This is a genomic window from Ruegeria sp. MALMAid1280, assembly GCF_049195285.1.
GTDB lineage: Bacteria > Pseudomonadota > Alphaproteobacteria > Rhodobacterales > Rhodobacteraceae > Ruegeria.
Genome location: NZ_JBMIRT010000046.1, coordinates 113,244 through 168,532, shown reverse-complemented (window position 1 = coordinate 168,532; position 55,289 = coordinate 113,244). Strand labels below are relative to the sequence as shown.

55 protein-coding genes and 1 riboswitch (2 of these 56 cut by a window edge) are annotated in these 55,289 nt (G+C 60.5%); of the genes, 24 read left to right on the top strand and 31 right to left on the bottom strand.

Annotated elements, in window-relative coordinates:
• From polA to ACOQFT_RS10555, 3 genes are all read right to left on the bottom strand, one after another.
• Positions 1-2,245, bottom strand: partial view of a DNA polymerase I gene (polA, locus tag ACOQFT_RS10565; RefSeq protein WP_421597885.1) — the 5' portion only. Its footprint begins 554 nt before the window's first position; 2,245 of the gene's 2,799 nt are visible here — the first part of the coding sequence; it begins with the start codon at positions 2,243-2,245; its stop codon lies beyond the left edge, outside the window.
• A 105-nt stretch (positions 2,246-2,350) separates the two neighbouring features.
• Complete coding sequence (locus ACOQFT_RS10560; protein ID WP_421597884.1) at positions 2,351-3,013, bottom strand: YrbL family protein; 663 nt, start codon at positions 3,011-3,013, stop codon at positions 2,351-2,353.
• Positions 3,014-3,093: 80 nt separating this feature from the next.
• The gene (locus ACOQFT_RS10555) at positions 3,094-3,273 is read right to left on the bottom strand and encodes a zinc-finger domain-containing protein (RefSeq protein ID WP_421597883.1); all 180 of its coding nucleotides are present in this window, start codon (positions 3,271-3,273) and stop codon (positions 3,094-3,096) included.
• 87 nt (positions 3,274-3,360) lie between these two features.
• Between ACOQFT_RS10555 and ACOQFT_RS10550 the strand changes: the two genes are divergently transcribed.
• The gene (locus tag ACOQFT_RS10550) at positions 3,361-4,353 is read left to right on the top strand and encodes an ABC transporter ATP-binding protein (RefSeq protein WP_421598026.1); all 993 of its coding nucleotides are present in this window, start codon (positions 3,361-3,363) and stop codon (positions 4,351-4,353) included.
• On the opposite strand, the gene ACOQFT_RS10545 is transcribed toward ACOQFT_RS10550, so the two are convergent.
• Positions 4,350-4,814, bottom strand: a complete 465-nt coding sequence (locus ACOQFT_RS10545; RefSeq protein ID WP_421597882.1) for a DUF1203 domain-containing protein — start codon at positions 4,812-4,814, stop codon at positions 4,350-4,352. The genes ACOQFT_RS10550 and ACOQFT_RS10545 overlap by 4 nt on opposite strands.
• A gap of 110 nt (positions 4,815-4,924) precedes the next feature.
• On the opposite strand from ACOQFT_RS10545, the gene ACOQFT_RS10540 reads away from it, so the two are divergent.
• From ACOQFT_RS10540 to ACOQFT_RS10530, 3 genes are all read left to right on the top strand, one after another.
• Entirely contained in the window at positions 4,925-7,849 is a 2,925-nt protein-coding gene (locus ACOQFT_RS10540) for an error-prone DNA polymerase (RefSeq protein ID WP_421597881.1), read from the top strand.
• Between the two features lie 41 nt (positions 7,850-7,890).
• The gene (locus ACOQFT_RS10535; RefSeq protein WP_421597880.1) at positions 7,891-8,304 is read left to right on the top strand and encodes a group III truncated hemoglobin; all 414 of its coding nucleotides are present in this window, start codon (positions 7,891-7,893) and stop codon (positions 8,302-8,304) included.
• 135 nt (positions 8,305-8,439) lie between these two features.
• A complete protein-coding gene (locus tag ACOQFT_RS10530) occupies positions 8,440-9,375 on the top strand; it encodes a DMT family transporter (RefSeq protein WP_421597879.1) in 936 nt (311 codons plus the stop codon).
• Between the two features lie 10 nt (positions 9,376-9,385).
• Here ACOQFT_RS10530 and ACOQFT_RS10525 read toward each other — a convergent pair whose 3' ends face one another.
• Positions 9,386-10,111 (bottom strand): NYN domain-containing protein, encoded by a 726-nt coding sequence (locus ACOQFT_RS10525; protein WP_421597878.1) that lies wholly within the window; start codon positions 10,109-10,111, stop codon positions 9,386-9,388.
• 93 nt (positions 10,112-10,204) lie between these two features.
• Entirely contained in the window at positions 10,205-11,317 is a 1,113-nt protein-coding gene (locus tag ACOQFT_RS10520; RefSeq protein ID WP_421597877.1) for an S-(hydroxymethyl)glutathione dehydrogenase/class III alcohol dehydrogenase, read from the bottom strand.
• A gap of 130 nt (positions 11,318-11,447) precedes the next feature.
• Between ACOQFT_RS10520 and ACOQFT_RS10515 the strand changes: the two genes are divergently transcribed.
• Both ACOQFT_RS10515 and ACOQFT_RS10510 read left to right on the top strand, forming a co-directional pair.
• Entirely contained in the window at positions 11,448-11,738 is a 291-nt protein-coding gene (locus ACOQFT_RS10515) for an I78 family peptidase inhibitor (RefSeq protein WP_421597876.1), read from the top strand.
• 61 nt (positions 11,739-11,799) lie between these two features.
• Entirely contained in the window at positions 11,800-13,452 is a 1,653-nt protein-coding gene (locus ACOQFT_RS10510; RefSeq protein WP_421597875.1) for a DUF6504 family protein, read from the top strand.
• A gap of 17 nt (positions 13,453-13,469) precedes the next feature.
• Here the strand turns inward: ACOQFT_RS10510 and ACOQFT_RS10505 are convergent, their stop codons facing one another.
• Entirely contained in the window at positions 13,470-14,195 is a 726-nt protein-coding gene (locus tag ACOQFT_RS10505; protein ID WP_421597874.1) for an SDR family NAD(P)-dependent oxidoreductase, read from the bottom strand.
• Between the two features lie 164 nt (positions 14,196-14,359).
• Between ACOQFT_RS10505 and ACOQFT_RS10500 the strand changes: the two genes are divergently transcribed.
• The 5 genes from ACOQFT_RS10500 to ACOQFT_RS10480 are packed head-to-tail and all read left to right on the top strand — an operon-like array spanning position 14,360 to position 18,566.
• Positions 14,360-15,694 carry an NAD(P)/FAD-dependent oxidoreductase gene (locus ACOQFT_RS10500; protein WP_421597873.1) on the top strand — a complete coding sequence of 445 codons (1,335 nt, stop codon included), beginning with the start codon at positions 14,360-14,362 and terminating at the stop codon, positions 15,692-15,694.
• Complete coding sequence (locus ACOQFT_RS10495) at positions 15,645-16,190, top strand: hypothetical protein (protein WP_421597872.1); 546 nt, start codon at positions 15,645-15,647, stop codon at positions 16,188-16,190. Before ACOQFT_RS10500 ends, ACOQFT_RS10495 begins: the two co-directional genes overlap by 50 nt.
• Entirely contained in the window at positions 16,190-17,413 is a 1,224-nt protein-coding gene (locus ACOQFT_RS10490) for an MFS transporter (RefSeq protein WP_421597871.1), read from the top strand. The genes ACOQFT_RS10495 and ACOQFT_RS10490 overlap by 1 nt, the downstream gene beginning before the upstream one ends.
• Positions 17,410-18,027: a DUF3833 domain-containing protein gene (locus tag ACOQFT_RS10485; RefSeq protein ID WP_421597870.1), complete on the top strand. Its 618-nt coding sequence runs from the start codon at positions 17,410-17,412 to the stop codon at positions 18,025-18,027. Before ACOQFT_RS10490 ends, ACOQFT_RS10485 begins: the two co-directional genes overlap by 4 nt.
• Entirely contained in the window at positions 18,024-18,566 is a 543-nt protein-coding gene (locus ACOQFT_RS10480; protein ID WP_421597869.1) for a DUF3833 domain-containing protein, read from the top strand. The genes ACOQFT_RS10485 and ACOQFT_RS10480 overlap by 4 nt, the downstream gene beginning before the upstream one ends.
• 12 nt (positions 18,567-18,578) lie before the next feature.
• On the opposite strand, the gene ACOQFT_RS10475 is transcribed toward ACOQFT_RS10480, so the two are convergent.
• The 11 genes from ACOQFT_RS10475 to ACOQFT_RS10425 all read right to left on the bottom strand — a co-directional run bounded on the left by ACOQFT_RS10475 (position 18,579) and on the right by ACOQFT_RS10425 (position 28,863).
• Positions 18,579-19,739, bottom strand: a complete 1,161-nt coding sequence (locus tag ACOQFT_RS10475; protein WP_421597868.1) for a TonB family protein — start codon at positions 19,737-19,739, stop codon at positions 18,579-18,581.
• Complete coding sequence (locus ACOQFT_RS10470; RefSeq protein WP_421597867.1) at positions 19,736-20,113, bottom strand: ExbD/TolR family protein; 378 nt, start codon at positions 20,111-20,113, stop codon at positions 19,736-19,738. Before ACOQFT_RS10470 ends, ACOQFT_RS10475 begins: the two co-directional genes overlap by 4 nt.
• A complete protein-coding gene (locus tag ACOQFT_RS10465; protein ID WP_421597866.1) occupies positions 20,110-20,442 on the bottom strand; it encodes an ExbD/TolR family protein in 333 nt (110 codons plus the stop codon). The genes ACOQFT_RS10470 and ACOQFT_RS10465 overlap by 4 nt, the downstream gene beginning before the upstream one ends.
• A gap of 25 nt (positions 20,443-20,467) precedes the next feature.
• Positions 20,468-21,133, bottom strand: coding sequence for a MotA/TolQ/ExbB proton channel family protein (locus ACOQFT_RS10460; protein WP_421597865.1), 666 nt, complete (start codon positions 21,131-21,133; stop codon positions 20,468-20,470).
• Positions 21,130-21,558, bottom strand: coding sequence for a hypothetical protein (locus ACOQFT_RS10455; RefSeq protein ID WP_421597864.1), 429 nt, complete (start codon positions 21,556-21,558; stop codon positions 21,130-21,132). Before ACOQFT_RS10455 ends, ACOQFT_RS10460 begins: the two co-directional genes overlap by 4 nt.
• Positions 21,559-21,721: 163 nt before the next feature.
• Positions 21,722-24,271, bottom strand: a complete 2,550-nt coding sequence (locus ACOQFT_RS10450; RefSeq protein ID WP_421597863.1) for a glycoside hydrolase family 9 protein — start codon at positions 24,269-24,271, stop codon at positions 21,722-21,724.
• Between the two features lie 3 nt (positions 24,272-24,274).
• On the bottom strand, positions 24,275-25,237 hold the full coding sequence (locus ACOQFT_RS10445; protein WP_421597862.1) for a glycosyltransferase family 2 protein: 963 nt from the start codon (positions 25,235-25,237) through the stop codon (positions 24,275-24,277).
• Between the two features lies 1 nt (position 25,238).
• Complete coding sequence (locus ACOQFT_RS10440) at positions 25,239-26,204, bottom strand: glycosyltransferase family 2 protein (protein WP_421597861.1); 966 nt, start codon at positions 26,202-26,204, stop codon at positions 25,239-25,241.
• Positions 26,194-27,165, bottom strand: a complete 972-nt coding sequence (locus tag ACOQFT_RS10435; protein ID WP_421597860.1) for a sulfotransferase family protein — start codon at positions 27,163-27,165, stop codon at positions 26,194-26,196. Before ACOQFT_RS10435 ends, ACOQFT_RS10440 begins: the two co-directional genes overlap by 11 nt.
• Positions 27,166-27,168: 3 nt before the next feature.
• Positions 27,169-28,035, bottom strand: a complete 867-nt coding sequence (locus ACOQFT_RS10430; RefSeq protein WP_421597859.1) for a sulfotransferase domain-containing protein — start codon at positions 28,033-28,035, stop codon at positions 27,169-27,171.
• Positions 28,036-28,110: 75 nt separating this feature from the next.
• Positions 28,111-28,863: a WecB/TagA/CpsF family glycosyltransferase gene (locus ACOQFT_RS10425; RefSeq protein WP_421597858.1), complete on the bottom strand. Its 753-nt coding sequence runs from the start codon at positions 28,861-28,863 to the stop codon at positions 28,111-28,113.
• Positions 28,864-28,878: 15 nt separating this feature from the next.
• On the opposite strand from ACOQFT_RS10425, the gene ACOQFT_RS10420 reads away from it, so the two are divergent.
• From ACOQFT_RS10420 to ACOQFT_RS10405, 4 genes are all read left to right on the top strand, one after another.
• Positions 28,879-29,190: a hypothetical protein gene (locus ACOQFT_RS10420; RefSeq protein ID WP_421597857.1), complete on the top strand. Its 312-nt coding sequence runs from the start codon at positions 28,879-28,881 to the stop codon at positions 29,188-29,190.
• Between the two features lie 3 nt (positions 29,191-29,193).
• Positions 29,194-31,425: a GumC family protein gene (locus ACOQFT_RS10415; RefSeq protein ID WP_421597856.1), complete on the top strand. Its 2,232-nt coding sequence runs from the start codon at positions 29,194-29,196 to the stop codon at positions 31,423-31,425.
• Positions 31,426-31,602: 177 nt separating this feature from the next.
• Positions 31,603-32,991: a GMC oxidoreductase gene (locus ACOQFT_RS10410; protein WP_421597855.1), complete on the top strand. Its 1,389-nt coding sequence runs from the start codon at positions 31,603-31,605 to the stop codon at positions 32,989-32,991.
• Positions 32,981-33,223 (top strand): hypothetical protein, encoded by a 243-nt coding sequence (locus ACOQFT_RS10405; RefSeq protein WP_421597854.1) that lies wholly within the window; start codon positions 32,981-32,983, stop codon positions 33,221-33,223. The genes ACOQFT_RS10410 and ACOQFT_RS10405 overlap by 11 nt, the downstream gene beginning before the upstream one ends.
• 10 nt (positions 33,224-33,233) lie before the next feature.
• On the opposite strand, the gene ACOQFT_RS10400 is transcribed toward ACOQFT_RS10405, so the two are convergent.
• Positions 33,234-33,632 (bottom strand): GtrA family protein, encoded by a 399-nt coding sequence (locus ACOQFT_RS10400; protein ID WP_421597853.1) that lies wholly within the window; start codon positions 33,630-33,632, stop codon positions 33,234-33,236.
• 184 nt (positions 33,633-33,816) lie between these two features.
• On the opposite strand from ACOQFT_RS10400, the gene ACOQFT_RS10395 reads away from it, so the two are divergent.
• Entirely contained in the window at positions 33,817-34,803 is a 987-nt protein-coding gene (locus tag ACOQFT_RS10395) for a glycosyltransferase family 2 protein (protein WP_421597852.1), read from the top strand.
• On the opposite strand, the gene ACOQFT_RS10390 is transcribed toward ACOQFT_RS10395, so the two are convergent.
• From ACOQFT_RS10390 to ACOQFT_RS10370, 5 genes are all read right to left on the bottom strand, one after another.
• Positions 34,769-36,265 (bottom strand): hypothetical protein, encoded by a 1,497-nt coding sequence (locus ACOQFT_RS10390; protein WP_421597851.1) that lies wholly within the window; start codon positions 36,263-36,265, stop codon positions 34,769-34,771. The two genes, ACOQFT_RS10395 and ACOQFT_RS10390, sit on opposite strands and share 35 nt — an antisense overlap.
• Before the next feature lie 123 nt (positions 36,266-36,388).
• Complete coding sequence (locus ACOQFT_RS10385) at positions 36,389-37,696, bottom strand: polysaccharide biosynthesis/export family protein (RefSeq protein WP_421597850.1); 1,308 nt, start codon at positions 37,694-37,696, stop codon at positions 36,389-36,391.
• A 42-nt stretch (positions 37,697-37,738) separates the two neighbouring features.
• Positions 37,739-38,266: a sugar transferase gene (locus ACOQFT_RS10380; protein ID WP_421598025.1), complete on the bottom strand. Its 528-nt coding sequence runs from the start codon at positions 38,264-38,266 to the stop codon at positions 37,739-37,741.
• 591 nt (positions 38,267-38,857) lie between these two features.
• Complete coding sequence (locus ACOQFT_RS10375; protein ID WP_421597849.1) at positions 38,858-39,061, bottom strand: hypothetical protein; 204 nt, start codon at positions 39,059-39,061, stop codon at positions 38,858-38,860.
• 322 nt (positions 39,062-39,383) lie between these two features.
• Positions 39,384-40,787, bottom strand: coding sequence for an oligosaccharide flippase family protein (locus tag ACOQFT_RS10370; RefSeq protein ID WP_421597848.1), 1,404 nt, complete (start codon positions 40,785-40,787; stop codon positions 39,384-39,386).
• 404 nt (positions 40,788-41,191) lie between these two features.
• Between ACOQFT_RS10370 and ACOQFT_RS10365 the strand changes: the two genes are divergently transcribed.
• From ACOQFT_RS10365 to ACOQFT_RS10355, 3 genes are all read left to right on the top strand, one after another.
• Complete coding sequence (locus ACOQFT_RS10365) at positions 41,192-42,532, top strand: O-antigen ligase family protein (RefSeq protein ID WP_421597847.1); 1,341 nt, start codon at positions 41,192-41,194, stop codon at positions 42,530-42,532.
• Between the two features lie 131 nt (positions 42,533-42,663).
• On the top strand, positions 42,664-43,578 hold the full coding sequence (locus ACOQFT_RS10360) for a sugar phosphate nucleotidyltransferase (protein ID WP_421597846.1): 915 nt from the start codon (positions 42,664-42,666) through the stop codon (positions 43,576-43,578).
• Positions 43,505-44,512, top strand: coding sequence for an NAD-dependent epimerase/dehydratase family protein (locus tag ACOQFT_RS10355; protein ID WP_421597845.1), 1,008 nt, complete (start codon positions 43,505-43,507; stop codon positions 44,510-44,512). Before ACOQFT_RS10360 ends, ACOQFT_RS10355 begins: the two co-directional genes overlap by 74 nt.
• A gap of 8 nt (positions 44,513-44,520) precedes the next feature.
• On the opposite strand, the gene ACOQFT_RS10350 is transcribed toward ACOQFT_RS10355, so the two are convergent.
• From ACOQFT_RS10350 to rfbC, 3 genes are read right to left on the bottom strand one after another with little or no spacing between them, the layout of a single operon-like run.
• Positions 44,521-45,846, bottom strand: coding sequence for a protoporphyrinogen/coproporphyrinogen oxidase (locus tag ACOQFT_RS10350; RefSeq protein ID WP_421597844.1), 1,326 nt, complete (start codon positions 45,844-45,846; stop codon positions 44,521-44,523).
• 1 nt (position 45,847) lies between these two features.
• Complete coding sequence (locus tag ACOQFT_RS10345) at positions 45,848-46,786, bottom strand: NAD-dependent epimerase/dehydratase family protein (protein ID WP_421597843.1); 939 nt, start codon at positions 46,784-46,786, stop codon at positions 45,848-45,850.
• 34 nt (positions 46,787-46,820) lie between these two features.
• A complete protein-coding gene (gene rfbC, locus ACOQFT_RS10340; RefSeq protein ID WP_421597842.1) occupies positions 46,821-47,351 on the bottom strand; it encodes a dTDP-4-dehydrorhamnose 3,5-epimerase in 531 nt (176 codons plus the stop codon).
• A gap of 287 nt (positions 47,352-47,638) precedes the next feature.
• Here rfbC and ACOQFT_RS10335 point away from each other — a divergent pair, with 287 nt between their 5' ends.
• Positions 47,639-48,790, top strand: coding sequence for a glycosyltransferase family protein (locus tag ACOQFT_RS10335; RefSeq protein ID WP_421597841.1), 1,152 nt, complete (start codon positions 47,639-47,641; stop codon positions 48,788-48,790).
• Positions 48,791-48,806: 16 nt separating this feature from the next.
• On the opposite strand, the gene ACOQFT_RS10330 is transcribed toward ACOQFT_RS10335, so the two are convergent.
• The 3 genes from ACOQFT_RS10330 to ACOQFT_RS10320 all read right to left on the bottom strand — a co-directional run bounded on the left by ACOQFT_RS10330 (position 48,807) and on the right by ACOQFT_RS10320 (position 51,605).
• A complete protein-coding gene (locus ACOQFT_RS10330) occupies positions 48,807-49,259 on the bottom strand; it encodes a hypothetical protein (protein WP_421597840.1) in 453 nt (150 codons plus the stop codon).
• On the bottom strand, positions 49,259-50,671 hold the full coding sequence (locus ACOQFT_RS10325) for a GMC oxidoreductase (RefSeq protein ID WP_421597839.1): 1,413 nt from the start codon (positions 50,669-50,671) through the stop codon (positions 49,259-49,261). The genes ACOQFT_RS10330 and ACOQFT_RS10325 overlap by 1 nt, the downstream gene beginning before the upstream one ends.
• 169 nt (positions 50,672-50,840) lie before the next feature.
• Positions 50,841-51,605, bottom strand: coding sequence for a DUF3299 domain-containing protein (locus ACOQFT_RS10320; protein ID WP_421597838.1), 765 nt, complete (start codon positions 51,603-51,605; stop codon positions 50,841-50,843).
• A gap of 144 nt (positions 51,606-51,749) precedes the next feature.
• A riboswitch (cobalamin riboswitch) is annotated at positions 51,750-51,947 on the top strand.
• 102 nt (positions 51,948-52,049) lie between these two features.
• On the opposite strand from ACOQFT_RS10320, the gene ACOQFT_RS10315 reads away from it, so the two are divergent.
• From ACOQFT_RS10315 to ACOQFT_RS10300, 4 genes are read left to right on the top strand one after another with little or no spacing between them, the layout of a single operon-like run.
• Positions 52,050-52,406 carry a DUF1636 family protein gene (locus ACOQFT_RS10315; protein WP_421597837.1) on the top strand — a complete coding sequence of 119 codons (357 nt, stop codon included), beginning with the start codon at positions 52,050-52,052 and terminating at the stop codon, positions 52,404-52,406.
• Positions 52,403-53,188 (top strand): ABC transporter ATP-binding protein, encoded by a 786-nt coding sequence (locus tag ACOQFT_RS10310; RefSeq protein WP_421597836.1) that lies wholly within the window; start codon positions 52,403-52,405, stop codon positions 53,186-53,188. The genes ACOQFT_RS10315 and ACOQFT_RS10310 overlap by 4 nt, the downstream gene beginning before the upstream one ends.
• A gap of 19 nt (positions 53,189-53,207) precedes the next feature.
• Entirely contained in the window at positions 53,208-54,155 is a 948-nt protein-coding gene (locus ACOQFT_RS10305) for an ABC transporter substrate-binding protein (protein ID WP_421597835.1), read from the top strand.
• Between the two features lie 28 nt (positions 54,156-54,183).
• Positions 54,184-55,170 carry a FecCD family ABC transporter permease gene (locus ACOQFT_RS10300; RefSeq protein ID WP_421597834.1) on the top strand — a complete coding sequence of 329 codons (987 nt, stop codon included), beginning with the start codon at positions 54,184-54,186 and terminating at the stop codon, positions 55,168-55,170.
• Here the strand turns inward: ACOQFT_RS10300 and ACOQFT_RS10295 are convergent.
• On the bottom strand, positions 55,145-55,289 hold the end of the coding sequence (locus ACOQFT_RS10295) for a UbiX family flavin prenyltransferase (protein ID WP_421597833.1). 464 nt of this gene lie beyond the right edge of the window; 145 of the gene's 609 nt are visible here — the last part of the coding sequence; the start codon falls outside the window, past its right edge — the gene reads right to left on this strand; the stop codon is at positions 55,145-55,147. The genes ACOQFT_RS10300 and ACOQFT_RS10295 overlap by 26 nt on opposite strands.

Sequence of the window (55,289 nt, the reverse complement as noted above, 5' to 3'; positions counted from 1 at the left end):
GCGGCACGTCGAACATCTCGGACGCGGTCATGGCGTGAATGTCCAACCCATCCGCAAAGGCCTGTTTCAGGGTCGAAATATCGGCAATATGAGCTAAAATTCGCAGCTCGATCTGGCTGTAGTCGAGGCTGACCATCACGTTGCCCGGCTCGGCGATGAAGGCCTCACGAATACGGCGACCCTCCTCGGTGCGTACCGGGATGTTCTGCAGATTCGGATCGGTCGAGGCCAGACGCCCCGTGTTCGCGCCAGTGATCGAATATGACGTGTGTACCCGCCCCGTATCGGGGTTGATATGGGTCTGCAGCGCATCCGTGTAGGTCGATTTCAGCTTGGACAGCTGCCGCCAATCCAACACCCGGCGCGGCAATTCATGCTCGGTCGCGAGGTCTTCCAGAATATCGGCCCCAGTGGAGTACTTCCCAGTCTTGCCCTTCTTGCCGCCCTCAAGCCCCATCTTGTCGAACAGGATTTCACCCAGTTGCGCGGGCGATCCGACGTTAAAATTATCACCGGCCAGTTCGTGAATTTCAGCTTCTAACCCGGCCATTTTCTGGGCAAACGCGTTGGACATGCGGCTGAGAACGTCACGGTCGACCTTGATGCCGTGCATCTCCATCTCGGCCAGAACCGGCACCAGCGGGCGTTCGAGCGTTTCATAGACGGTCGTCACCTGCACCTGATGCAGTTGCGGTTTGAACAGCTTCCACAGGCGCAGCGTGATATCCGCGTCCTCGGCCGCGTAAGCGGTGGCCTCGTCAATCGGCACCTTGTCAAAGGTGATCGCCGACTTGCCCGACCCCAGCAGTGGTTTGATCGGAATCGGCGTGTGGCTCAGATACCGTTCGGACAGCGTATCCATGCCATGCCCATGCTCACCGCCATGCATCGCGTAAGACATCAGCATCGTGTCGTCGATGGGCGCCACGTCGACGCCGTAGCGCTTAAAGATCTTGGCGTCGTATTTCATGTTCTGCCCGATCTTCAGGATCGACGGGTCCTCAAGCATCGGTTTCAGCAGGGTCAGAGCCTCATCCAGCGGCATTTGCCCCTCGGCCAGCGCGTCCGAGCCGAACAGGTCATCTGCTGCGCCATCGCGGTGGGTCAGCGGGATGTAGCAGGCCTCACCAGCCTCAACACACAGCGAAATGCCCACCAGATCGGCGACCATTTCGTTCAGCCCGGTGGTCTCGGTATCGACGGCGACCCAGCCGCGCTCATAGGCCTGATCGATCCATTTCTGCAGCGCCCCGGCATCGCGGACGCATTCATATTTCGACGCGTCGAATGGCAGCGCTTCGGCCTCTTCGACCTCGGCAACAGCGGCAGGTGCATCAGCAATCACCGGAGCCTCGGCCCCCAGCTTGTCGGCGATGCGTTTGGTGAGGGTGCGGAACTCCATCTCCGCCAGAAAACCCAAGAGGGTCTCGGCATCGGGGTCTTTCACCTCAAGATCGTCCAGCGTGAAGTCCAGCGGCGTTTGTTCGTCCAACTGCACCAGCTTCTTCGACAGCTCGATCTGGTCGCGCTTTTCAATCAGGGTCTGGCGGCGTTTGGGCTGCTTGATCTCTTCCGCTCGGTCCAGCAGCGTTTCCAGATCGCCATATTCGTTGATCAAAAGGGCGGCGGTCTTCACCCCGATCCCCGGAGCCCCCGGTACGTTATCCACACTATCCCCGGCCAGGGCCTGCACATCAACCACACGTTCCGGCCCAACACCGAATTTCTCGAACACGCCATCGCGGTCGATACGCTTGTTTTTCATCGCGTCCAGCATTTCCACACCGCCGCCGACCAGTTGCATCAGGTCCTTATCGGAACTGACGATGGTCACCCGGCCACCGGCCTCGCGCGCCTGCACGGCGAGGGTGGCGATGATGTCGTCAGCCTCATAGCCCTCAAGCTCTTTGCAGGCGATGTTGAAGGCGCGCGTTGCCTCGCGGGTCAGGGGCATCTGCGGGCGCAGATCCTCGGGCATGGCCTCGCGGTTGGCCTTGTAGAGGTCATAGAGGTCGTTACGGAAGGTGTGCGACCCCTTGTCGAAAATCACCGCCACATGGGTCGGCGCATCCGGTCCGGCGTTTCCTTCGACATATTTCTGCAGCATGTTGCAGAAGCCCGACACCGCCCCGATCGGCAAGCCATCGGATTTGCGCGTCAACGGCGGCAACGCGTGATAGGCCCTGAAAATAAAGGCCGATCCGTCGATCAGATGCAGGTGACACCCTTTTCCGAAATTGCTCATGCGCGCTCTCCCTGTCGGTCAGGGATGGTTCTGCCACAGGGGCGGGCGGGTGACCAGTCAGGAACGCGCATCGCCGTCATTCCGGCGGGTGGTTTCTGCGTTCCGTCAGGCGATGCTGAACGCGCGTAGCGTCTTGTCCCAGTGCAACCCGGTACGCCCGGCGATCATTTGCATCTGTTTGTTCAACGAGCGGTCGTTCAACCGGCGGCTCAGCGACCGCAATGGGATGAGGTTGCGCTCTCCGTACCCGTCGATCAGGAGGAACATCCGGGCCTGACCGCGAACGCCGTAGACGATATTCTGTTCGTGAATGTCGCGGCCCACGACCTGAAACTGGAACAGCTTCTGCACAAAACTGTTGAGGTCGGCCAGGATTTCATCGTTCAACAAGTGCTGCTTGCTCATCCATAGCAGGTGATGCGCCAGTTCCCCGTCTTCGGATTGTATCCGTTCGACCACAACCCCCGGCCCGACATCCGTCTGCACCACACCAAAGGACCGCGCCAACGGCAGCTGCGCGATATCATTACCGCTTTTCAATGCCGCCTTCATCTCGCACTCAAGCTCTTTCAGCGCGTTGCGAAAGGCCGAATCCGGCAGAATCCGCCGTATCAACCGCTTGGAGAAGGAACGATTCGGGCGCGTGCGTGGCCGTGTCACCTTGATCAAAAGCTCTGGCTGGCCCGGGCAGGCATACACGTTTCTGTGGCCGCCTTTTGCCAGAAGGTCCTGATCGGATAGCTGCAAAAGCTGTAGTGAAAAAAACATCCAGCCTCCGCGCTGTATCAGGTCATCGAAACCCCGCGGGCTTTGACGGATCGCACGCCAGCCGGGAGCTTGTCATTCTATCAGATTTTGGCCTCGGCCCCAGCCAGCACATATTTGCAGTCGCAATAGGGACACTCGACCCAGCCGGTATCCTCGGGGATCTGCAGCCAGACGCGCGGATGGCCCAATGCGCCTTCGCCGCCATCACAGGCGACACGGGCGGTTTCGACGGTCTTGGTTTCCGGCGCTTCGATTGTCACGGCTTGCGATCCTTCTTCGGTTGTCGGCCTCGCGGGCATGTAATAGGTGCGTTTATGAGCGATGAGCAAACCGGGGGCAAGAGCCACATGAACGATGCGGCAATCAGGATCGACGGGCTGCGCAAGACCTATCGGGGCGGCAGGGGCCAGCCTGAAAAACACGCGCTGAAAGGCATTGACCTGACGGTGCCGCGTGGCTCGGTCTTTGGACTGCTGGGGCCAAACGGGGCCGGAAAATCGACCCTGATCAACATTCTGGCCGGGCTGGTGGTGAAATCTGCGGGCAAGGTGTCGATCTGGGGCTTTGATCAGGACCAGAACCCGCGCCAGTCCCGCGCCGCGATTGGTGTGATGCCGCAAGAGCTGAACCTGGACCCGTTCTTTACCCCGCGTGGCGCCTTGGAGGTTCAGGCCGGCCTTTATGGCGTGCCCAGGGCGCAACGCCGCAGCGATGAGATTCTCGGACTCGTCGGCCTCAGCGACAAGGCCGAGGCCTATGCCCGCACCCTGTCCGGCGGGATGCGGCGGAGGTTGCTGCTGGCCAAGGCGCTGGTGCATCACCCCAAGATTCTGGTTCTGGACGAACCCACGGCGGGCGTGGATATCGAGCTGCGCCAGATGCTCTGGACCAATGTGCGCAAGCTGAACGAACAGGGGATGACCATCATCCTGACCACCCATTATCTGGAAGAAGCGCAGGAGATGTGTGACGAGATCGCCATCATCAACCACGGCGAAAAGATTGCGCAGGACAGCACCGCCAACCTGCTGGGCCGCATGGACAGCCGCACCATGGTCATCGCCCCGGACAGCCCGGTCACCGATCTGCCCGCAACTGAAGGCGTCGAGGCCACGCTGCGCGATGATGGCAGTCTGGTGCTGCAATACCGCAGCGCCCAGACCAGCGCTGAACAGGTGCTGGAATCCGTCCGCGCCGCCAATATCCGCATCCGCGACGTCCGCACGGAAGAGGCCGACCTTGAGGACGTGTTCCTCGCGCTGACCTCGTCCCGTGCCGTGGACGCCCCTGTGGATGATCAGAACCAGCCACGCCAGGGGATGCACCGGGTCAAGCTCTAGCCCCGGTCAATCCGCGCCTGATAGCAATTGTTCCGGGCCGAGCGGACGTGGATATAGGCCACATCCGGCCGCGCAAAGATATCCCTGACCTTTGCGTCGATCTGATCCGTTGGTGTGATCGCCCCGGTGCCATAAACGATCCGGTCATCCTGCCCATAGCCCTTGATCAGATAATCCGGGGACGTGGTCAAAATCTCGGGCATTTCATCGCCCTCATACCGATCACACGGCGCGGCACACAGAAAGATCGGGCCGGTTTCGGCGTAAGGATGCGTCTCTAAAAAGGGGCGGTGGGCCAATATCAGCATGTCTTCGCCCTCGGGAATATTCCTCAAACAATGACGGCAGGGATTGCCTGTCCCCGTGGATTCGGCACGCTCGGGCGCGGCACCATAGGCATCCGGATGACCGGCCTGAAGGGCGCGCACCTCGTCGGTTGGCAATGCGGTGATCTTGAACATGTCGGGTCTCCTTTTTGCCAACCATGCGCATCTGGCTAAACCCAAGCGACCCGTTTCCTGCGCAAAGGACTCGGAAAAAGAACAAAACGTGAATATAATATGGAATCGCCATGTATGCCGAGCTGTCGATCACGTCGAATTTCACCTTCCTCACCGGGGCCTCGCACCCCGAGGAGTATATGGAGCGTGCCGTCACCCTGGGCCTGCCCGCCATCGCGATTGCCGATGACAACTCGGTCGCCGGAATCGTCCGCGCCCATACCCAAGGGCGCGAGATCGCCCGCAAGGTCCGCGAACGGCAGGCGTGGGAGGCGCAGAACACCGCCATAGGCCCGCCCTGCCCCGATCACATCCCCAAACCGTCGTCATACCCCATCCACGCAGTACCGCGCCTGATCCCGGCGGCGCGGCTGATCTTCACCGATGCGCCCACCGTCACCGCCCTGCCCCTGAACCGGCAGGGCTGGGCTAACCTGTGCCGTATCCTCTCCAAAGGCCGCCTGCGTGCCAAGAAAGGCGACTGCATTCTGCATCTGTCGGACCTGCTCGAATTCTCAAACGGCCTCCACCTGCTGCTCTGGCCACAGGCGACCCGGTTCCAAGGCGGCGCGGACGCATGGCGGACACAGGCGCAACAGCTGACGCGCCGCTTTGCCGGGCGGATGCATCTGTTGATGCACCCTCGGTATGACGGCGCAGACAGCGCTTATTTCTCTTTATTAGAGACTGAATCACAACAGCTCGGCATCCCCACCCTCGCCAGCGCCACGCCGATGATGCATCACGGGGCCCGCCGCAAACTGGCCGACGTCCTGACCGCCATCCGCCTGCGCCGCAAAGTCGACGATCTGGGCCGGGACGCGCTGGCCAATGGCGAACAGCGCCTGCGTTCGGAACCCGAGATGCTGCGCCTTTTCAAAGGCCATGAATGGGCAGTCGCGCGGGCGCATACGCTCAGCCAAGACCTGACATTCTCATTGGACGAACTGCGCTATGAATACCCCAATGAGGGCAGCGAACAGGAAACCCCGGCCGAACGCCTGCACCGGCTGGCGCATGAGGGGTTGAACTGGCGCTATCCCGAAGGGACGTCAGACAAGGTGAAGAAAATGCTGGCGCATGAACTGACCCTGATCGGCAAGCTGAAATATGAACCCTACTTCCTGACCGTTCACAACATCGTCAAATTCGCGCGTTCGCGGGGCATCCTGTGTCAGGGGCGCGGTTCTGCCGCCAATTCCGTGGTTTGCTACTGCCTGCGCATCACCGAGGTCAGCCCCGACAGAGGTATGATGGTCTTCGAACGCTTCGTGTCCGAGGCGCGGGACGAGCCCCCCGATATCGACGTCGATTTCGAACACGAACGCCGTGAGGAAGTCATCCAATGGATCTATGACCACTACAAACGCGAATGCGCCGGTCTCTGCGCCACCGTGATTCATTATCGCGGCAAACGTGCGATCCGCGAAGTGGGACGGGCGATGGGTCTGACCGAAGACACCATTGCGGGACTCAGTTCCCAGCTTTGGGGGTTCTTCTCAGCCGATGGGCTGGAGGCCGAACGGATGCGCGAGATTGGCCTCGACCCCGAAGATCGACGCCTGAAACAGACTCTAATGCTGGTCTATGAGATCGACGGCTTCCCCCGTCATCTCTCGCAACATGTCGGCGGTTTCATCATCACCGAGGGACGCCTGGACGAGCTTGTCCCCATCGAAAACGCCGCGATGGAGGATCGCACGGTCATCTGCTGGGACAAGGACGATATCGACAGTCTGGGCATCCTCAAGGTCGATGTGCTCAGCCTTGGGATGCTGACCTGCATCCGCAAGGCGTTCGACCTGATCCAACGCCATCACCACACCGACTATACGCTGGCGACCCTGCCGCCCGAGGACCCGGTGGTTTATGACATGCTGTGCAAAGCCGACAGCATTGGCGTGTTTCAGGTGGAATCACGTGCACAGATGAACTTTCTGCCCCGGATGCGCCCGCGCAATTTCTATGATCTGGTGATCGAGGTCGCCATCATCCGCCCCGGCCCCATTCAGGGCGACATGGTGCATCCCTATATCCGGCGGCGCAATGGCGAGGAGGAGGTCAGTTTCCCCTCGGACGCATTGGGCGAGGTGTTGGGCAAGACCCTGGGCGTGCCGCTGTTTCAGGAACAGGCGATGCAGATCGCCATTGTCGGCGCGGGGTTCACGCCGGAACAGGCGGATCGCCTGCGCCGCTCACTGGCGACGTTCAAGAAACATGGGTCCGTCAGCGAATTCCGCGCGCTGTTCCTGCGCGGCATGAAGCGCAACAATTATGACGACGACTTTGCCGAGCGCTGTTTTTCCCAGATCGAAGGCTTCGGATCGTATGGCTTCCCCGAAAGCCACGCAGCCAGTTTTGCGCTGCTGGTCTATGCCTCGGCCTGGATCAAATGCCACCATCCGGGCATTTTCGCCTGTGCGCTGCTGAACTCGCAGCCGATGGGATTCTATGCGCCCGCCCAGATCGTGCGCGATGCGCACGAACACGGCGTGCAGGTGCGTCCAGTCTGCATCAATGCCAGCTTCTGGGACAATGTGATGGAGCCAGACGGCCGCGGCGGGCTGGCCCTGCGGCTGGGGTTCCGCCAGATCAAGGGCCTGAGCGAGGAAGACGCCAGTTGGTTAACGGCGGCGCGCGGCAACGGCTACACCCAAGTCGATGACGTCTGGCGCCGCGCGGGGCTTGGTCCTTCGGTGATCGAACGGCTGGCCGAGGCCGATGCCTTTGCCGCCTGCGACCTGACCCGGCGCGAGGCGCTGTGGCAGGCCAAGGCAATCGCCACCGCCAAACCTCTGCCCCTGTTTTCTCAGGATCTGGAGGGCGAGGCGCTGGACGAGCCCGAAGCCCATCTGCCGCAGATGACCCTGGGCGAGCAGGTGGTCGAGGATTACGTGGCCACCCGCCTCAGCCTGAAGGCGCATCCGGTGGCCCTGATCCGGCATCTGCTGACACCCGAGCCGCGTGACAAAACACCTCTGTCGGGTGACGGCTGAACGGGGTATTGCCACTGAACAGAGTCGAAAACGGACCACACATGACCAGACCAACCCTGCCGCCGCGCTTTCCGGCCACACCGGACCAGATCAACGCACAGGTCCGCGCCTTTTATGCCCGCGTGCGCGAGAATGCAGTGCTGGGCCCGGTCTTCAACACCCATGTCACCGACTGGCCCGCGCATGAGGAAAAGATCGCCGCCTTCTGGCGCAATGCGATCCTGTTTGAACGCAGCTATGACGGCAATCCGCAGCGGGTCCATGCCGAACGGCCCGACGTGAAACCCGAGATGTTCGCCCACTGGCTGGATCTGTTCGAAGAGGTCGCCACCCAATCCCTGCCGCCGGAAACGGCCACCCCGTGGGTCGCGCTGGCCCGGCGGATCGGGGTGGGGATGAAAGCGGGCGTACAATCGGCGCGCCAACCCAAGGACGCCCCGCCGGTCTTGCGATGACCCTGGATCATGGCAGCCATGTGATGTTAGCGATAAAATAGGGGCTATGCGCCCTGCCAAATTCGGTTTACTTGAGGGCAAGACAGCCCTTTTTGCGCTGCGAACCTACACCGACACATCACCCGAGGCCGATTCATGAGCACTCAGAACACCACCCTTAGGGGTCTTGGCTATGCGTTTGCGGGCTTTGCCATCTATGCCAGCCATGACGCGCTGATCAAGGTACTGGGCGGCACCTATTCGGTGATGCAGATCATCTTTTTCGCCACGCTGTTTTCCTTTGTGCCGATGGCAGTCACGATACTGGCCGACCGCACGACCGGGAACTTCCTTCCGCGCCACCCGTGGCTGGTGCTGTTGCGCTCGGCCCTGATGGTCACGTCCATGGTCTGCGCTTTCTATGCGTTCTCAGTCCTGCCGCTGGCCGAGGTCTATTCGCTGCTGTTCTCCTTCCCCCTGATCGTCACTGTCCTGTCGATCCCCATTTTGGGCGAGGTCGTGCGCGCCCAGCGCTGGGCCGCCGTTGGGGTCGGCCTGATCGGGGTGCTGATCGTCCTGCGCCCCGGCGCGACCGAGATTACTCTGGGCCACCTCGCCGCGCTGACCGCGGCGTTTTGCAGCGCGTTTGGGTCTGTTCTGGTGCGCAAGATCGGCAATGAGGAACGCTCGGCGGTGCTGATCCTGTACCCGATGCTGTTGGCCATTATGGTGATGAGCCTTGCGCAACCCGCCGTCTATCTGCCCCCGTCTCTGCTGCATCTGGCGATGATGGCGATGGTCGGCGTGTTCTCGGTGATCGCGCAGCACCTGATCATTCTGGCCTATCGCGCAGCCCCAGCGGGGGTCGTGGCCCCCAGCCAGTACAGCCAGATCATCTGGGCCACGCTGTTTGGTATGATTTTCTTTGGCGAGCGCCCGGACGGCTGGGTCGCTGTCGGGGCCAGCGTCATCATCGCATCGGGCGTGTTCGTGGTCTGGCGCGAGAGCCGGTCGAACGCCTCGGCCAATACACCGGTTCTGCGGGTTCGGTCGCCGCGGTCGGATACCGGGGCATCGCGGCCAGGCGAGTAAGATCCCGTTTTCAGGAATCCTTGCACCTAATCTTGAGATCGCCGTTGGTGCCACTTTTTTCGAAGCGGTCGATGGCACGCACAAGATCGCTCAGCCTTTTGTGACCATAAGTTCGAGAGTCAAAGTCCGGATACATCTTGCCTAGCTGGCTTCCCACAAATGCAAGGCTGGCCCAGCCATCGGGCTCATTTGTGTTGAGCACAACATTTCGGACCAACTGGTACGCGTGGTTCAACTCATGCTTCGATTTTGCACCCTCAACTTTTTTGGCCTGCGAAACTCCGGCTTGCGGCTTTTCGATGTTTTCAATGTAGATGAAACGGTTGCATGCGGCCACAAAGGCCTTAGGCGCTTTGCGCTCTCCGATACCAAACACATCCAGCCCCTGTTCGCGAATGCGGCTGGCGAGACGCGTAAAGTCGCTGTCGGAAGAAACCAGGACAAACCCACTGAATCGCTCGGAATGCAGGATATCCATCGCATCAATAACCAGCGCGATATCGGCCGAGTTCTTTCCAGTGGTGTTCGCAAACTGCTGGTGGGGAACAATGGCGTATTCCGCCATAGCCCGGGCGTTCCATCCTTGCGGAGAACCGTTGGAGAAGTCTCCGTAAATTCTTCTTAGGCCTGCCTCGCCCAAAGTGGCGATTTCTTCGAAAATCTCTGAAGCGTGTTTCGCGGGTACATTGTCCGCATCAATCAGAACCGCAAGGCGGTCCGCTGTTTTCGTCGTCACGAAAATCCCTCAACTCAATATTATTCTCAGAAACGAATGTAAGAACGAAAAAGGGCGAGCAAAAGCCCGCCCTCTGAGTTTAATTTAAATTTATCAGTATAGTACGACCGAGCGAATGCTTTCACCCTTATGCATCAGGTCGAAGCCGTGGTTGATGTCGTCCAGACCCATGGTGTGGGTGATCATCGGGTCGATCTCGATCTTCCCTTCCATGTACCAGTCGACGATCTTGGGCACGTCGGTCCGGCCACGGGCACCGCCGAACGCGGTACCGCGCCACGAGCGGCCCGTGACCAGCTGGAACGGGCGGGTCGAGATCTCGGCCCCCGCAGGTGCCACGCCGATGATGATCGATTCACCCCAGCCCTTGTGCGCCGCTTCCAATGCGGTGCGCATCACGCCGACATTGCCGGTGGCGTCGAATGTGTAATCGGCTCCACCCTTGGTCAGGGCAACCAGATAAGGCACCAGATCGCCTTCGACCTCTTTCGGGTTCACAAAATCGGTCATGCCAAATTTCGTCGCCATTTCCACCTTGGACGGGTTCAGGTCGACGCCGACGATCTGATCGGCCCCAGCCAGACGCAGGCCCTGGATCACGTTCAGGCCGATACCGCCCAGGCCGAACACGATCGCGCGGCTGCCGATTTCCACCTTGGCGGTGTTGATCACCGCGCCGATACCGGTAGTCACGCCGCAACCGATATAGCAGATCTTGTCGAAGGGCGCGTCCTCACGCACTTTGGCCAGCGCGATTTCCGGCAGAACCGTATGGTTGGCGAAGGTCGAGCACCCCATGTAATGCAGGATCGGATCGCCATCCAGCGTTGAGAAGCGCGAGGTGCCGTCGGGCATCAGGCCCCGACCTTGGGTCTCCCGGATCGCCTGACACAGGTTGGTTTTCGGGTTCAGACAGTATTCACATTCGCGGCATTCCGGCGTGTAAAGCGGGATCACGTGATCGCCCGGCTTCAGGCTGGTGACGCCCGGCCCGACCTCGACCACAACGCCTGCGCCCTCGTGGCCCAGAATTGCAGGGAACAGACCTTCGGGATCCGCGCCCGAGCGGGTGAATTCATCCGTGTGGCACAGGCCGGTAGCCTTGATTTCGACCAGAACTTCGCCCGCTTTGGGGCCTTCGAGGTTCACATCCATCACTTCCAAAGGTTTGCCGGCTTCAATGGCGACGGCGGCACGGGTACGCATGTTGCATTTCTCCCTGTCAAATTTGCCCCGACCCTGCGTCAATTGCAGGGTTTTTTCAACCGGCGTTTCGTGACAGATTGGCTAATGTCTTGATATTCCAGAAACGACATTGCCGGAAAGAGGAACGCCAATGCACCGTTTTATCCCGATCCTGATCCTGCTGGCCGCCTGTGCCGAGACACCACCCGCACCCGAAGACGCCCGTCTTGCACCCGAGGCGGCCCCGGTCGATCTGGCCTTTTGCGAGGGCGACGCCTTTGCCAATTCCATCGGTCAGCCGATCTCGACCATTCAGGCTTCGCTGCCCGAACGTGCGCGTGTTCTGGGGCCGGACGGGTTGGCCACGCAGGATTACCGCATTGACCGGTTGAACGTGTTTGTTGATGAGGCCGGGATCGTTGAGCGCCTGACCTGCGGGTAAGCGTGGACTCAGGGCATGATTCTACGGTAAGAACAAAATGGGAACATTTTGATGTCTGCCAATGCCCAAACGCCGAATACTCTCACTGTGGTTCCCCCGTCTGGGGGCTGAACGGCTGGTCCGCGCCGCGCGGGGCCTGCAGGATGGGCCTTTGGCTGTGGTGGCCGAACAATCGAACATGCAGGTGGTCACCTCGCTGAATGCCGAGGCTCAGGCCGCCGATCTGCGCGTCGGTCAGCCGGTGCGCGATGCCCATGCCATGTGTGCGGCGCTGATCACCCGCCCCCGCAACGCCCCGGCCGAGGCCGCATTTCTGACCGCGCTACGCCGCTGGGCGGGCAAGTTCAGCCCGTGGGTGGCCGAAGAGGCGCCGGACGGGCTGATTGTCGACCTGTCGGGCTGCGCCCATCTGTTCGGCGGCGAAGAGGCGCTGCTGAGCGTGCTTGAAACCGACTGCGCCGATATGGGGCTGAGCGTTCAGATGGGCATCGCCGACACGCTGGGCGCCGCCTGGGCGCTAGCGCGGTACGCCGGGCAAGAGGCCATATCCGACCGCAATGGCGACGCCATCAGCCAGGAGGCCCGCGCCACCCGCGCCCGGGCCACCAAGCGGCGGCACTGGACCAGGGGCGGCGCCGCGCCGCAAGTGATGGCGCTGGGCGGCGGCGCACGCATTGCGGCGCCGGGGCAATCCTATGGCGCGCTCAGCCCGCTGCCCATCGCGGCGCTGCGGCTCGAGGATCAGGTGGTCGCGCAGCTGAACCGCCTGGGCCTGCGCCGGATCGGCGATCTGTTGGGGCAGCCGCGTGCGTCTTTGGCGCGGCGGTTCGGACGCGGGCTGGTGCTGCGGCTGGATCAGGCGATGGGCAGTGCGCCCGAGCCGGTCTCGCCCGCGCGCCCGCTGCATCATTTCGCGGTGCGGATGACCCTGCCCAATCCGATCGGGTTGACCGAGGACATGATGGCCGCCATCGACCGGGTGCTGCCGACGCTCTGCACCAAGCTGGAAGACAAAGGCCGCGGCGTCCGCACCCTACGGCTGGAGGCGCATCGCGCCGATCAGGCCGCCGAGATCATCGAGGTCGGACTGGCACGCCCGACCCATGACAAATACCGCATTCGCCCTTTGTTAGAGATGAAAATCGACCAGATCGATGCGGGCTATGGCATCGACATGCTGCGGCTTGAGGCGATCCAGACCGAACCCATCCACACCCGCACCGTGGCCGGCCATGCCGAAGCCCTCCGCGCTGTGCAGAACCGATTAGCGGGCAACACCGCCGTCGAAGACCTGATCGGCAAACTGGGCGCACGGGTCGGGCTGGATGCGATCACAAGGCGGCACCCCGCAGCCTCGCATATCCCTGAGAAAACGGCGCAGGTTCTGGCGGCGGCATGGTCGGAACCGGCGCGCGACTGGCCCGCCCCGCCGCGTCCGCGCCCCCTGCAGATGTGGCAGCCCGAGCCGGTGATGGCCCCGGAAACTCCCGATGTTCCAACCGCCTTTCGCTGGCGTGGCCGCGACTGGCAGCTGGCACAGGCCACCGGCCCCGAACGGATCGCGCCGGAATGGTGGCTGGACGACCCCAACTGGCGCAGCGGCGTGCGCGATTATTGGGTGGTGGTGACCGAACAGGGCGAACGGCTGTGGCTGTTCTACGGCCACGGGGGCACCCTGTCGGCGGGCTGGTTCTGTCAGGGGCAGTTTGGCTGAAATGACCTGATTAGGGTCTATTTTCCGCGATAGATCAGCCAATCCGGCAGATAATCCAGCAGCCGGATCACCCAGGAAAACGGCGCCGGAAAATCGGTACGGAAGCGGCGGCGTGACATCGCCTTGACTACCTGATCCGCCGCATCTTCGGGCGTCATCAGCATCGGCATCCTGAAACTGTTCTTCTCGGTCAGGCGGGTCTTGATGAAGCCCGGATTGACGATCCGCACCGTCACCCCGGTGCCCGCCAGATCGAACCGCATGGTCTCGGCCAGAGAAATCAGCGCCGCCTTGCTGGCCGCATAACCCACCGCAGCCGGCAGACCGCGATAGCCGGACAGCGAGCCGATCAACGTGATATCCCCCCGGCCCGCACGGACAAACCCGGGCACCGTCTCGCCCAAGACCCGCAGCGCGCCGGTGTAATTCACATCGGTCATCGTCAGGACGGCCTCGGTTTCCCAATCACCCGAGCGCATCGGCTCATAAGCCCCGGCATTGTAGACCAGCCCGTCCACCTCTCCGGCCTCAACAGTGGCACGGCGCACCGACTCCAGATCGGTCACGTCACAGGGCACCGCCTGCGCATTGGGCAGCGCGGCGCAGATCTCGGCCAGGCGACCGGCATTTCGGGCGGACAGGATCAGATGCGCACCCTGACGGCTCAGCGCCTCGGCCAACGCCCGGCCCAGCCCTTCGCTGGCACCGATGATCCAATAGGTTTTTTCGTCAAAGCTGCTCATGCGCCCATTCCAGTCGAGTCTCATCTGTTACGGGCGGGGCAAAGGGCTGGATCACTTCACCAGACGTCACGACATAGTGCGTTCGAGAAAATCTTCTAACCCGATTGATCCACCTTCGCCCATCCTGCGTATCCTATTGTAAAATGTCGCACAAAGAGGATGGCATGTTCGACGAAACCCGGGGCGCACGCAAGAAAATCGCAGTGGTAGGGGCAGGTATCTCTGGCCTGTCGGCCGCTTACTATCTTTCCGAAAACCACGATGTGACCGTGTTCGAGGCCGAACCCCGGCTGGGTGGCCACGCCCGCACGGTGATGGCGGGCAAGAATGGGGATCAGCCCGTCGATACCGGATTCATCGTGTTCAACTATGCCACCTACCCTTATCTGACGCGGCTGTTTGACGAGTTGAACGTGCCGGTCATCGAATCCGAGATGAGCTTTGGCGCAACCATCGACAATGGCCGCATCGAATACGGACTAAGCAGCCTGCGCACGCTGACGGCGCAGAAACGCAACCTCGCGCGCCCGGCCTATTACAAGATGATCGCCGACATCCTGCGTTTCAGCAAAGAGGCCCCCGAGGCCGCGCAGGACGATGACACCACAATCGGTGAGTTGGTCGACCAGCTGCGTTTGGGCTATTGGTTCCGCCACAACTACCTGATGCCGATGTGCGGCGCCATCTGGTCGACCCCGGTTGAGTTCGTGGATCAGTTCCCGGCGCGTTCGCTGGTGCAGTTTTTCAAAAACCACGCCCTGCTGGCCAGCGGCCGCGCCAAACAGCATCAATGGTACACGGTCAAAGGTGGCAGTATCGAATATGTCCGCCGCATCGACGCCGCCTTGCGCATGCGCAATAGCGAAATCCGTCTGGCATCGCCCGTCGATCGCATTCAGCGGGATGAAACCGGCGTGACCGTTTACAGCCAGGGGCAGGCCGATCTGTATGACGAGATCATCCTCGCCACCCATTCCGATCAATCGCTCGCCATTTTAGGTGATGCCGCGACACAGGCTGAAAAGGCCGCGTTAGGGTCTATTCGCTATCAGCCCAACACCGCCATCCTGCACTGCGATCCAGGCCAGATGCCGCGCAGACGGGCCTGCTGGTCCAGCTGGACCTATCGCTCGCAAGCCGGGAATGTCGGGGTCACCTATTGGATGAACCGGCTGCAGAACATCCCGGACAGCGATCCGCTGTTTGTGACGCTGAACGCGTCGTCAGAAATTCCCGCGGACAAAATCTATGATCAGGTCGAATTTGCCCATCCGGTGTTCGACAAGGCAGCCCTGAAAGCCCAGGGGCAAATCCGCCAGATGCAGGGACAGAACCGAACATGGTTTGCCGGTGCGTATAATCGGCATGGGTTTCACGAAGACGGGATTGCCAGCGCGATGCATGTCGTCGATCGCCTGAGTGGCACCCCGCAGACACTCGGAGCTGACAATGGCATTCTTGCAAAAGATCCGGTCTTCCCGGCCTCGGCTGGCATCTAACCCCGTTCGGGCGGCACTTCTGTCGCTTGCCCTGCTGGCCCCGGACGGGCTGGTGGCGTCTTCGGGCCTGAATACGCTGGACGGCGCACAGCTGCGCGGCACCGCGACGTTTCGCTATCTCGGACTTCCTGTGTATGACGCGCAGTTGTTCACTCCGGGTGGTGCGGCGTTCAGTTGGAACCAGGATTTCGGGCTGCAGCTGCAATATCGTCGCAACGTGAGCCAAAAGGCATTGGTGAATTCGACACTTGATGAAATGCAGCGCATTGGCCGCGCCGTGCCCGTACGTGATCAGCTTCAGACCTGCTTCAAGGCGGTCAAAAAGGGGGATCTGTATCTGGCGGTGTCCGAGGGACCGGACAAGGTTTCTTTCTGGCTGAACGGGCGCAAGACCTGCACGATGTCTTATCCCGGTATCAAACGCAGCTTCATGTCGGTTTTCCTGGGTGAAAACACCCGCTCTGCCGCCTTCACGCAGAGATTGCGCGGGCAGTGATGCTGTATCCGCGGGTCAGTCTCTATGCGCTGATGCTGGCTGCGGCGGGTATCCCGCTGTATATCCACCTGCCGCGATTTGCCGCCGTTAATCTGGGCATCGGGTTGGGGGTAATTGGCACCGTTCTGCTGCTGATCCGCATCGTCGATCTGGTGCAGGACCCGCTGATTGGCTGGGCCATTGACCGCTGGCCACGGGCGCAACTTATGTTCGCCATCACCGCCGCGATCGGGCTGGCCATCGGGTTTCCCATGTTGTTCGGCCTGCCCCAAGGGGCCAGTATCGCAGTGTTAGTCTCTGTATTGGTTCTTCTGTTCTCGGCCTACAGTCTGGGGACCATCCTGCTTTATGGTCGCAGCGCGACGCTGGCGAAGCAGGCAGACGCCAAGGAACTGATGACACTTGCCGCGTGGCGCGAGGGCGGGCAACTAACCGGGGTTATCCTGGCCGCCAGCGCCCCTGCCCTGTTCGTGGCCTTTGGGGCCAGCGCACAGGGCTATCCGGCCTTTGGGTTGTTTCTGGGGCTTCTGTCGATCTTCACCCTGATCCTGACCATTCCGATCTGGCGTCGGACCCCGATCACCGGGCAAGGGTTGTCTTTCGCCGGGCTGGGTCAGGCCGGGGCGCTGCGCCTGTTGTTTCTGGCGCTGGTCAACAGCCTGCCTGTGGCGATCACTTCAACCCTGTTTCTTTTCTTTGTCGAGGACCGGCTGCAATTGCCCGGTAAAGCCGGGCCACTGCTGATCCTGTTCTTCCTCAGCGCCGGGGCCAGCGTGCCGCTCTGGGCCAAGCTCAGCAACCGGATTGGCCCGAAACAGACCCTGATGATCGCCATGCCGCTGTCGATTGCTGGCTTTATCGGGGCGGCTACATTGTCGGCTGGCAATCTGACCGGATTTGCGGTGATCTGCCTGACCTCCGGCGCGGCGCTGGGGGCGGATATGGTGGTGTTGCCTGCCATGTTCTCGGTGGTGCTGACGCGCGCGGGGCTAAACGCCTCGGCCGCTTTTGGCATCTGGTCCTTTGCAGGCAAGCTGGGCCTTGCGCTGGCCGCCTTTTTCACTCTGCCGCTGCTGGAACGCAGCGGGTTCACTCCGGGACAGACAAACTCGGCCGAGGCGTTGCGCACACTCAACCTCGCCTATGCCGTGCTGCCCTGCATCCTGAAACTCGGCGCGTTCGGGCTGGTCCTGACGCTGCCTACCGAGGTCTCAGCCAAATGACTGTCATCGCCATCCTTCTGCTCGCCATCCTTGTTCTGATCATCGCCCAGCGCCGGTTCCTGAGTTTCCGGTCGCAGGCACCATCGGATTACACAGGCACCGGGCCTGCCTTCAATATGAAGGAAAACCTGAACGGAGAAATCCTGTCCGAAGGCCTGATCTATGGGCCCAACGGCAAGATGTCGAACAGCTTTGTCGCCCGCATGGTCGGCGAATGGGACGGCAATACCAGCACGCTGGCCGAGTATTTCACCTATTCCAATGGCAAGCAGATGACCCGCAAGTGGTACCTGACGCTGGGCACCGGCAACACCTTCACCGCCACGGCAGAGGATATCGTAGGCGAGGGCAAAGGCATCATTTCGGGGTCGACGGTGAAACTGACTTATCGCATCACCCTGCCCAAGGACGCGGGCGGGCACACGTTGGACGTCACCGACTGGATGTACCTGACCGAAAACGGTGTGATCATGAACCGCTCCGAGATGCGCAAATTCGGCCTCAAGGTCGCTGAACTGGTCGCCACAATGCGTCCGGCGCCCGAGGCGACGCCCGCCCATGTCAGCGGCTCGAACGGCTATGACGCCCCGGCGGAGACGAGGACATTGCAATGATCACCCGCCGGTTTCTGATCGCGACCTTCGCCTTTTTGGGGCTTGCCGCGCTGGCGGCCTGTTCGGCAAAACCGCGCATCCCCAAGACCTTCCTGTCCGACCGGCAACTGAACCTTGAAGAGTTCTTTGAAGGCAAAACCGTCGCCTATGGTCAGTTTCAGGATGTGCTGGGCAATGTACCCCGTCGGTTTAAGGTCGATATTGACGGCACGTGGGATGGCGAAACCCTGACGCTGGTCGAAGATTTCGTCTATGACGACGGCGCCACAGAACAACGTATCTGGACCCTGACCAAAACCGGCGAAGATAGCTGGACCGGCACCGCGCCGGGTGTGTTGGGCACCGCCAGCGGGGTTGAGCGCGGGGATACGTTCAACTGGACATACAGGATCGACCTGCCGGTGAAAGACGGCACCATGCGGGTGAATTTCGATGACTGGATGTGGTTGCTGAGTGACGATCGGTTGCTGAACCGGGCCTATGTCTCGCGCTATGGCGTGCGGCTGGGCGAGGTCATCCTGTATTTCGAAAAGCTGTAAGCCGCCGACGAGTCAGTTGCTGGAATAGACAAACGACAGCGACCGGCTGACACCCCCAGGTGGTTTCGGGAAGGGAGAGGCCGCTTGGACCTGCGCCTTGGCCGCCCGCTCAAGATCCGGCGAACCGTTGGTATCCACGACTTCGACATAGGCCAGAGTTCCGTCCGGGTTGATCACGAAGAACACCACCGCAAAGCCCCGCGCCGCCGTGTAGACGGCTCGCGTACGGTTCAGGTGCACCAGAACTTTCCCGGCATAATTGGTTCTGTCCGAGTTTCCGGGACCCCGCCCGCCAGAACGTGTGCCACTATTGCCCGAGGTGAACAAATCCCTGCCCTGACGCTGATAGGTGGTCAAGGGCGACTCGACCTCTTGGGTCGGGTATTTCAGGTCGCTGAAATCCCGTGCCCCGCGCAGCGTCCCTTGCGGTTCAGACTGCGTATTCCGGTCCGGCAGGCGTGGCCGGATCGACGAGGTCAGCGCCTGCTCCGGCTCCTCGCTGTTTTCCTCGGCGTCGGGCACCGGCTCGGTCGCGGCGGCGGGGATATCGGCCTCGACCGTGTCACTTTCATCAGGCACGACCGGAGCAACCGATAGCACCGGGCTTTCCGATGGTTCGGGCAAGGCTGCAATCTGCTCGTCCTTGGTGGGCTCGGGTGCCGCCGGGGTCTCTTCTGCCGGTTCCGTGGCCTCGGGGCTGCCTTCTGGCGTTTCGGCAACCTCGGCCACCTCGGCGGGCGGGGTCTCCTCGACCTCATCGCTGGCGGATTTGTCGCCATCGGTGGTGTCCTGCGTTTCGGGAGCCTCGGCCTCGACCGGATCGGGCGCGACCGGTTGCAGGATTTCGGACGTGCCGGTGTCGGGGGAAAAAGTTTTCTGCGGATCGTCCGAGGCCACATGCACCTCGCTGGTCGGAATCTCGGCCGGTTCAGGCGCAGGTTCCGGGGGCTCTTCCACCGGGGGTTCCGGCGCCTCGGGCGGTTCGGGTTCCACCGGTTCGGCGATCGTGTCCACAAGGTCTTCGAAACTGTTGCTCAGCTCAACCGAGTCTCCCCGGCCTGCGTCATCCGGCTGCTGTATCAACCTGGGTGCGGTCAGGCCCAGCCCCATCAGGTGCAACAGCAGCGACAGCAGCGCCGCAATGGCCGCGATGACGATCGAGCCCCGGATCATTCCAGTGCCTTCTCGGTCACGACAAATACGGAAACCGCCCCCAGCCGGCGCAGTTCGCCAGTGACTTCGATCAGCCGCGCGCCCGAGGCTTCGCGATCCGGCACGATCCGCACCGGTCCGGGATCACGCCCGGCCATATAGGTTTCCGGTTCCATCGGCGCGCCGCGAAAGCTGAGCGTGCCGTCCCGGTGCAGCACCAGTGCGTCCGGGGGCTCGCGCCCGTCCAGTTCCGAGGTGTCGACCAGATTAAGATCGGGGTCCAGCGGCGTGGCCACCGTGCCCGCAATCAGAAAGAAGATCAGCATCAGAAACACGACGTTGATCAGCGCAATGGTCGAGTCGCGTTTGCGGCGGGGGCGGCTAGGGCGGATCATTCCAGCACCAACACGCTCAAGCCCTCACGCCCGCGCTGCAGAACCAGCAGATCCACCAGCCGCTGCGCCGTGGTGTCGGGATCGAGGGCGACCAGCACCTGCCCTGTCATCACCTGTGCCGTCAATTCATCCAGCGTGACTGGCGCGCCGTTCAATACCAACCGGTCTTCGCCCAGTTGGACAAAGGCGCGGTCCTGTGGCGCGTCCGTTGATGCACCTCCGGTCGTGGCGTTGCTCAGCTCGATCTCGCCGTATTTCGAAAAGGTCGAGGTCAGCATGAAGAACAGCAGCAACAGAAAGATCACGTCGATGAGCGGTGTCATCGCCATGGGTCGTCTGACAAAGGGTGCGGGGTTACGCATGTCCGGGCGTGGCCGCCATGGGTTGCGCGTCTTCCGCCAGCGGAACACCCTGCCCCGGCACCAGAACCGTGCGCAGGGCCTTGTCGGCAAACACCCGTTCGCGCGCGGTGCGGCTTTCGAACCACGACAACACCATCGAGGTCGGCATCGCCACCGCCAGACCCACAGCCGTGGTCACCAGCGCCACCCAGATACCGCCTGCCAACAGCGACGGATCAACCGAAGAGCCCGCGGATTGCAGGCTGCGGAAGGCCTCGATCATGCCCAGAACGGTACCGAACAGGCCCAGCAAGGGGGCAAGCTGCGCCACTGTGTCCAGCAGGCGAAAGCCGCGTTCCAGACCGGCCAGCGCCAACCCCGCTTCGGCATCCAATCGCTGATCCAGACCGGGCGCATCCGGCGCGTCCATTGCCACCCCGACCAGCGGCGCAAGGTAACTGTGGCTTTTGGCCAGACGCGCGCGGGCGGTCTGCTTGTCACCGGCATCCCAGGCCTCCAGCGCCTGCGACAGCACCCGGTGCCGCCCGACGCCCGAGGCCGCGAATTGCCAGAGCTTGTAAAGCGTCACCGCCAGCGTCACCACGGACATGGCGATCAGGATGGCAACCACCGGCCCGCCAAGGGCCAGGATTTCACGCAGGGCTTCAAGAATACTCATCCCAAAAGCTCCACTTCTGTTCGGCTGTTCAAGGTTGGTGTCCGGTCGCAGATGTCGCTGTCGGCGCCGCCGACGGTGCAGCTGCTGACGCCATTGATCAGAACACGCCCGAGGTTTTCGCAGGTGATGCCCCGGATATCAAACTGACGGACCCGAGGACGTTCTGCAGGCAGGTCCCGAAATCCGAACAGGGTGATCCGTTCGAACACACCCGCGGCATCGAAAATCACCACCTGATAGCTGGCGCTGTCGATCGACGTTGTGGATTGATTTTCGACCAGAAAGGTCAGGCGGCAGGCGCCTTCGACCTCTTCCACCGCATTCAGCTCGACCATCAGGCCCGGCGCGTCTTGCGTCGTTTCGGCCACAGCCGCAAATGGCAGCGCGCAGAGGAGGGCGGCAAGGGCCGGACGGCGAAACTTCATGGATGCGCTCCCGATTGTTCAACGCAGACAGGGCTTTGACGGCGTTCCACCCGTCATATCCAAGACCGCTGGAGCGCGAAAGGGCTGCCGACACCTTTGTGATAAAGGGCGATTTACGGCCCGTTCAACCCTGCCCTTTCGTGAAGACCGGTGCAGATGCGCGCTATTGCGAGGGCTCGGGGTTGTTCTGATTGACCATCGCGCAGGCCACCAGCCATTCCAAAGCATTGGATTTGATCCCGTGTTCGGCGCAGATCGCGATGCCTCGGCTTTCGAAAATCTGCGCATAGATGGGCCAGTGATCCTGTTCGGCCGGGAATATCGCGTCGGCGGTCTTGCGCTGTTCCCACTGATGCAGCTTGCCGCCCGCCACGCCAAAGCTGATCTGCCCCGGAATCGGAGGGTCCTGGTTCGGGTCCAGCATCAGCGGGTCCGAGAAATCCCGGTGCCCCAGCCCCTGAACAAAGCTGGTATTGGACGGGTTGCAGCCCAGTCCGAACCACATCCCTTCGGCCACGGCATCCGCCATCCTTGAGGGAAGCTCGCCGTTCACGGCCTGATACAGCGCGAATTCCCCGGCGCGCCAGTTCGACCCGGGCCCAAACCGCAGCCAGCCGCGCCCCCACGGGTAGGTATCGGTATTATGCAGGCCATAATCAGCCCCCATCCGATCAGAGCGCTTGGCGCGGTACCCGATCCAGCCTTCGATGGCCGCCACAATCTCGGGGTCTGTCAGCCTGCCATCCCGCGCGGCCAGTACGTATTCGCCGTAGGCGTGCGGGTCGCGCCCCTTTTGAACCCCCTTCGCCGGGGTGTCGGATCGCGGAACAAAGGGGTTGTGGCCTTCGAACACATCGCGGGCCTCTGTATCCCCGCTGGCGCGGTACAGCACCGCAGCTGCAGCCACCCGTGCCTGCGCCGTGACCTCTTGCGCCTTGGGGTCGCGCGCGCCGGGTTTTTCGGACAGAAAGTCCTGTTCCGCCCAGCGCCAGGCCTGAACCGCCTCGTTCATCAGCGCATCACCCAGAACGGGATCCCCGCAGACATGTTTGATGACATGCCCAAGTTTCGCGGCGCTCAGGGCGAAATTGTAGGCGGCCCAATCCTCGGGGCCATAAGCATAGGCGATCTGCACCGGGTTCCAGGACACCGAGCCAAATATCCCCGGATTCGAATACTCCACCCCACCGATCACCGCGCCATCGGCACCCTGCGTCCTGCGCCACAGGGAAATGCCCCACAGCGCCTCGTGTATCAGGTCCGGCAGAACCGTCATCCCGTCGCCCCGGTCCGCCGCGTCCTTGCGGGCCAGCACATCGGGATGGGCAAAGGGTTTGCCGCTTTCGGGCAGGTTCATATCCAGACTGCGGGTATGGTCGAGCAGTTCGACGATATTGGCCATGTGATAGACGACATCCATGTGCTGAATGCGCCGATCCCAGTCCCCGGCATCGTGCCACCCGCCCCAGGCGTCCGGATTGGCCTGCGCCCGGGCCGAGACAGGCACATCATCCAGACCGGTCACCCCGACCGGCTGGTCCGACAGCAGCTTGGTCGCACTGGTTTTGCCGTAGCCTTCTCCGGTGTCACCCAGCCGCGCATCGGTCTGCCAGACGGTCAGGCCATCCTCGGGGTGGCCATTGCGTGGACGGGTGCGGCCTTCGCTGAAAGGTTCGGCAATTGCGCAGCCGGACCTTTGCTGGAAATACCAACGCGCCGCCAGCCGCAGGGCTTCGGCATAGGGGGTGTGCGAAATGCGGAATGGGAACGACTGACCGAACCCGTCCACCAGCAGGGTGTATTCACCCTCGGCATCGATATCCGAGAAATCGGCCTCGTATATGTCGCAGCCGTTGAAGTTCTGCCCCTTGCGATGCGGTTCCGAGGCCGGTTTGGCCAGAGTCAGACGACCGCTTGTCACTTTGACACCATCGGCGGTCGCGATGACCGTCCAGGCAGTTTCGGGCGACAACACCGCGTCAGTGCTGCCGGGCCGCCCCTCGGTGTCATGTCCCCACCAGGCTCCGACATAGGCCTTTTTCGGACCGCTCAGCGGATACCCGGCGTGACACACATGCAGCGCCTCGTTGAACAGCTTGGGCGACCTACTTTGTTTGGCCGCTGGTATGGAGGGTCCTTCGAGCAGCACCTGTGCCCCGTCCGGGATCGCGCGATCCAGCACCAGTGTCAGATTGTGCCGCTTGGTGCTGTGCCATTCACGTTTGGCCACGGCCAAGGTCCGGATCGGAACGGACTTGCGGTAAACCGACACGACGCCAGCGGGGTCTCCGTCAATGGTGACTCGCCATTCACCGGGTTGATCCACCGTCGCGCCGCGCTGGAAAAACCCATTGCTGGCGTTGAAGCCAGTCAATTGGCTGTCCGGGATGATCTTAGGCCAGGCCGTAAAGCGCTGCGGCTGCGACGGGTTGGTGTCGCCCGAGAAATACCCCTCGACCCCGTTCAACCGCCCCATCGCGCCAAAACTGTCAAACGGATCGGGCGACCACCTGCGCTCGTCCGTGTGCGACACCGGAACAGTCGGAGAGACATCGAACAGCGTATCAATGACCGTAAGCTGAACGGCGTTTTCCCCGGCAAAACCAATCGCAGCGTCAGGGCCGGTTCCGGCAAGGGCAATCGGCCCCAGTAACGGACCGGACGCTATCAGCGCGGTGCCCTGAAGCAGCACGGAACGTCGGGAAAGTGCCATTTGTCAGTGCCTCCCCTCGGGTTTTCCTGGTCCGACGGTACCTTGTTTCGCGGATCGGTCCAAACTTTGCAGGAACCGCCGGATCAGCTTGGGGCGAAGCAGGCTGTCGGGATACAGAACCGCGCCGCACAACCCTTCGAGCAATGCAGTGGATTTGCGGCCGTATTGGTATTGATTGCGGACCCCGGACCAGAAGATGTCGATCTGCCGGGCGCGCAGCAGGCGGCGCAGCCGTGGCCCGTATTTCTCTCGCATGGCCGGATTGGCCGCAACTTTCTGCAGGCTGGGTACCCGGCGGGCAAACACCGAGCCGCGCGCCTGATGATTGGCGCCGCTGGCCACCTGACGGTACTGCAGCAGCGGCGGCCCCTCGACCACGGCAAACGGTCCCAGCAGCGCCACCCGGCACCAGAACTCCCAATCTTCGCCCTTGATCAGGCGTTCGTCATAGCCCCCGGCCTGCCGGGCGATATCGGTCCTGAGCGCCAGCGCCCCGCCATTGACCACAAAGTTCTTGCACAGCAGCGCATCCAGTTGATCCTGCGCGGGCACCAGCACCCGATTGTCGGTGCTGCGCATCGGATTGCCGTCGATATCCATGCGCTGCACGCCTGCCAACGCCCCCACCGCAAAGCTGCCGGTCAGCGTGTCGTAATAGCTTTGCAACGCCTCGGGGTGCAGCAGGTCATCGGCATCCAGAAACAGCACAAACGGCGTGTCGGCCTGTGTCAGGCCCAGATTCCGGGCTGCGCTGACGCCTTTGGCCGGGCCCTGCACTGCGTGAATCCGGACGTCACGCTGCGCGTAACTGTCAAAGATGTCGCGCGTATCATCGGTCGATCCATCGTCAATGCACGTGACCGCAAACGCGGCAAAGCTCTGGTCACATACGCTGTCCAGCGTTTCCGCCACGAACCGGTCCGCATTGCGGGCCGGGATGATGATCGAAAACACAGGCTGATCCATCTCAGCCACCCCCGACCCGATCGACCTTGACCGCCGCGCTGCTGTATTCGGCGAACTCGAATCGCAGCAACCCGGCCATCATACCCGCCCCCCGATAGACCTCGAGCAGGCCGCGAACCCATCTGGCGCGCGAGCCGAACCCCAGGCACAGGCACATTACCGCGCCCCAGCCCATTGCGCCGACGCTTTTGACCGCCCGCATCGCGATGCCCTTGCGCCGGATCAGAGCGATGCGGCTGAGCGTATTGCCCTTGCGGAACCAGCGCCGCCGCAGCCAGCGGATCGAGGCACGGTTTTCCGGCACGTCATCCCAAACCAGCGCCTCGGCCGCCGCACGGATCGTACCGCCGCCCATGCGCAGACGGGTAAAGAACTCTTCATCCTCGCCGCCCGAGATGTTGAACCGCGGATCGAACCTGAGCCAGCGATCACGAATGGCCGACGCCCGCACCACGGAATTGTTGGTGGCCGCCGATACCAGTTCGACCCCCTGCTCATAAGGCCCCATACGAAACAGGTTCAGCGCCTCGACCCAAGCGGGCGGTGTTTGCCGGTAGCGCGGCTCGACCGGGCCCTGGGCAGCGACTGTATCGGGCAGCGCCATGGTCTTCAGCATCTCGGCCAGCCAGCGGTCGGAAACCACTTCGTCATCGTCGAGAAAGGCGATGAAATCGGCGTCCGGAGGCACCTCGGACAGGGTCCGGTTGCGGGCCGCCACGATGCCGCGTTCACCCTCGGTCACATAGATCACCGGCCAGCGGGACAGGTTTTGAAGATCGCCCGGACTTGCCGCAGCCGGGGCATCGGGCGCGTTGTCGGCAATCACCAATGTCACGCGCACCTGATCCGGCCTCAGCGTTTGAGTGTTGAGGCTTTCGATCAGTGACCGCAGCCCCTTTGGACGCAGATAAGTGGCGACACAGACGGCGATATGCGGTCCCGGGGTCATGACGCGATCACCGCTCATACCCGGCAAGCTCCAACGCGCTTCCGGCCAGCTTGTCAAACCGGGCCTTTTGCGCATCTGACCACGCGGCCCAGCGCTTGACCGGGTTAAAGTCCGAAGGCTTGACCTGCGGTTGCCAGCGCGCCTCGTTCGCGGCGGATGACCGCGACGACCCGCGCACCGGCATATGGTCGACCCGGTCCCAGGGGAAGGTTTCCGGCGACAGCTCGGTATGGGCCAGCATCTCGGTCACGAAATGCTGTGGGTCGGCGACGATATCCTCGTAACGGGCCACCATCGTAGTGTCGTTTTCATTCACGCCGCCCTCGGCAAAGCTGGTGATGGCTTCGGTCCCAAGGCGCCATTCATCCGCCAATTGGCGAAAGGTCTTTCGGGTCAGCGAATACCGCGAAAAGGTGTTCAGCGTGGAATCCACCACATCGCGCCCGTCACGCAGGCACAGGATCAGCCTGGCATCCGGAAAGATGTACTGCGCCAGCGTCAGGTTATGCACATGCGGGCATTTCAGCAGGATATGCTTGCCCGGGGCCTGCGCCTGCAAGCTGCGGAACCACGCCCCGGCCAGCATTGCCAGCAGGTCGTATTCCCCAAGAACCTCGGCATTGCGCGGAAAATACCTGAGGAACGCGCGGCCGAACGCGGCCGCATCATCGGCGGCGTGCAACAGGGGGAATTCATATAGACGCCCCGGATCTGCTGCGACGTCCGGGTGCATGGCCGCAAGATCCCGGACGAAATTGGTGCCCGAGCGTGGCATTACCCCAAAAACAAGGATAGGCGCGTTGACCTCACCGCTGGCGCCGCGCGCCACCTCCGCCAGACGCGCGCCCTGTTCCGGGGAAACCGGCGGCAGGAAATCGTCGATGGTCAGAAACCGCGCCCCGATCAGACGCCGGGCAATCTGGCCCATCTGGTTGATGCGCATCTCTCCGAGTGTTTGGGCTGCCTGGCTCAGTCGCATCGCTTACACGCCATCCCTGCGCTCGCGCCAGGCCTGCCAAGGCAGGTCCACGCGGCCGGTCACCTTGGCCACGAACTCCATATCCGGCGTGAACAGATCGGTCAGTTTCTTGCGGGTCTCGCCAGTGGGGGGCGCGACCTTTGTCTTCAGATGCTGCCTGTTCATCGACAGGGCCTGCTTCAGCCCCGGCAGGCCTTTGACCTTCCGCACCGCGCCGCGCATCCCCAGCGACCGCATCATGTCACCACCCCGGCGCAACGTGCGCTGCACCGCCGGATTGCGATAGGTGACGGTTTCATGGTGTCGCTCGGACAGCGCCGCCGGGTTGTGATCGGGGGCGATCGCCAGATGCCGGCAAATCTGGTCATAGGTGCCCTTGGGATCATCCGAGATATCCTCGGAAAACAGCAGCAGCAGCGCAGTGCGGTCAAAACAGTCCAGCCAGCGTTCCAGATTCATCTTGTACTGGCTCTGCCGCTCATAGGCCGGGTTCTGTGCCAGCGCATCCTCGAACGAGATCGAGGACGCAATATGCCCCTTGCGGATTTCATGCAGATGGTTGGAATAGGCGCGCTCGACCGGGTCGCGCAGGATGCAGATCAGCTTGAGGTCCGTGTTATAGTCCCGCGCCCGTTGCGGGGCGTCCTGACTGAAGAAATAGGTGGGTGAGCATTCGCCCTTGATAGTCCCGGCGGGGCCTTCGGCGAAACAGCTTTCGTACCAGATATAACCCCGGTCGTAATTGGCGGTGAAAAAGTTCAGCTCTTTGGTGTCGCCCGTGGTCACGGCGGAATGACCCGAAAGCACATGGTGCAGCCACGTTGTCGCCGCTTTCTGCGCACCGATTCCGATGAATTCGACCTTACTCACACCAATTCACCTTTCAAAACACGCCGCCCTGCCAATACTAGCGGCTCGACTCAAATCATCCCTGACGATCCACCCTCATCTGCGGCCAAAGCGGTTGGGTACGTCCTTGCGCAAAACAATGCTCAGCGCGTGCGGCAGGGTCCGCATATATCTTCCGATCAGATGCCGCGGCCCCGTCGCAACACGGTGCAGCCATTCCAGACCCAGCGCCTGCATCCAGTCGGGCGCGCGCGCGTAATCACCGACAATATAATGAAAACACCCGCCACAGGTCACGATCCAGGCACAATGATCCAGTTTCGTCGCGACCCGTTCGGAGAAAAACTGTTCCTTCGGCTTGCCCAGCCCGACCCACAGAATATCGGCCCCGCTGGCGTTGATATCGGCCACCACCTCGTCCTCTTCCGAGGGGTCGAAATACCCGTGGTGCCGCCCGGCCAGTTTGAGGTCGGGGTACATTTCGGCCAGTTTCTCGGCACAGTCGCGGTTGATCTCTTCGACACCGCCCAACAGATAGAAACTCAGCCCGTTGGCCGCTGCAGCCTTGGCGGCCCAGTGAATGAAATCGGTTGTTGCGGTCCGCTCGGGGATACCCAGATTCCCATAAGACAATCGCGACGCCCAAACGACGATCTGACCGTCTGCATGGGTGATATCGGCGGAATCCATGGTGCGGGCGAATTTCTCGTCGCTGGCATAAAGCGACATCGCCTGCGCATTCGAAGAGAAGACGGTTGTCGCACGGTTCAGCTTGCCGCTGCGCCGCCGCTGCACGTCTTCCAGCATCACTTCCGTCAATTCGTCAGCGCCTACGATCGCAACTGGCATACCTCCGACGAAAGCATGCGGCAGACGCTTATCCAGGATCTTATTCATGTAAAAGCCAACTGGTCACAAAAATACAAACACGAAAACAGGTTATCAGGCCCACCGATTCTTGCTAGGAAATTCAGCGTTTTTGGGCCGGATTGTTTCGAATATCGCGAGTATTTTCGTAATTTCAACCAAACTTGCTTACTTTTCGCCGCCAATTGTGGTTTGCTTGGCGCATTGTTGAGTATTTCTGGCCCGCGGCTGATGGCTGCTGACGCGTTTTTTGTTTGGCATTGGCTACCGGGCTTACGTGAACCATATCTGTGCCACACGTTGTTATGAGTGATGACTGATCAGTACCGCCGAGGGCTAGAAGTAGAGTTATCGGGCCTGGGGCATCCCCCTGCAGGCGACCCCGAACTCAGGATGCTGTCCAATGTTGCCTGGGCCATCCGACGATCGATTCTGTGGATTCTGGCCATAGCCGTTGGCGGGGCTTTTGTGGCGTATCTGTTCACCTACACCGCGGATACAAAATACACCTCAAGCGCCAAGGTCATGATTGAGACCAGGGTGCAGACGGAAACGCAGTTCACGCCGCAGGTGTCCGGCCTGCCGCTGTCGCTGACATCGCTGGAAAGCGAATTGCAGTTGCTGCGGTCCACGGACCTTATCGAAAGCGTGGTCGAACGGCTGGATCTGCAAAGCGACCCCGAGTTTTCAGGCGAGGGGTCCGGTGTGAACCTGAACCCCATTGCCCTTGCGCGCGGGGTGAAAAACGCCTTGGTCGACGCGCTTTCGGGCGGGGATGACGTGGACGGTGCCGAGGATGGCGAACGGTCCGAGGACGTGTTGCGCCGCGAGGCGGCCATTGAAAGCCTGCTGAGATCCAGACGCATCGAGCAGGTAGGCGACACCTCGGCGGTGTACGAAATTCGCGTCACCTCGGAATCCAAACGCAAGGCCGCGCGGATCGCCAACAGCCTGGCGTCCGAATACCTGTCGGTTCTGACCAGAATGAAACGCGACGCCCTGGGGCAGTCGCAGGACTGGCTGGCCATCCGCATCGGACAATTGCGCGAGGATCTGAACAGGCTGAGTTCAAACCTCGAGACGCATTCAATCGAAATTCCCTATTCACCTGATGAATACGCAACCATCAAGGCGCAACGGATCAAGGCGGAACGGCGGTCTTCGCTGGCCAGTGAAAGCCTGATTGAACTGGAAGAGCAGACAGCGGCGATCACGCTGCTGCGCGACCAGGGTAAAATCCAGGAGGCGGCGGACTATGCGGCGCAGGTCGGGCTACTGTCGCGCAGCTCCAACGGCGACATCACCGATCAGGCCGCCATTACCGCGCTGGATGCGATCCAGACGGCCTCGGAACGGAAAATGGATCAGTTGAATGCCCAACTGACCTCGTTGAAACAAAACATCGAAACCTTCAAGGAACAGCAGGCCCGCCAGGTGCAGCATGACTCGGTCACCAAGCGAATCGAAAACGAAATTCTGGTCACCGAAGCGATCTATCGGGATTTCGTGTCACAGCTGGGCCGCCGGGCCGAACAGGGCGACTATCTGGATGCTGGCGCCCATATCATCGAACGGGCGCGCCCTGCGGTTGACCCGTCTGAACCCAAACGATCGCAGACGGCCATTGCCGTCCTGTTCGCGATTGTTTTCTTTGGTCTGGTCGGAACCGTCATTCGGGAGGTCTTTCAAAAACGCCTCCGGACCACGCAGGAGTTTGAAAGCGCAACCGGAACCAAGCTGTCTGCAATCTTGCCCGAAATCCGGGAAGAGCCACCCTTCGAGACCTTCTTTGCCCATGCCGGGAAACTGGCCCCCGAGCTGCGGCTTTTCGGAAAAAAACTGCTGGCCAGCGGCGATGTCGGCCTGCGCGTTTCGCCCGGTCAGGCCGAGCCCGCCGCCGCACAGAACGGCCATTTCACGTCCAGGCGTCAGGACAGGAAGTCCGGCCAATCCGACGCGCAGACGCAATGCACGATCTTTTCCGGTGCCTCCGCGCTGCCGGACGAAGGCAAGTCCTCGGCCCTGTTGTTGTTGGGGGCCGTGTGCGCCAAGGCGGGTTACCGCACGTTGATCATCGACTGCGATACCGTCGCCTCTGCCTACCGCGTCTATTCCCGCATGACACCCGAAGCCCTGCAACACGCCGCGACCGATCCGGAGTTCTTGTTGAACTATGTGGTCGGCAGCCCGCAGGAGGGGCTTGATATCCTGCCACTGATCCGCGGTCAGGGCGAAGAGGCGCAGGCAGACGCCGGGGATTTCCTGTATTCGCCCGCCTTCCTGGATCTGCTGTATTCGTTGTCAGACATGTATGATGTGATCCTGCTGGATACCCCGCCGTTGCTTTCGGCCGTCGAGTCGTCGCACCTGTCGCAAATCTCGCACCGCGTGTTGTTGTTTACCCGCTGGAACAGCACGCGCAAAAACACCGTGTTCCAGGCAATACGCGAACTGGAAAACGCGGGCCTGCGCATTTCGGCGCTGGTGGCAACGCGGGTCGATCTGAAAAAGGCCGCGCTCTATGGCGACCCGAATTTCGGATGAGACGCTGTTTGCACCACCGCGGGGCTGCGCTTTTGTGCACAAGTAAAGGCGCCGGATTTTGTTGCCCATTCACCAAGGATTGACAGGAATAATGCACGACCAGAACCGAAAATCGCTTAACCTTGCCGGGGCATGTGATGCTTCCACCAACGCAAATATACCGGGTGGGTGACCGTTATGCGGGTCTTGGCAAGTGAAGTAGATTTCAGCACGTACGACGTCATCGTTGCCGGGTCCGGCCTGGCAGCCTATGCCATGGCCAAACGCCTTGGCGTCCACGGCAAAAGCGCGATCATGCTTGAAACCGGAGAAGCGCAGTACAACGATGACATTCAATCCGGTTTCGCCCAGATTTACGGTCGCGGTCATCTGGACGGGTCACACTGGCCGCTGCACTGGGTGCGCGCCATGGGCGGAACCTCTGCCGTCTGGGCCGGGTATTGCAGCCCGCTGATCGACCGCAACTTTCGGCAATGGCCGATCACGCGCAGCGACCTGGACCCCTATTACAAAATGGCGGCGGAGTATCTGAACAGGCCCGAACCCTTTCTGACCTATGCTTCGGATTTTGAGCCGGGATTCGTTTACCGGCCTATTTCCACCGAAGATCCGTTGCGCCTGATCCGCGAACCCCAGCTCTACGATCAGCTGCCCGCAACCGACCTGGCGCTTGGCGCCACGCTCAGCCACCTGCACCCAAGGCAAGACCGCCGGGGGATAGACGCCATCTCGATCTACACCCCCGAAGGCGGCACCAGACGCATTGACCTGCGAGGCGGTCAGACCGTCGTGCTTGCCGCCGGGGCCATGGGCAACGCGCAGATTCTGCTCAGTTCGCAATCCGAAAACGGGCCTGCGGTCGGCAATGAAAATGATCAGGTCGGCCGCTACCTGATGGAACACCCGCATTTCCCCGATTGCGCCAAGCTGATCGGCAACGGGGACTTTCGGTTTCCCACCGTCCCCGTCGGGTTCGGTGAGCTGACCGCCCTGCTGGAGCCGGACGCCGATCTGTACCGGCAAATCGGCGGGCTTGAGGTCTCTGTCGCGTTGTATCCCGGAAAGTTCATATCGGAAGATCCCGTCGAGACGATGTTTGCCAAAAAATGGGGCGACAGCGCTGTGGCCTACGGCATCATCGTCCGGGCAGAAATGGATGCCGAGCCTGAAAACAGGGTCACCATCCAAGATGGCACCGACCCTGCAGGGCTGCGAAAGCTGCGCACCGATTTCCACATCGGCGCCCGCAGTTTCCGGGCGGTCGACACCTTTCTGGAGACGTTGGGCGCACGACTGATCGCTTCGGATACCGGACGGTTGCGCGTGTCCAACGAAGAGATCATGTTCGGCGTCACCGGGGGCGGTCACACTCTGGGCACGACGCGGATGGGGGCCAGCCCGCAAACCAGCGTCGTCGACGCCGATTGCCGCGTGCACGGGTATCAGAACCTGTTTGTTGCAGGCTCATCGGTGTTTGCATCCGGCGGTCACGCCAATCCAACGCTCACCATCATGGCGCTTGCGACGCGGTTGGGCGACAAACTGGGGGTGATAAATGAAGTTTAACGTAACCCGCAGAAACCTCATGTTCGGCGCGGGCGGTTTTGCCGCCGGGGGTGCCATAACCGGGGTTGTCGGTTTCAAGTTCCGCGACCAGGTCCGGCAGCTTCTTGGGGTGTCGCGCCCCAATATCGATCAGCTGGGTCTGGCGACAGGGATGGACGACGAATGGCTGCTGACCCCGGAAGACCGGGAAGAGCTTGGCCGTCACCTGGCCGAGAACACGGTCGCTCAATGAACCCCGCCTCTTATTTCGGGGTGTCGCCTGCGTCCAGGATACGGCGTGAAAACAGGAAATTGATGACCATCCCGGCCAGTGTCGAGGGCACCAGCGCAATCACCGGATAGGTGCCTGCAATCTCGTTCAGCCGGATCACGGCGACAAAGACGGCATAGTTCACCGCCAGCCCAAAGCTCATCGCCAGCACGTAGCTGACGAATTCCTTTACGGTGGGTGACGCCCGGGTCGCAAAGGTAAACGTTCTGTTCAGATACCAGGTCGTGGTCACGGCCCCGAGGAAGGACAGGATACGCGCGACCTCAGGTGCCCAATGCATCCCCTCGATCGCGACCATCAGCAGCACCGCATCGACCACAAAGGCAATGGCGCCCACGATGGCAAATTTCAGAAACTGAGAAGAGGGCATCTTTAAAACACCACCGCTGCAATCAACTTTCCCAAAGTGCCTTCGCCCCAGCACCTGAACCACCCGGCCACAGGCTAGTGCTTTGTCGGATTTATCAATTTTCCTTTTGGCACGTGCGTATTTCTGGTACTTCTGAACTTATTCTATGAATCCAAGTTATTTTAGATTTTGGAGGAAAGAAACTGTGTTGAAGGAAAACGAAGCTTCGGATTTGCTGGATGGCACCCCGCAAGATCAAGCTTCAGGTACCGAGTGTCGGGTTGCGGTTGTTTTGCCCTGTTACAACGAAGAAGCTGCAATTGGTTTGACGATTTCTGAGTTCAGGGCGGCCCTGCCCGATGCCGCTATCTATGTTTTTGACAACAACTCGACCGATGCGACGATCGAAGTGGCGCGAAATGCCGGCGCGATTGTCCGGACCGAGGCCAATCAGGGCAAAGGCAACGTGGTGCGGCGGATGTTTGCGGATGTCGAGGCCGATATCTACGTAATGGCGGATGGCGATGCCACCTATGACGCCAGCACCGTGGTCGAGATGATCGATCATCTGCGCCGCAACAATCTGGATATGCTGAACGGCGCGCGCCAGCACTCGGACGAGGCCGCCTATCGCCGGGGTCACAAATTCGGAAACCGGCTGCTGACCTCGATGGTGCGGGTGTTCTTTGGCAAAAACCTCGATGACATGCTGTCGGGCTATCGGGTTTTCAGCCGTCGCTTTGTCAAAAGCTTTCCCAGCATGTCCAGCGGGTTTGAGATCGAAACCGAGCTGACCGTCCATGCGCTGCAACTGCGGCTGCCGATTGACGAGGTCCCGGTCAATTACCGGGCCAGACCGGAAAACTCGGTTTCGAAACTGTCGACCTATGGGGACGGTCTCAGGATTTTGAGGATGATCAGCTTTCTGGTGAAAGAAGAAAACCCAATGCTGTTCTTCCTGTCACTGGCCGGAGTGGTTTTTGTGCCGTCCTTTCTGGTGTTCCTGTCGGTGCTGCTGGAGTTCATCGAAACCAGCCAGGTGGCGCGCTTCCCGTCCTTGTTTGCATCCTTGACCGGGTTTGTTCTGGCCATCGTCTGCGTGGCTTGCGCCCTGATCCTGGATACCGTGTCACGCGGTCGGCGCGAGACGCGGCGTCTCAGCTATCTGCAATACCCTGCCCCTGCGCCCTAGGCGCGGGCCTTTTCGATGTTTGGAAGACCAGCAGGGTTGCCAGGAACGGCAGCAACCAGATGACCCGCGCCTGATAGCGGTGGTGCGGGTCCGACAACACGCCACAGATCACCGAATTCATCAGCAAGGTCGCAATAATCAGCACACCCAGCGCCAACGCCGCATTCGAAACCGACCGGCTGCCATAGACATATGCCACCGCCAGCAGGCTGAGCGCGGCGGCCGCATAGACGAAGCCGGACACAAACCCAAAGGGATAGCGGCCTTCAACCGCCAGCGAGGCCCCATACCGGCCCAGATCAGAGCCGCTCAGGTAATTCGGCGCGCTTTCGGCAAAGACCCGTTTGGCAGTGTCGAATTCATACAGGCCGAACATGCCCAACTGTCTGACCGTATTTCGCAGTGATGCCTTTAGCTGCATCATCGGATTGGCCCTCGCGGCCGTCAGAAAGACCGAGAAATCCTCGTCACTCAGCCTCTGTTTGGTGTCTTCATCGGCAGATTGGTAAAAACCGTTCGGATCCCACAGGAAGAATTGCGAGCCCCGGTTGTCCAGAGGTGCCGCCTTGCAGATGGCAAAGTCGTGGCCATAGCAGTCGTTTTCGACCATCTCGGCGACCGGGCCGTCCTCGATCCCGCGTGCGGTCAGGAAGGGCAGGCTCTGCGGCCAGCTGCCGAACACGGCATGGGATACGAAAGCAAAGGCAAAGACCGCCGACACGCCGGTCACGAAGGCCAGACAGGACATAAGCCAGCCGGATATCAGGGGCCGGACCCGCGGCCACAGCCACAGGATCACCAGCAGCGTCAACAGACCGAAGGTCAGCAGTATGTGGCTGCTGTGGATGGCGACCGATGCGGCCAGCACCAGCCAGCAGACGATCTGTTGGGCGGCGGTCAAGCTGCGTCTGGCAAAACACAGCAGAAACAGGCACAGCGGCACCATGGCGGCAAACACATCCGGCATTGCATAGGTCGAGAAATAAGGCAGCGGCGTCACCACGGCGCAGATCGCGCCGATCACCAGATAGGGTTTCGTGGCGTTGCCCGGACAGATCTGGCGCACCACCAGCCAGACCACATAGGCAACGACCAGCGATTGAAACAGCGCCAGCAGAAAGGCCTCGGATTGCAGAAACACGAACACCAAGGCCCCGTAATAGGGCGAGCGTGACATCGGAATGGCGCGCCCGCCTTTCCCGGCCTGATCCGCCGGGACCGCATTTGCGTCGGCGGTCGGGGCGACGTCCTCAGCCGCGCCCAGCTTTCCAACCACCACCTGCACAACCGCCTTGCCCGCATTGTTATAACCGCGGGAGTCGAAAAAGATGAACGGATACCCGTTTATCGCCGCAGGCACCGTTTGCATAACCGCAAAGCACAGCACCAGAAGAAAGGCCTTGAGAGTGCCGAGATGTGCACCTTCCGAAGCGAGCGCCGTTTTTACCTTGAGATATGCCATATCAATGTCTTCGTGCTTAAAGTCCTGATCCGGGACCTGCGGTTTGGTCAGCGCGCGGGTTTTCCAGACTATGTCGGGGTCCCTTGCGCAATATGGGGTCTATCGGTTCTGATTTGTGGGATTTCACTCCGTCAGCTGGGTTTGCTGCGTCACCTGCACGACCGAGATTTCAACACTGTCGCCCGGCAGCAGCTGGGTCAGCTTGTCGACCCGCAGCTCCTGCAATTGGCCGTCGACCACCCGGAAGACCGTCACCGAGTAATCAATGTCGCTGATCAGGCTTTCGGTGCCGATCTCGCTGGAGGCACCGGCAAGGTATTTCGCGATCGTATCCATCTGCAGGCTGGCATCCCGAAGCGCCAGATGCGCATCCCGGCGCTGCTGCAACAGCCGCAGGGACCGTTCCTGTTCGTAAAACTCGCCGTCCCGCTTCAATCGGGTCAGAACCAGATTGGTGGCGGCCAAATCTTCTTCGACCTCCAACAGACGCGTGGCGGACAAAACGGTTGTCCGGCGTGTATCGGCCAGTCTGGACCCTGCGGTCAGACCCCGTTCGATCATGCTGACAACCCGTGCCTCTTCTTCTTCGTCAGACACCAAAGCCTTGGCCAGTTCGGTTTTCTGCTCTTGCAGGATCTCGATGCGCTGCTGGGCCTGATCTTCGGCGTCCTCGAAATACTCCCGTTCACCGGCTTCGTTTTCCTGATTGACGGTCCTGATCCTGAGTTGTTCGGCAATCAGTTCTTCCAGAACCGTGTTCGAAACCGAAACCTGTTCCAACGTCGGTGGTGCCATGTCCAGGTTCTGTCTCAGCTCGGACGTGGTCCGCCAGACCTGAACCATCGCCTGCGCGTGTTGCAGCGCCGCCTGACCATAGGTGGTCTGCCACCGCATCAGCTGGATCGGGTCCACCGTCACGTCATCGGCCAACAACATGCTTCTGACACCCCCGGCCAGCGCGACGGCCTCGCGCGCGGTAATGGCCGGGCGGAAATCAATCTGCCCGGTCCGCGCCACGTCACCGCCAATGATGATGGGCCGGTATCCGTTGCGTGCGACCTCAATCTCGTCGCCATCCAACTGGATGATGTAAATCTCACCATTCTGGTTGTACTGCTTGACGATCTTTCCCGCCGCATCCAGCCGCACCAGGTTTTCCAACTCATCCGCCAGCAGGCCCTTGGCCTCGAAATGGCCCAGCCACTTGAGGTTGACGTTGCCATGGGCATCGATGATGGCGTCGAAGGAAAGCCCCTCAAGGCCGGTCAGGGACACGCGTATCTGGTCCCCCGGCTCAAGCTTGTAATCCGCGGCTGCAGGACCCGAGATCACACCCAGCACCAATACAGCGGCGAAGATGTTTCTGAGCAGATCAAAGCACCTGAGCCCGCCAGGTGCAGAACGAAAGGCTGTTTTGGTCAATAACGTCATGGTCGTAGCATCACTCCGGTTTCGGGCGTTGCGGCGATCGGTTCAGCGGCCGGTACCGTTGCAGACAGCGCCGATTGTCTGAAACAGAATTTTGAGATCCAGCCACAAGCCAATCTTTCGCGCATAATCACTGTCGAAGACCGCCCGGTGCGAGAACTCGACATCATTGCGCTCGGATACCTGCCACAACCCGGTGATCCCCGGCTTCATCAGGTTGTAGTCCAGACCGGGATACAGCGCCTGCTGCTGGGGCAGCATGGGGCGCGGGCCGACCAGGCTCATATCACCGACAAGCACATTCCAAAGCTGCGGCAGTTCATCCAGCGAGGACATGCGGAGAAAGCGGCCGATCTTTGTGACCCGTGGATCGTTTTCAAGCTTTTGCCGCGCTTGCCATTCCGCCGCGGCCGCGGGGCAATCGCGCAAATGATCCTTAAAAAGCTGATCTGCGTCGATCATCATCGACCGGAATTTCAGAAAATCAAACTCGCGCCCGCCGATACCGACCCGCTTTTGTTTGTAAATCGCCGGGCCGCCATCCAGCTTTACGCACATCGCAACCAAAAGCATAAGAGGCAGGACAAATGGTGCGCCAATCAGAACCAGAAGGATATCCAGAAGACGTTTGCCCTTTACCGCGTAAAAACCTTCCAGGTTCGCGCAGTCATCCGATTTAGAAATAAAATGTTGATTTGAATTATAAATATCGGTCTCTTCTATAGGAAAAGAACCTCGATTGTGGTTCATAATGACCCCCAAAAAAACTTACTCACTGACTACTCAGAACGCACCCAAAAAATCAGGTATCGCTTAACAGGCCCACCTGCGTAGCCGCCTTAAATCATGGCGCAAGCGGTGGACTTCAAACTTCTTTTGCTCAACAGATCATCGGCGCAACGTCACTGTTTCCGTTGCCCCAAACAGTTATTTAACCCGACTCGTTAAAGGCGGAAAAGGTCGGGCTCTTGCCGGGAATATAATCGCATTTATTGCCATAGGTGACAACTTGTTTGTTAAAAACCGGCTGCGCACCACCGCGCTTTCAGCCAGAGGGCAGTGCTGTTCAGGCGATATTGCCGTGAAAATTCACCGCTATGAAAAGCGGAGTTCAGGCTGGATTCGTGGGTCGGAAAAGACCTGAAACGCCCGACAACGCGGGTATCATTGCCCGGTTTTCAGGGGCAGCTTGTCGATGACCTTCAGACGCAGCTTGCTTTTGAACACAAAGAGCAGACCGGCAACAACAGCGGGTGCGCAGACACCGGCAACAAGGCCACCGGTCACGGCCACACCCGTGCTTGCACCCGAAACAAGCAAGGCCACGATGAACATCGCAGCAACAACGGGACCCGAAAGAAGATACACAATTACCATTTCAGACAAAGCTCGTTCGGTTTGGTCTTTTCAATTTGTGACGCACCTGCGTGATCATCGCACAGTATTGTGTCGGTTTTGGGGCAGCACCCTCTTAGCGTGTACTCGTCAGGGTCCGTGACCCAAAAAAGAAACTCATCAAGAAGACGGGGGACAGCTTATCACCAATCCATCCCGACCACGATAGGTGTGTGCTCTTTTTGCAAAAATCCAGGCATAATAGGCAAATTGGCACCACCTAATGCGAGGAATTCTGCCCAGTGAACATTAACTCTATGTAAAAAAATGAATAATTCTGGCGCGGATTGCCGCTTTAAACCACCCGGAGGCGTGCTTTTTCCCACACGGTCACCGCGGCAACCTGCCGAACGCAAACCAGAATCCCGAACATGACAATCAGACCGGTCCCAAGAATTGCAAATTGCAGTGTCAGATTCGCTGTCCTTTCGGCGGCAAGCCCAAACGGTGCGTAGGCAATTGCCCCCAAGGCGGCCTTTGACAGCTCGGACATCGGAACCCGCAGCGGGTCGACCTTTCGGCCGACGTAGTAATAGGCGAAAAAGCTGACCAGGCCGCTGATCAGGAATGCGACGGGGGCTCCAGGCGCGCCGAACCGGTAGATGATGACAAGCGACAACAGGGCGTGCACCACCAGGGACCCGATGCTGATGCCCAGCTGCAGGCCGGTCATTTTCGACCGCATGAAAGCATAGCTGAAATAGGCACCCTGCAGCCCGATTATGAAAGCCGCCGGTGCCAGCAGCCTCAGATACAGGTCGGTTTGCGCGGCAAAGCCGGGTTCAAACAGCAGGTTTGTGAATACATCCGCCGCGCAGACAAGCACGACAACAATCGGCATCGAAATCAGCATCAGGAACGAAAAGTAGCGATCCAGAACCGCATCGGAGGAGCTGGTCCCGCTGGTTTCATGCGCCTCGAACACACTGGGGGCGACCACGCGCGACAGCGTCGTCATCGGCAGTTTCAATGCCTTGGACGCCAGCGTCTGCGCCGCCGCGAAATAGCCGGCCGCGTCCATCCCGGCGAAATAGGCCAGAAGGGATTGCGTAGACATTGCAAAGAACGAGGCGCTGGAAGACACCACGGCCAGCGGAAAGCCAAAGCGGAAATAGGTCCCGAGGGCATCACGGCCCGGCAAGACGATCCCCGACCGGCGCACCGCAAAAACCAGCGCATAAGCCCCGGTCATCGCGGCCCCCATCGACATGCCGATCACCGCGCTTGCATAGCCGCCGCCGCGCAACACGAAGCTCACCGCCAGGGACACGCCCAGCGCCTGACGCAGCAAGGTGACGGCGGCAAACTTCGGACCCTCGTTGTATTGCCGCAGGCAAACTGTGCCCAGTTCGTACATCGCGTGGCTGGTGCAGAATATGACGGCCAGAAAAAAGCCGCCGACCCAGGCCGCGGGCAGGATCAGTTGCACCGCAATGGCCAGGCATACCAGAAACACCGCCAGCAGCGCGGCTGCGCCCAGAACCGTTGCAATCGTTTTCCCCTGAAATTCGCGGGCATGGTGAAACCGGCCGACAGAGATGGCCAGCCAGTGGAAGGTAAAGGAAAACAGCAGCATTCCGGCCAGAAGCGTCAGGTTGTAGCGGCCGAAATCCGCAGGCCCCAGAACGCGTGTCATCACGATCAGAATCGCGATCGCAATAAAAGCCGACAGCATCCTTGGAACAAAAAACCATGTCATCGCGGACTGAATCCTTTGGCCGGCAAATCGAAACCCACACACTCAACGGCCCGGATCAGGCCCCTGAACACTCTTGAAACATATCAACTTCCGTCGCACCGAAACCAATAGTCCGGCCGCGCGCCTCAACATCAGAATACAGGCTTTGCAGCTCTTTGGGTATCGGCGCGTCTTCCTCTTACCCGTATCGCATCGCGCGCTTTTGCGATAGGATTTTGTCCAAAACGCCTTGAGGGCCAGTCTGGGTTTTGCCCCCCAACCTACCCGTTTCCATTCCCGAACCCGCGTCAAGATAGACAAGTCAGGCGCAGGTTCGTAAGCTTATTGGGGTCGCAATTTTCCGCAAGACCGCCGGATTGAGTGCTCAATTCGGGATTTGATGAGTTGACCAGTTTGATTTCGCTATGACGGCTTTGAACCAGAACAGCCCCTATCCACCTGCGTCGGGTCCGCCCTTCCGCCACATTATCCTTTTGCTTTGTCTTTTTTTCTTTCTGTGCCTCGGAACCGACCTGTTCAATATTGTCCTCTGGCAGAACAAGCTGGCCAACAAGCTGCAGATTTTGCTCTTGCTGCCTGTGATGGCCCTGACGGTTCTGTATTACCGACACCTCGTTCGCGGCACTTTTGCGGCCCCGGAAATTGCGATCCTGGTGATCCTGGCGCTGATTTCGACCACCCAGAGCGCGATGCCCATGTACACGCTCGAACGCTGCATACCCTTTGTGGTCACAACCACATTTGCCCTTGTTCTGGGCAGCATGATGTCACTGCGGGGTCTGTTGTTGTTCATGGCCACCTTCTATGCGGCCGTGATGGCCCTGACGGTTGTGGCCATCGCCACGCTTCCCCAGGCGCGGGGTATTCCGCCCTGGGGCGATACCTGGAACGGAATCTTCCTGCACAAGAACGGATTGGGGGCCGCATGTGTGATGACCATGCTGACCGCCTTCTACGCAATTGGACAGACCCGAGGGAAACTGAAGCTGGTGTTTCAGGTCACGCTTGCCATCGGGTTCCTGCTGTTGATCGCCTCGGAATCGAGAACCTCGCAGGTGGTTGGGCTTGTATCGATGAGCGCTCTGGTCGCCAGCCTGCTCTTTCCCCGGTTTGAGGTGACATGGACGATTTGCTTCATCCTGCTTTCGGTCCTGCTGATCGGCGTCATTGCCTTTCTGCTCTCGTCTCCGCTTGCCGATCCGCTGTTTGCCCTGATCGGGCGAAAACCCACCTTGTCGGAAAGAATCCCCATCTGGGCGCATACCTGGCCCTATGTCATGGACCGGTTCTGGCTGGGCTGGGGGTACAACACGTTCTGGTATCCCGAATCCAGCCATGTGGTGCAGATGTCCAACAAGGGCAATCTGGGCTTTACACCTCATTATTCGCATAACGGCCTGATCGAGACCTGGCTGAACACAGGTTTCATTGGCGTCGTATTGCTGAGCGTTGCCATTTTGCGGTTTTTCTTTTCCTCCTTTTTTAACATGCGGTTTCTCGGCAGTCGGGACGGAATTGTCTGCGCTGTAGCTTTGATGATCACCTTCATGTTCGCAAACACGACCGAAAGCTCAATGTTAAGCCGGATGGAGGCCAACTGGATGTTCTTTGTCGCCTATATCACCAAGATGCATCTGGTCGCACGAGCGGTCAGGGACAACCTCAAAAGCCGTCCTGCGGCCAACGACGCGGGTGGGGACCAATCAGGCAGCCTGGCCCCGCTGGATCGGCCGGCAAACAGCTAAAATGGGCATTTCCGGCATTTTCCGCCCATAGTGTGACCACAATGATTGACAGCACCGGCCCGTGTGGTGTCGAATTTGAATATTATTACTAGTGTTCTTATTGCGTTAACCAGTTCCTTGGGGAGGCACCATTGAAAACAGCCATATTTGCAGGTGGTAAAGGCTCTCGCCTGATCGAAGAAACCCGCGTCCGCCCCAAGCCTCTGGTCGAGATCGCCAACCGGCCGATTCTGTGGCACATCATGCAGCATTACTCGACATACGGGCATTATGAGTTTGTGCTGGCGCTGGGTTATATGGGCGACCTGATCAAGCGCTACATCTCGAACCTGTGCCAGTATCAGGGCAACCTGCGCATCGATTTCAACCAACGAGAGCTGTTCGGCGAACCCGACTATACCAACGGAGATCTGGAACCGCAGACGCCCCCCTGGACCGTCGATCTGATCGACACCGGCATGGACACCATGACCGGCGGGCGCCTGGCCCGGCTACAGCCCTATCTGGGCAACGAGACCTTCATGCTGACCTATGGCGACGGGGTCTCGAACGTTGATCTGGACGCGCTGATCGCCTTTCACAGATCGCATGGCAAGCTGGCGACCATCACCATGGTGCGCCCGCTGACCACATTCGGCCACCTGCAGGTGCGCGAGGACGGGCTGGTCGAGGGCTTTATGGAAAAACCCGAAACCGCCGCCGACTGGATCAATGGCGGTTTCTTCGTGCTGGAACCCGGCGTGTTCGATGCAGTCGCCAGCGTCAATGGCGACGAGATCATGTGGGAAGAAGGCCCGCTGCCCAAGTTGATGGAGATGGGTGAGCTGATGGCCTATCGCCACCCCGGTTTCTGGTATTGCATGGATCATTTGGCGGACAAACGCCGGCTTGAGGAGATGTGGAAAAATGGCAATCGTCCGTGGGCAACATGGGAACATTCAGAGGGTTCTGTTAACGGGTCATCTCGGCTACGTGGGGACGGTCACCGCCCCGGTATTGGCCGAGGCGGGAATCCAGGTGACTGGGTGCGATATAAATCTCTTTGACCGGGCCGATTTCGCCCCCGGCGGCGACATTCCCGACATCCCCAATCTGGGCAAGGACATCCGCGACCTGACGGCCGATGATCTGGCAGGCTTTGATGCGGTGGTGCATCTGGCTGCGCTCTCCAACGATCCGCTGGGCCAGCTGCGCCCCGGCCTGACCCAGAAGATCAACCACGAAGGCACCATTCACCTAGCCAAACAGGCCAAGGCGGCGGGGGTGTCGCGGTTTGTCTTCGCCTCGTCTTGTTCCAACTATGGCCGCGCCGGTGAGGATTTCGTCGACGAGACCGGCCAGTTGAACCCGCAGACCGATTATGGCGTCTCGAAAGTACTGGCCGAGCGTGATCTGAAGCCGCTGGCGGATGACAGTTTCACACCGACCTTCCTGCGCTTTGCCACCGCCTATGGGGCCAGCCCGCGGATGCGGTTCGACATCGTGCTGAACAACCTGATTGCGCATGCCTATACCTCGGGGCGTATCCTGATGATGTCGGACGGCACCCCGTGGCGCCCAATCATCCATGTCGAGGATATGGCCCGCGCCTTCGTCGCCACGCTTGAGGCCGACCCCAAGGTGATCTCGGGTGAGGCCTTCAATGTCTGCCGCACCGAGAACAACTATCAGATCAGGGATCTGGCCGAGATCGTGGCCGACACCGTACCCGGCGCGCAGATCGACTATGCCGCCGATGCGGGACCGGACAACCGGTCCTATCGCGTCAGTTCTGCGAAAATCGAAAAAAACATCCCCGGGTTTGAACCGAAATGGGACGCGGTGCGCGGGGCACAGCAGCTGTATGACGCGGTCAAAGCCTGTGACCTCAAGGTCGAGGATTTCGAGGGCCGCAAATACAAGCGTCTGGCCCAGTTGGAGGCCCTGCTGCAGGAAAACCAGCTGGATCAGGACTTCCGCCGGACCGAGCCGACCCCCTGATCGGGGGCTTAGACAAGCGCGCCGATCTTCTCCAACACGGTCCGGGCGCCGCGCTCGCCGGATTTGAACGCCTCGTCGGTCCACTGGTATCCCCATTCGCCAAAGCGGCCGACATAGTGGATGCCGACCTGATCCAGCCACGCATGCACGATGGGCAGCGCCTCTTCCCGGTCGAGGTCAAAGATGATGTTGGCGTGGGTGATCAGCCGCGCATCGGTGTGCAGGATTTTCTCATCCTTCTCGATCAGCCCGATTTTCACCAGATCGTCGATCACCGGCTGGATCAGATCCTCCGGAGACACATCCAGCGGGCGGTATTTATGCGAGTAATAGCACTCGGCCTGGATCGACCCGCAGCCCGGCGGGCAGGTCTTGGTCGACATCTTGTGCGGAAAGCTGAGGCGGGTAAAAACGATGTCCTCGTCATAGATATAGGTCCAGGTCGCCGGGGTGAAATCATCGCGTGCAAGGCCAAGGTTCACCGTGACACAGGTGGTGCAGGCCAGCTTGGCCGCCGCGTCGCGCACGTGGTCCGGCGCGCCTTTGACCATCGGGATCAGGTCGGGCAGCGGGATCGAGGAGATCAGGTGCTCGTACTGCTCGGTCACACCGTTTTCGAATGTCACCACGCGGGTCTCAGGGTCGATGGCCACCACCTTGTGATCCAGATGCAGATCGGTCTTTTCCAGAAACGGCTTGAGGTATGAGATAAACCCACCCTCGGTCGGATAGCGGAAATCGGTGATGTAATGCACATCCGGCGTTTCCGCGAAAATCGCACCGCGGATCACCTCATCCATCGAGGGTCGGTACAAACGCGGCCCCATCCAGACCGTGCTCATCTGATCCGCATCGACCGTGTGGTATTTCTTGCCGTAGACGGCCGGAAAACGGGTGGCAAAGGTTTCCCCAAAGACCGAGATCAGCCACTCCAGATAATTCGCGGGCTTCTCGACCACCTCCTGTTTCGAGGCTTCGATGAAATCCAGAATGCACTGCGTTTTCAGCTCATCCGGCAGGTTGTGCAGATTGGCCTGCGCCGGGTGTTTGACCCAGGCGCCGTGATAGTAATTGTTCACATAGGCTTGCAGTTTTTCATACGCACCGCCGACATTTTCGGCAAACAGGCCCTGAATGCGCGGGTCTTTTGAAAACGAGATATGCGGCCCGTCATCGAAGATAAACCCGCTGTCATGGGCAAACGTGGCGGTATGGCCGCCGGGAAACGGGTTCTTGTCATACATCCGGCTGGACACGCCGGCCCCATGCAGATGATGGGCGGCGCCCAACCCGGACATGCCGGAACCTAGGATAACAATATTCTGGTCACTCATATCAACGTTCTCTCGCAATTTCGCGGCGCCACCAGGCGATGGTATCCGCAATTCCGGTTTTCAAATCAAACCTCGGGGCCCATCCCAGCTGCTCCTGCAGCCGGGTAATATCGGCCTCGACCAGGGGCGGGTCGCCGGGGCGGGCTTCGCGCGCGCCCAGGCGGATCAGGTCCTCGGCCTTGGTCTGGCGCCCGATCTCGTGGATCAGGTCGGCCAGAGGGATCGCGGTGCCGCTGCCGATATTGACTGGCCCCTGCAAATCACTGAGCAGCAGCGCCACCATGGCCGTGGCCACATCATCGACATGCAGGAAATCGCGTTTCTGCTGGCCATGCGTGCACAGCGCCTCGGTCCGTCGCAGCAAGGACCGGATCACGTCCGCCGCCAACCGCTGCGGGTTTTCGCCCGGGCCATACAGGAAGAACGGTCGCGCCCAGACCCCGGACAGGCCCAGCGCGTTGCACATCGGCCCAAAAGCGGTGAAAAGCGCCGCCTTTGCCGCCCCATACTCGGTGGCCGGGGTCAGCGGCGTGCTGCCCTCGCGCAGCTTTTCCGGCTTGGACCAGTCATATTCCATACACGACCCGCAAAACGTCACCCGTTTGCCGCCCGCATCTGCAAAAGCGAACAACAGGTCGATCGAGTGCTGCACCCAGCGGAAATTCTCCAGCGACCGCTGATTTCCCGGTCCCATATACCAGGCCAGAGACAACAGGTGGCTGGGGCGGTGCAGGTGAATGATCGCCCCCACATCCGAGGCGTTGGTCATATCGACCCGCACCCAATGCACATCGCCATAGATTTTCGGAGGGGGATCACTTCGGTAGGTCGCAATCACCCGATGCCCGTGGCGGGCCAGTTCCCGAACGGTGGCCCGCCCGATAAACCCTCCGGCTCCAGCGACCATTACTGTTGTTTTTTCAGTCTTCGAACTCGTCATGGGAAAGTCGTCTTTCCTTGGAATCGCTGCGGGCTCAGCGCTGGATCAGCGGCCACCCCGCGTCTTTTTCAGAAACAATCATTACAGGTTGCGGCCATTGTATATTCAACGCCGGGTCATCATATCGCAATCCATGCTCGACGCCGGGGGTGTAGAACTCGCTGGCCGAATAAAAGGCCTGCGCCCCATCAGTCAGCGCCAGATAGCCGTGGGCAAACATCTCGGGCACATACAACGCACGCCGGTTCTCGGCCGACAGCTCGATCCCGAAATGCTGCAGATAGGTGGCGCTGTCCGGGCGCATATCCACGATCACGTCATAGATGGCCCCGGTGATGCAGCGCATGAACTTGGCCTCACGCGCCGGAACCTGCTGGTAATGCAAACCGCGCATCGTTCCTTTTCTTTCATTGAATGAAAGGTTTATCTGCGAAATGGCCGGTTTCAGGCCATGTTTTTCAAACTCGTTTGCGCAAAAGGCACGGGCAAAAAAACCGCGACCATCGGAAATCTCGTGCAGATCGACAACATAGGCGCCCGGCAAATGCGTTTCCGTGAAAATCATTAAAAAAACCGCCTTCTGAACCGCAACCAGTTAACCACACCGACCCTCATTTACAAAACGTGCCGTGGCGCAGCCGGTCAAAATCCGCTGCGCCGTTTTCGGCAGCTGAGGGCAATATCGAAAGCTAACCAGACAATTGGCCCAGTTTCCATGATTCTCGGGCTTTTCTGCCGAAATCCCGGTTCATGGGGCCGTTCGCCCAAGCCCGCCTGCGAATAAATTGTTTAAAAAATGATACTCTGCGTGTGTAATGCGAAAATTGTTTAGGGCCGATAAAGGATGAGCATTTGAATCCTGCAGACAGAAACGTCCTGATTTTTTCGCAGCGAAATCTCAATGATAATGTTTCGCGCTGCTCGGGGTTCGAGTTCGAGGACGTCATTGCCGAGATCGAAGACTGTCAGATCGTGGCACCACGCCTGACGAGCAGCGGAAAGATACCGCTCAATCCCAAGCGGTGGCTGTCGCGGCGCAGTGCCCTGTTCCAATATTGGCCGTCCGGGGTGCAGAAGGCCCCCCTGACCCGCAATTATGACCTGTTCTTCTGCAACGCGCAGAAACCGCTGGAGCTGCTGGCGCTGGATGCGGTTCCGAACTGGCGCGAACGCTGCGGACTGGCGGTCTGCGTTTTGGAAGAGGTCTGGACCAGCGGGATCGAGCAGCACCTGCCGCTGATTAAATCTCTTTCAAAATTCGACCTGATCGCCAGCGCCTTTGCCGAATCCTGCGAGGCGCTGCACCGGATCACCGGCAAGCCCGTCATCCACCTGCCGGGCGCGGCCGACATGGTTCGGTTTGCGCCGCAATCGCTGATCGCGGACCGCCCGATTGACATCTATTGCATGGGACGCCGGCGCCCGGAACTGCATGATCGGTTGCTGACCGTTCTGGCCCAGCGGCAGGGGTTTTACCTGTACGACTCGGCCACCAAGCCTCCGACCACGGCGCAGCACAGGGTGCATCGGGACTTGCTGGCCAACCTGATCCAGCATTCCAAGCTGTTCATGGTCGACATTGCCAAGATCGGCCATGACGATCAGAAAAAGGGCAACATTGCCTGGGGACCACGCCATGTCGAGGGCATCGCTGGGGGGGCCATCCAAGTGGGTTATGCGCCCGAGACCGAGGATTATCTGCAGTATTTCGACTGGCCGGACTCCGTGATCCGGCTGCCGCAGGACCCGGACAAGGCCATCGAGCGGATAGTCTCGATCCTGGATGACCCGACCGAACAGGAGCGGATGCGGCGGATCAATTTCGCGAACGCCCTGCAGAAACATGACTGGCTGAACCGCTGGGCGGATATTCTGCAACACCTGAACCTGCCGGAAACCAAGGCAATGGCAGTGCGCAGGCAAAACCTGTCCCGCATGGCCGCAGGGTTGACGGGCGAACACGCCTCGCACCTGAATTCGGTGGAACCAGCCTCAGTACCTTGAGGCCAGTTGCCGGGGCTCACCCGGCGCTTGCAACCGAGTCGTCCGACAACAGCCCGAGATAGGACAGCTGGTTGCCGCAGCTGTTTTCGACCGGATGGAATATCCCGAAATACTCAAGGTCGGCCCCGGTTTCGGCGGACAGTACAACATTGGTCGAAGTCGCGAATTTGACCACGACAGACCGGTCCAGCTTGGCCTTTTTACCCTCGACATAGGGCAGGTTCCCGGCTTTGAGGTTGAAGATCGCATTCGCCACCTGCCCCGACAGACCTTTCTGAATCACGAAGGTCTCATAAGCGTCGCAAAACGCCTGCGCAGCGGGCAGCGCGGCCATGTCCGAGCCATAGACCCGCGCGATGACCCGCCTTGCATGGGCCGCGATCCCGCCCGGTTGCAGGGCAAACCCTACCCCACCCGCAACGGCGGCCAAACATACACCCCCCAGCAATGCGCTTCGTCTGGATATCATCATCGGACCACCTCGGCCGCGCGCAGCGACATTGCGGACAGGGTCAGTGTCGGATTGGCGGGCGAGCAGGTCGGGAACGCCCCCGCCCCCAAGGCAAAGACATTCGGAACCTCGTGCAGGCGCAGATATTCATCCACCACCCCTTCGGCCGGGTCGCTACTGATCCGGTGCGTGCCCTGAATATGGGCCTGACTTGGAAGGAAACCGCCAGCGGTCACGCCGTCCAGCACATCCGGAATGATTCCCGGCAACCCGTCCAACGCGCGCTGCAATCCCCGATAGGCATAGGGGTGGTGCCCGGTCCATTCGATCACCGGTGCATCACCTTCCAACAGCACCCGGTTTTCGGCGATGGGCAGGTCCTCGGCCACAAGGGTCAGGACCAGACGGTTGGTCCACTTGCCCGGCTCTTCGCGGATATTGGGGGGCGAATTCGAGCTTTCGATCAGCACCGCCGCCGCCTCAGACCGGTCGATATCGTGATAGAAATGATAGCCGTGACCGGTTTCCGACGTACCGCCGAAATAGTTCTTTATCGTGGCCGTATCGATCAGGACGGATTGCGAGGGCTCTTCGTGCAGATAGCGCCCCAGCGCTGGTGAGGTGACACCCGACCGCAGCAGGATCGCCGCGTTGAAAAGCGCATTGGCGCCCAGTGCGAATACATTGCCCCGGACCCTGGCTTCTTGCCCGCCCGGCCCAAGCAACACCCCTTGCGTTGCGCGCCCGCCTTCGACAATCACCTCACGAAACTCGGTGTTCAGAACATATCTGGCTTTTGGATGTGCAACCTGTTCAAGACCGTTCAGAATGGTGAATTTCGCATCAACCGGGCAAATGCTGCAAACACCGTTGGCACAGCAGGTTGGCCGCGTACCGCCATTTGCACGCGCAGTCGGAAGCGGAACCCAGGACTTGCTGTGGTTCTGCAGCACAACATCCGCACGGGACCTGGCGTGCTCGGGGTAGGGAAACGGCGTGTTGCGGGGCAGGATATGAGCCGACCCGCCGCCTGCGATCTCCATCAGCGTTTCCGCCCGTTCATAATACGGGGCCAGATCGTCATATCCGAACGGCCAGTCCATTCCGACGCCGAACCGGGACTGCAGCCGAAAGTCATCGGGATGAAATCGCGGAGTGTCGCCCCACCAGAAATTCGAGTTTCCGCCAAAAACAACGAAGCTGAGCCAGTCTTTCCGTAAACCGGACGAGTTGCGCTGGGTGATGTCGACTCCGGTGCGCCAGCCATCGCGAAGCTGCGCCTCATGCGGGCGGAATCCGCCTTTTTCGACGACGAGAATATCCAGATCCTGCGGCAGGGCGTGCGCAAAAAACATTGATGCAAAGCTGCTGCCAACAAGCACCACATCCCATTCCCGGGACGCAACCTCTGCTAGGTCAATGCGTTTCATCTATTCACCCGGGCCTCTGAAGAGGCTCAAACCAACGTCACTGATACACTTAAATAGGATGATATAGGGTACCCCGAGACAGGGGTTTGTCAAATCACCAAAGACGACTGGTTTGGTTCTGGAAACAATCTGCAGGACTTTGCGGGTTTTATCCGATCCGGTGGCCCCGTCACTCGGGCAGGTTCGCCCCGCCGGTCTTGCGGTTGCCCGCCGCGCGAATGCGATCGGCAATGCTTTGCGTCCACTCCAGCCGCTCGCCCTGTGTTTCCAGGGTTTCGACACTATCGGCGTCCAGCCGGAACGTCGCCCGCATGGGCAAAAACCCGTCGACCACCATCATGTTCTGCTCTGACGGATCAATGGTCAGCCTTCCGGTCAGCCGGACGGGTTCGTGGACATAGCTGGGCGCCCAGTCACCGTTCAGCCGCACCCGGATCATCTGATTGGGCGGCGGGGGCGGCATGTGGCTGCACATCCCGCGCCGGGGCACCAGATAAACTATGGCATTGCCGTCCGCATCGGGCGGCGCGGGAATGGCGAACCCTGCCAGCGTCACAGTCTGACCGTCGAATTCGGGGTTTCCTGCAGTCCCGGCCCACTCTCGGTTCTGGGCCACGACATACCGCTGGTCCAGCAGCCAGTCGATATCAATGCCATCGGCGGCCAGGGCGTCCTCGGTCTCGAACAGAAGCTCCTGCCATTTCAGCCGTTCTTCGGGGCTGCCCGCATCCTGATGCAGCCTGCTGCGCAGGCGTACGGTAAACAGCACATCGTCGAACTGTTCCGGGCTGAGGTCGCGATACGGGTCGTCGAAGACCTGAACCGACGGGTCCGGCAGATCGGACCAGTCCAGCGCAGCCCCCGGAGCCGCCAGCACGGGCGGACCGCACGAGGCCAACACCAGAATCGTCGCAAGGGGAAGCCAATATCGCATGACCTGACTCTATCGCCCTGCCGGGATCATTCCAGTGGGTTTTTGCAGATGTCGTTCTTTACAGAACCCGCTGTCATTGCAGGTCTGCACCGGCAAACAAACGTAGAGGATGTAACTTTATGATTGACGCACCGGGCCATCTCGGGCAGTCAATCTGGTGATGGTTCCCCCAAAAGGGGTGAAAAGGGAATACGGTGCGGCCCTGTCGATTGGCCAACTCCGTGACTGCCCCCGCAACTGTAAGCGGTGAGCAACGCCATACACCCACTGGCCTCCGGGTCGGGAAGGATGGCCAAGCAACGACCCGCAAGTCAGGAGACCTGCCATCATATGTTCAACCAACCCGGGGCGGGGCGTCCTGGAAGGAGGCTATGATGACACGTCTGACACGTGTTCCTATGATTGGCACCTTCTCTGCGCGTTTGAAAACGAGCGGAGTGGGCAATGTCGAAAACACCTGATCACTTCATTCTGATCTGCGAGACCTGCAAAGGACCGGAGAATGCGGATGCTTTGCGCAACGCGCTGGCGGGCAGTCTGCCTGCGGACTTCGCGGTTCGAACCGTCGCGTGCATGGCGGGCTGCGAACGGCCGACAACCGTTGGATTTCAGGCCGTTGGCAAAGCCCAATACCTGTTCGGTGATATCCGGACCCAACGTGACATCACCGCAGTGGCCGAGTTTGCGCGGCAGTACCGCCACAGCGCGGATGGTTGGACCAATGCCTCTGACCGGCCGCAGCCGCTGTTCACCAAAACCCTGTCCCGGATGCCCCGGCTGAACGTAGAGGAACACTCATGACAGACCCCGCGTTTCTGGTCGCGCGTGACCTGGAATATTATGCGCTGAACGGCGATATTCTGCTGCAGGGTGCATCGTTTGAACTGGGTAAAGGCGCGATCCTGGCCATTGCCGGGCCGAACGGGGCCGGGAAAACGACACTTCTGAACCTTCTTAGTGGCGCCGCCGAGATGGTTCTGGGCGATGTTCTGGTCGACGGGCGCAGCCTGAAACAGATGCCCGCATCAGAGCGCGCGCGCATGATCGCCGTGGTCAGCCAGCAAGAGTTTCCGGACGGTCGGCTCCTGCTGCGCGACTATGTTGCGCTGGGTCAGATCCCGATCCGGTCCGACCGGTCCGCCGAAGACCACGCGGCCGAGCTTGACCGGATATTGGACCTGACCGGGCTGGGCGCTCTGGCCGGCAAGCGGATGGCGCTGCTGTCCGGCGGCGAACGTCAGCGGGCACATATTGCGCGCGCCCTGGCGCAGAACCCGTCGCTTTTGTTTCTGGATGAGCCCACCAATCATCTGGACCCTGACGCCAAGGGTCGGATGCTGTCGCTGGTGGCCGAACTGGGCATCACCGTGGTCATGATCGTGCACGATCTGGTCATGATCCCCGAATTCGCCACCCATGTGGCCCTGATGAAATCCACCCGCCTGACCAGCTTTGGCCCCGTAGCCGAGGTTCTGACGCCCGCACATGTGCGCGACACGTTCGGCGTCGACTACCTGTGTTTCCAGCACGAAGGCCGGGTGATCCCGGCGCTGGATATCCGAAGAACACCCGTTTCAAACTAAAGCAAGGAAACTCCCCCCAATGAAACACATCTGGTCTGCGGCCCTGATCACCGCCCTCGCAGGCGGCGCGTCTGCAGGTGAAGTAACCGTTGATAACTGCGGCGAGCCATTGGTTTTCGAGACTCAGCCCGAGCGGCTGGTCGTGCACGACATGAACATGACCGACATGGCCTTTGCGCTGGGCCTTCAGGACAAGATCGTGGGCCTGACCGGCATCACCGGCTGGTACAAGACCAGCCCCGAATTCGACACGCTGCGCGGCGACATCCCCGAGCTTGCGCCGAAATACCCGACCGTTGAAAACCTCGTCGCGGTTGAGCCGGACCTGTTCTTTGCCGGTTGGTATTACGGGATGAAACCCGGCGGCGACGTGACGCCAGACACGCTGGAGCCTTTTGGCATCAAGACCATGATCCTGACCGAAAGCTGCGTGCATCTGGACAAGGATCGCCCCGAAGCCAGCATGGACCTGTTGTTCGACGACGTGCTGCGTCTGGGCAAGGTCATGCATGTTGACGACAAGGCCGAAGAACTGGTCGGCGGCTGGAAAGAAGAGCTGGCAGCGATCGAAGCGCAGACTGTCGATCTGCCGAAACCGCGTGTCTTCCTGCTGGATGGCCCGGCGGATGCGCCCTTCACTGCGGGCAAATTCGCCATCCCCGATGCGATGATCGCGGCGGCTGGTGGCGAGAACGTCACCCATGACATGGACACCAGCTGGGGCCGCACCTCGTGGGAGGCCATTGCCGCCGCAAACCCGGAATTCCTGGTGCTGCTGGATTACCAGACCGGAAATGGCGCAGCGGATACGTTCAAGTTCCTGCAGGACCATCCGGTGATGTCGCAAATCGACGCGGTCAAGAACGAGCGCTGGATCGGCCTGCGCTACGAGGAACTGACCCCCGGACCGGCAAATATCGAGGCGATCTCGAAAATGGCCCAAGCCATGCATCCGGGCCTCAACTGATATGGGCCGATTGGGCCTTGAGCTAATCTTGGGGGCGGTCATTCTGGCCGCCCTCTTGCTGATTTCGACCGTCTACGGCACCACGCCCATCCCCGCGCGGGATGCGTTTGACGCCGTCTTGCTGGGCACCGGCCTGACGGACGGAGACATGTCCCCCCTGCACCGGATCGTGTTCGACCTGCGCCTGCCCCGCGCCCTGTTCGCGGCCGTCATTGGCGCCGGGCTGGGCATTGTTGGCGTGGTTCTGCAAACCACGACGCGCAACGATCTGGCCGACCCGTTCCTGTTTGGCCTGTCCTCGGGCGCAGCCGCCGGAGCCGTGTTCGTCATCACCGTGACCGGCGATGTTCTGGGCTTCTGGACCCTGCCGCTGGCGGCGTTTTGCGGCGGCCTCGTGGCCTCGGGCATCGTGCTGGCGCTGGTGCACGGGCTGCGGACAAGCGCGCCGGAAAAGCTGATCCTGGCCGGTCTGGCGGTTTCCTTTCTGTTCTCGGCCATCACCAATTACCTGATCTTCGCCGGTGACAGCCGCGCCGCGCATTCGGTGATCTTCTGGATGCTGGGCGGTCTGGGTCTGGCGCGATGGGAGACATTCCCCCTAGTTTGCGCCGGGTTGCTGCTGATCCTGTCCTATTCGCTCTATCGCAGCCGCTGGCTGGACGCGCTGCTGACCGGAGACCTGACCGCCGCAACGTTGGGCGTGCCCGTTCAGGGGCTACGGTTCAGCATGTTCTTTGCCGCGGCCCTTGCCACCGCCGTTTTTGTCTCGGTCGCGGGGGTGATCGGCTTTGTCGGCCTGATGGTGCCGCATATCGCGCGCGGTATCGCCGGACCGCTGCACAACCGGCTTCTGCCCACGGCCGCAATTGTCGGCGCGGCCTTGCTGACGGGTTCGGACATCCTCAGCAGGTTGCTTCTGGCACCACAGGAATTGCCGGTAGGGATCGTGACGACCTCGATCGGTTCGGTGTTTGTGTTTCTGCTGCTATTCAGAACCGCGCGGGCACGGCATTAGAGCCAGACATCACCCCCTCTTCGGCCCATTGTCTTGCCACCGGGGCAGAAACCCCCAACAGATCGATCGCGCGACCTGCAATCTGGGTGACGATATCCGACACGCATTGCGGTTTCAGA

What these genes read in the sequence shown, in the direction of transcription:
- ACOQFT_RS10455 (WP_421597864.1), bottom strand. Translation starts at nt 21,558, where the DNA reads ATGAAGTTTCGCCGTCCGGCCCTTGCCGCCCTCCTCTGCGCGCTGCCA.
- ACOQFT_RS10310 (WP_421597836.1), top strand. Translation starts at nt 52,403, where the DNA reads ATGACAGACCCCGCGTTTCTGGTCGCGCGTGACCTGGAATATTATGCG.
- ACOQFT_RS10445 (WP_421597862.1), bottom strand. Translation starts at nt 25,237, where the DNA reads ATGGATCAGCCTGTGTTTTCGATCATCATCCCGGCCCGCAATGCGGAC.
- ACOQFT_RS10475 (WP_421597868.1), bottom strand. Translation starts at nt 19,739, where the DNA reads ATGATCCGGGGCTCGATCGTCATCGCGGCCATTGCGGCGCTGCTGTCG.
- ACOQFT_RS10425 (WP_421597858.1), bottom strand. Translation starts at nt 28,863, where the DNA reads ATGCCAGTTGCGATCGTAGGCGCTGACGAATTGACGGAAGTGATGCTG.
- ACOQFT_RS10330 (WP_421597840.1), bottom strand. Translation starts at nt 49,259, where the DNA reads ATGATATCCAGACGAAGCGCATTGCTGGGGGGTGTATGTTTGGCCGCC.
- ACOQFT_RS10465 (WP_421597866.1), bottom strand. Translation starts at nt 20,442, where the DNA reads ATGGCGATGACACCGCTCATCGACGTGATCTTTCTGTTGCTGCTGTTC.
- ACOQFT_RS10320 (WP_421597838.1), bottom strand. Translation starts at nt 51,605, where the DNA reads ATGCGATATTGGCTTCCCCTTGCGACGATTCTGGTGTTGGCCTCGTGC.
- ACOQFT_RS10345 (WP_421597843.1), bottom strand. Translation starts at nt 46,786, where the DNA reads ATGACGAGTTCGAAGACTGAAAAAACAACAGTAATGGTCGCTGGAGCC.
- ACOQFT_RS10315 (WP_421597837.1), top strand. Translation starts at nt 52,050, where the DNA reads ATGTCGAAAACACCTGATCACTTCATTCTGATCTGCGAGACCTGCAAA.
- ACOQFT_RS10470 (WP_421597867.1), bottom strand. Translation starts at nt 20,113, where the DNA reads ATGATCCGCCCTAGCCGCCCCCGCCGCAAACGCGACTCGACCATTGCG.
- ACOQFT_RS10415 (WP_421597856.1), top strand. Translation starts at nt 29,194, where the DNA reads ATGACTGATCAGTACCGCCGAGGGCTAGAAGTAGAGTTATCGGGCCTG.
- ACOQFT_RS10365 (WP_421597847.1), top strand. Translation starts at nt 41,192, where the DNA reads ATGACGGCTTTGAACCAGAACAGCCCCTATCCACCTGCGTCGGGTCCG.
- ACOQFT_RS10450 (WP_421597863.1), bottom strand. Translation starts at nt 24,271, where the DNA reads ATGGCACTTTCCCGACGTTCCGTGCTGCTTCAGGGCACCGCGCTGATA.
- ACOQFT_RS10550 (WP_421598026.1), top strand. Translation starts at nt 3,361, where the DNA reads ATGAACGATGCGGCAATCAGGATCGACGGGCTGCGCAAGACCTATCGG.
- ACOQFT_RS10385 (WP_421597850.1), bottom strand. Translation starts at nt 37,696, where the DNA reads ATGACGTTATTGACCAAAACAGCCTTTCGTTCTGCACCTGGCGGGCTC.
- ACOQFT_RS10540 (WP_421597881.1), top strand. Translation starts at nt 4,925, where the DNA reads ATGTATGCCGAGCTGTCGATCACGTCGAATTTCACCTTCCTCACCGGG.
- ACOQFT_RS10390 (WP_421597851.1), bottom strand. Translation starts at nt 36,265, where the DNA reads ATGGCATATCTCAAGGTAAAAACGGCGCTCGCTTCGGAAGGTGCACAT.
- ACOQFT_RS10510 (WP_421597875.1), top strand. Translation starts at nt 11,800, where the DNA reads ATGCCCAAACGCCGAATACTCTCACTGTGGTTCCCCCGTCTGGGGGCT.
- ACOQFT_RS10535 (WP_421597880.1), top strand. Translation starts at nt 7,891, where the DNA reads ATGACCAGACCAACCCTGCCGCCGCGCTTTCCGGCCACACCGGACCAG.
- ACOQFT_RS10530 (WP_421597879.1), top strand. Translation starts at nt 8,440, where the DNA reads ATGAGCACTCAGAACACCACCCTTAGGGGTCTTGGCTATGCGTTTGCG.
- ACOQFT_RS10420 (WP_421597857.1), top strand. Translation starts at nt 28,879, where the DNA reads ATGCGGCAGACGCTTATCCAGGATCTTATTCATGTAAAAGCCAACTGG.
- ACOQFT_RS10480 (WP_421597869.1), top strand. Translation starts at nt 18,024, where the DNA reads ATGATCACCCGCCGGTTTCTGATCGCGACCTTCGCCTTTTTGGGGCTT.
- ACOQFT_RS10460 (WP_421597865.1), bottom strand. Translation starts at nt 21,133, where the DNA reads ATGAGTATTCTTGAAGCCCTGCGTGAAATCCTGGCCCTTGGCGGGCCG.
- ACOQFT_RS10435 (WP_421597860.1), bottom strand. Translation starts at nt 27,165, where the DNA reads ATGCGACTGAGCCAGGCAGCCCAAACACTCGGAGAGATGCGCATCAAC.
- ACOQFT_RS10405 (WP_421597854.1), top strand. Translation starts at nt 32,981, where the DNA reads ATGAAGTTTAACGTAACCCGCAGAAACCTCATGTTCGGCGCGGGCGGT.
- ACOQFT_RS10505 (WP_421597874.1), bottom strand. Translation starts at nt 14,195, where the DNA reads ATGAGCAGCTTTGACGAAAAAACCTATTGGATCATCGGTGCCAGCGAA.
- rfbC (WP_421597842.1), bottom strand. Translation starts at nt 47,351, where the DNA reads ATGATTTTCACGGAAACGCATTTGCCGGGCGCCTATGTTGTCGATCTG.
- ACOQFT_RS10370 (WP_421597848.1), bottom strand. Translation starts at nt 40,787, where the DNA reads ATGACATGGTTTTTTGTTCCAAGGATGCTGTCGGCTTTTATTGCGATC.
- ACOQFT_RS10500 (WP_421597873.1), top strand. Translation starts at nt 14,360, where the DNA reads ATGTTCGACGAAACCCGGGGCGCACGCAAGAAAATCGCAGTGGTAGGG.
- ACOQFT_RS10520 (WP_421597877.1), bottom strand. Translation starts at nt 11,317, where the DNA reads ATGCGTACCCGTGCCGCCGTCGCCATTGAAGCCGGCAAACCTTTGGAA.
- ACOQFT_RS10410 (WP_421597855.1), top strand. Translation starts at nt 31,603, where the DNA reads ATGCGGGTCTTGGCAAGTGAAGTAGATTTCAGCACGTACGACGTCATC.
- ACOQFT_RS10545 (WP_421597882.1), bottom strand. Translation starts at nt 4,814, where the DNA reads ATGTTCAAGATCACCGCATTGCCAACCGACGAGGTGCGCGCCCTTCAG.
- ACOQFT_RS10400 (WP_421597853.1), bottom strand. Translation starts at nt 33,632, where the DNA reads ATGCCCTCTTCTCAGTTTCTGAAATTTGCCATCGTGGGCGCCATTGCC.
- ACOQFT_RS10515 (WP_421597876.1), top strand. Translation starts at nt 11,448, where the DNA reads ATGCACCGTTTTATCCCGATCCTGATCCTGCTGGCCGCCTGTGCCGAG.
- ACOQFT_RS10495 (WP_421597872.1), top strand. Translation starts at nt 15,645, where the DNA reads ATGGCATTCTTGCAAAAGATCCGGTCTTCCCGGCCTCGGCTGGCATCT.
- ACOQFT_RS10325 (WP_421597839.1), bottom strand. Translation starts at nt 50,671, where the DNA reads ATGAAACGCATTGACCTAGCAGAGGTTGCGTCCCGGGAATGGGATGTG.
- ACOQFT_RS10560 (WP_421597884.1), bottom strand. Translation starts at nt 3,013, where the DNA reads ATGTTTTTTTCACTACAGCTTTTGCAGCTATCCGATCAGGACCTTCTG.
- ACOQFT_RS10490 (WP_421597871.1), top strand. Translation starts at nt 16,190, where the DNA reads ATGCTGTATCCGCGGGTCAGTCTCTATGCGCTGATGCTGGCTGCGGCG.
- ACOQFT_RS10440 (WP_421597861.1), bottom strand. Translation starts at nt 26,204, where the DNA reads ATGAGCGGTGATCGCGTCATGACCCCGGGACCGCATATCGCCGTCTGT.
- ACOQFT_RS10350 (WP_421597844.1), bottom strand. Translation starts at nt 45,846, where the DNA reads ATGAGTGACCAGAATATTGTTATCCTAGGTTCCGGCATGTCCGGGTTG.
- ACOQFT_RS10305 (WP_421597835.1), top strand. Translation starts at nt 53,208, where the DNA reads ATGAAACACATCTGGTCTGCGGCCCTGATCACCGCCCTCGCAGGCGGC.
- ACOQFT_RS10380 (WP_421598025.1), bottom strand. Translation starts at nt 38,266, where the DNA reads ATGCTTTTGGTTGCGATGTGCGTAAAGCTGGATGGCGGCCCGGCGATT.
- ACOQFT_RS10485 (WP_421597870.1), top strand. Translation starts at nt 17,410, where the DNA reads ATGACTGTCATCGCCATCCTTCTGCTCGCCATCCTTGTTCTGATCATC.